The organism is Inquilinus limosus DSM 16000 (assembly GCF_000423185.1).
GTDB classification, from domain to species: domain Bacteria; phylum Pseudomonadota; class Alphaproteobacteria; order DSM-16000; family Inquilinaceae; genus Inquilinus; species Inquilinus limosus.
The window spans coordinates 356,072-410,991 of the sequence record NZ_KE383985.1; the positions used below are offsets into that span (position 1 = coordinate 356,072).

Here is a 54,920-nt window from a genome sequence, read left to right on the forward strand (position 1 = left end):
GGCCGCGGTCGGAGGTGACGACCAGCAGCAGGTGGACATCGTTCCTGCCGGTGCCGGCGATCAGCTTCGGGCCCTGGCCGGCCGTCTTGGCGCCGGCGGCCAGGCCGACCAGCATCCGCTCCATCCGGTCGGCATAGGGCCGGCCGGCTTCGGCCTGCTCCTGGGCGCGGCGCAGCTTCGACGCCGCGACCATCTTCATGGCCGCAGTGATCTTCTGCGTCGACTTGACGCTGGAGATCCGGTTCCTGAGGTCCTTCAACGACGGCATGGCGCCCCGCCTTCAAGTCTCGTGGTGGGTGCGACCGTCGCTCAGACGAAGGTCTTGGCGTAGTTCGCGATGAAGCCGTTCAGCTTCTCCTCCGTCTCCGGCGAGAGCTGCTTCTCGTTGCGGATCGCCTCGAGGATCGCCTTGCCCTCGTCGCGCAGCGCGTCGAGCAGGCCCTTCTCGAAATCCTGCACCCGGTTGGCCGGCACGCTGTCGAGATGACCGCGCACGCCGGCGAAGATCGACGCCACCTGCTCCTCGACCGGCTGCGGGCTGAACTGCGGCTGCTTCAGCAGCTCGGTCAGGCGCGCGCCGCGGGCCAGGAGCTTCTGGGTCGAGGCGTCGAGGTCGGAGGCGAACTGGGCGAAGGCCTCCATCTCGCGGTACTGCGCGAGCTCGAGCTTGATGCGGCCGGCGACCTGCTTCATCGCCTTGATCTGGGCGGCGGAGCCGACGCGGCTGACCGACAGGCCGACATTGATGGCCGGGCGGACGCCCTTATAGAACAGGCCGGTCTCGAGGAAGATCTGGCCGTCGGTGATCGAGATCACGTTGGTCGGGATGTAGGCCGAGACGTCGCCCGCCTGGGTCTCGATGACCGGCAGCGCGGTCAGCGAGCCGGCGCCGTGCTCGTCGTTCATCTTCGCCGCGCGCTCCAGCAGGCGGCTGTGCAGGTAGAACACGTCGCCCGGATACGCCTCGCGGCCCGGCGGGCGGCGCAGCAGCAGCGACATCTGGCGGTAGGCCACGGCCTGCTTGGACAGATCATCATAGATGATCAGCGCGTGCATGCCGTTGTCGCGGAAGAACTCGCCCATCGCGGCGCCGGTGTAGGGCGCCAGGAACTGCAGCGGCGCCGGCTCCGACGCCGTCGCGGCGACGACGGTGGTGTATTCGAGCGCGCCGTATTCCTCGAGCGTCTTGACGATCTGGGCGACCGTCGAGCGCTTCTGGCCGACCGCGACATAGATGCAGTACAGCTTCTGCTTCTCGTCGCCGGACTTGTTGATCTCGCGCTGGTTCAGGATGGTGTCGATCGCGACGGCGGTCTTGCCGGTCTGGCGGTCGCCGATGATCAGCTCGCGCTGGCCGCGGCCGATCGGCGTCAGCGCGTCGATCGACTTCAGGCCGGTCTGCATCGGCTCGTGCACCGACTTGCGCGGGATGATGCCGGGGGCCTTGACCTCGACGCGGCTCATCTTGGCGTCCTGGATCGGGCCCTTGCCGTCGATCGGGTTGCCCAGGGCGTCGACCACGCGGCCCAAGAGGCCGCGGCCGACCGGAACCTCGACGATGGCGCCGGTGCGCTTGACCGTGTCGCCTTCCTTGATGTCGCGGTCCTCGCCGAAGATCACGATACCGACATTGTCGGTCTCGAGGTTCAGCGCCATGCCCTTGATGCCGCCCGGGAACTCGACCATCTCGCCCGCCTGGACGTTGTCGAGACCGTAGACGCGGGCGACGCCGTCACCGACCGACAGCACCTGGCCGACCTCGGCCACGTCGGCCTCGGTCCCGAAATTGGCGATCTGATCCTTGATGATCGCAGAGATTTCGGCGGCACGGATGTCCATCAGACGGTCCCCTTCATCGCGAGCTGCAGCTTGGCCAGTTTCGTGCGCAGGGAGCTGTCGACCATGCGCGAGCCGACTTTGACGATCATCCCGCCGAGCAGCGCGGGATCGACTTTGACATTGACCTGGACCTTGGCGCCCATGGCCTTCTTCAGCTGATCGACCAGCGCCTCGGTCTGGCGGTCGGTCAGCGCCGCGGCGGCGGTGACCTCGGCGGTGACCTCGCCGCGGCGGCGGGCCAGCTCGGCCAGGAAGGCGTCGATCATGGCGTCGAGGGCGAACAGGCGGCGGTTGCGCGCCACCAAGCCGACGAAGCGGCGCACCAGGTCGGACACGCCCGCCCGTTCCAGCACCGCGGCCATCGCCTTGCCCTGCGCGTCGCGCGACAGCAGCGGGCTGCGGACCAGACGGCGGAGATCCTCGCTCTCGGCCAGAGCCGCCTTCAGGCCGCGCAGATCGTCCGCGGTCCGGTCGAGCGTCTTGCCTTCATCTGCGAGTGCGTACAGCGCCGTCGCGTAACTGGATGCGAGGCCGGATATCCCTGACCCTGTGGCTGCCACCGATCGTCCCTCGATCGTTTTGTTTCGATCGTGGCAGGAGGCCACGACCGCCGAGTGTTCGGGGGGCTCGATCGCACAACAAGATATTGTCCGAGGCCCACCCCTTCCGCTCGGCGCGCCGTCATCTAACATAGCGGTTGGGGGTGTGCAACCGGCATTCCGGGCGGGTTTTTGATGCTTTGGTGCCGGATGTAGACTGCCGCGAACGATTCGCATCCTCCGGAGAGCCGGAATGCAGCACGACCATCCGCCCGGAGAGGCGCCGCACACGCACGGATCCGCAGCCGGGCGCGGCCACGCGGCGCACGGCCACGGGCCGGGCCACGACCATCACCCCGGGCATCACCACGGGATGCCGGAGGGGGCGGATGGTGAGCGGCGCCTGCTGGCCGCTTTGGCGATCACTGCCGGCTTCATGCTGCTCGAGGCGGCCGGCGGCTGGATCGCCAATTCCCTCGCGCTCCTGGCCGATGCCGGGCACATGCTGACCGATGCGGCGGCGCTGGCGCTGGCCTGGCTGGCGGCGCGGATGGCGCGGCGTCCGCGCGACGCCCGGCGCAGCTACGGCTACGGCCGGGTGCAGGTGCTGGCCGCCTTCGCCAACGGCATCGTGCTGCTGGCGGTGGTGGTCGCCATCGTGGTCGAGGCCGCCGGCCGCCTGGCCGCGCCGGCGCCGGTCGAAGGCGGGCTGATGATGGGCATCGCCGCCGCCGGCCTCGTCGCCAACCTTGTCGCCTACCGGGTGCTGCAGGGCGGCGACCGGACGAATTTGAACCTCCGCGGCGCCGCGCTGCACGTCATGGGCGACCTGCTCGGCTCGATCGGCGCGCTCGCCGCCGGCGCGGTCATCCTCCTGACCGGCTGGACGCCGATCGATCCGATCCTGTCGGTGCTGGTGTCGCTGCTGGTCCTGCGCAGCGCCTGGGCGATCCTGCGCGAATCCGGCCATGTGCTGGTCGAAGGCACGCCCGGCGGGATCGACGAGGCGGCGCTGACCGCGGCGATCCTGGCCGGGGTGCCGGCGGTGATCGACGTGCACCACGTCCATGCCTGGACCCTGACGCCGGGCCGGCCGATCGTGACCCTGCACGCCCGGCTGCGCGAAGGCGCCGATTCCGACCAGGCGATCGGCGCGGTGACCCGGCTGCTGCGCGACCGCTTCGGCATCGACCACGCCACGGTGCAGGCGGAATTCGAGATCTGCGCCGATGTCGCGCACGCGCCGCGACACTAAGCGACACGGGCCGGAGCGGAAAAGCGCAATCGCCAGTTCACCTTTTTGCCCGGAAGCGGTAATTATTCAACATAATCCAGTGTATTTGATGTCGCCCATGGCCCGGCTTCCGGGGCTGCGGGCCCGGAAAGGTGACGATGGGTCATACTGGAGCTCTCGCCCGCGATGCGGACCCGATGTCGATCTGCCGCAACGTGACGGTCGCCGGACGGCGAACCAGCGTCCGCATGGAGGTCGTGTTCTGGGACGGGCTGATGGAGATCTGCGCCCGTGAGCAGATCGGCCTGAACGAGATCTGCACCCGCATCGACGCCGCCCGCAGGGGCAGCGGCCTGACCGGGGCGCTCAGGGTCTTCGTCCTGTGCTATTTCCGCGAGCTGACGCGCCGCCCGGCGACGGTGCAGCCGCCGGCCCACGCCTCGGTCCAGACCCCGCCGGCGCTGCTGACCGCGGCGCTGGAGGGCGTCGTCGGCGCCAGGGCGTAGAGGGCGGGTTCGCTTGAACAGGTGATCGGGGTGCGTGTGTAGCTCGGATTCGCTGCCGCGAACCCGAGCTGCGCCATCTCAGGCGAGACCGTCCCAGTTCAGCCTTTCGACGGCCGCGACTGGCCGCAGCCGGTGCCGTTCGGCCGCGGCGGCGAGCTTGTGCGCGTCCGGCCGGCCGGTGGCCCCGTCGCGCAGCTCGGCGCCGTGGATGCCGCCGATCACGAACAGCCCGTCGATCCCGGCCGCGGCGGCGCCGGCGATGTCGGTGTGGAAGCTGTCGCCGACCGCCAGCACCCGCGCCGGATCGGGCCGGCCCAGCAGCTCGAAGCAGCGGCGATAGACCGGCGGATGCGGCTTGCCGTGGTAGAACACCTGCCCGCCCAGCGTCTCGTAATGCTGGGCCAGGGCCCCGGCGCAGATCTGCATCCGGCCGCCGACGATGACGACGATGTCCGGGTTGGCGCAGATCATCGGCAGGCTGCGCGCCGCCGCGGCCTCCAGCAGCGGGGCGTGGTCCTCGACCCGCTCCTCCGGGTCGTCGATGCCGGTGTTCAGCACGAACTCGGCCTCGGCCAGGTCGTCGACGCGGACGATGTCGTCGACGCCCTCATAGACGTCGGCGTCCCGCTCGGGCCCGAGATGCAGGAAGCGCTCGCCCAGCGCCTGGTGGAAGTCGTCGTCGCGCGCCACCAGCGCCAGATGCGCCGCCTCGCCCGAGGACAGGATGGCGTCCCAGCAATCCTCCGGCACGCCGATCTGGGCCAGGCGCTGCGTCACCGACCCGACCCGCCGCGGTGCGTTCGACAGGAGGCACACCTGCTTGCCCTCGGCGCGCAGCCGCTGCAGGCAGTCGACCACGCCGGGATAGGGCGTGACCCCGTCATGCACCACGCCCCAGAGGTCGACGATGAAGGCGTCGTAGCGGTCGCGGATCGTGGCGATGCCGTCGAGGATCGGAATGCTGTCGGTCATCCGTGCAGGCCTGTTGGTCCCATTCCGGTCTTGTGCCATGGCGGGTGGGGCGGCGCCACCGGCGCCGCCCGTGCTCAGGCCGTCAGCTCTTCGCCCTGGCCCTTCAGCTTCGCCGCCAGCGAGGCCTCCAGGAACTGGTCGATGTCGCCGTCCAGAACCGAGGCGGAGGCGCTGGTCTCCACGCCGGTGCGCAGGTCCTTCACCATCTGGTAGGGCTGCAGCACGTAGCTGCGGATCTGGTGGCCCCAGCCGATGTCGGTCTTCTCCGCCTGCAGCGCCTCGGCCTGGGCCTCGCGCAGCTGCAGCTCGCGCTCGTAGAGGCGGGCGCGCAGCATGTCCATAGCCATGGCCCGGTTGCGGTGCTGCGACCGGTCGTTCTGGCAGGCGACGATGATCCCGGTCGGGATATGGGTGATGCGGATCGCCGATTCCGTCTTGTTGACGTGCTGGCCGCCCGCGCCCGAGGACCGGTAGGTGTCGACCTTCAGGTCCTTCTCGTCGATCGTGATGTCGATCGAATCGTCGATCACCGGAGAGACGGCGACCGAGGCGAAGCTGGTGTGCCGCCGCGCCGCGCTGTCGAAGGGGCTGATCCGGACCAGGCGGTGCACGCCCGATTCGGTCTTCAGCCAGCCATAGGCGTTGTGGCCCTTGATCAGCACCGTGGCCGACTTGATCCCGGCCTCTTCGCCCGGGCTCTCCTCCAGCCACTCGACCTTGAAGCCGTGCTGCTCGGCCCAGCGCACATACATGCGCAGCAGCATCTGGCCCCAGTCCTGGGCCTCGGTGCCGCCGGCGCCGGCATTGACCTCGAGATAGCAGTCGTTGCCGTCGGCCTCGCCGGCCAGCAGGCTCTCCAGCTGCTTCTTCGCCACCCGCTCGGCCAGCTGGCCCAGCTGCGCCTCGGCATCGGCCAGAACCTCGGCGTCGTCCTCGGCCTCGGCCAGCTCGATCAGGCCGATGGTGTCGTCGAACTCGCCCGCCAGCGCCTTGTAGCCGGTGATGGCGTTGTCCAGATGGGTGCGCTCGCGCAGCAGGGTCTGCGCCTTCTCCGGGTTGTCCCAGAGCTTCGGGTCCTCGGCGAGCGCGTTCAGCTCGTCCAGTCGTCTGACGGCGTTATCCCAGTCAAAGAGACCTCCTCAGCAGCGCGAGCGACTGCTTGATCTCTTGGGCCTTGGCTTCGGTCTCGGCACGCATGGCGTGCGTTCCTCTCGAATTCCGTTCACAGATCTCGGTGCCTCCGGCCCGCCGCAGGGCGGGGCCGCAGACGCGAACGGGGGATGTAGGACGGATCGGCCGTGAGGTAAAGGCCGCGGGCGGAAAAGATCGTACCGCGGCCCCGTTCCTCAGGCCTGGCGCGGCCGCAGCTGGCCGACGTCGCGCACCGCGCCGCGGGAGGCGCTGGTGGTCAGCGCCGCATAGGCCTGCAGCGCCGCCGAGACTTTTCGCGCGCGCGGCGCCGCCGGCTTCCACCCGCCGTCGGCGCGGGCGTTCATCGCCGCCCGCCGCCGCGCCAGCTCCTCCTCGGAGACGGCGAGGTGGATCCGGCGGCCGGGGATATCGATCTCGATCGTGTCGCCCTCCTCGACCAGGGCGATGGCGCCGCCTTCCGCCGCCTCGGGCGAGACATGGCCGATCGACAGGCCGGAGGAGCCGCCGGAGAAGCGGCCATCGGTGACCAGGGCGCAGACCTTGCCCAGCCCTTTCGACTTCAGATAGCTGGTGGGGTACAGCATCTCCTGCATGCCGGGGCCGCCGCGCGGGCCTTCGTAGCGGATCAGCACCACGTCGCCGGGCTGGATCCGGCCGCCCAGGATGCCGTCGACCGCCGCGTCCTGGCTCTCGAAGATCCGGGCCGGGCCGGAGAAGGTCAGGATGCTGGCGTCGACGCCGGCGGTCTTCACCACGCAGCCATCCTCGGCGATGTTGCCGTACAGCACCGCCAGGCCGCCATCCGGGCTGAAGGCGTGCTCGAGGTCGCGGATGGTGCCGCGCTTGCGGTCGTCGTCGACGCTCGGGTACCGCGCGTCCTGGCTGAAGGCGACCTGGGTCGGGATGCCGCCCGGCGCCGCGCGGTAGAAGGTGTGGACCGACTCGCTGTCGGTGCGCTTGATGTCCCAGCGGTCCAGCGCGGCGGCCAGGCTCTCGGCATGGACCGTGCGGGTGTCGCGGTGCAGGAGGCCGGCGCGGTCCAGCTCGCCCAGGATCGCCATGATGCCGCCGGCGCGGTGGACGTCCTCCATATGCACGTTCGGCACCGCGGGCGCGACCTTGCACAGCACCGGCACCCGGCGCGACAGGCGGTCGATGTCGGCCATGGTGAAGTCGACCCCGCCCTCCTGCGCCGCCGCCAGCAGGTGCAGCACGGTGTTGGTCGACCCGCCCATGGCGATGTCGAGCGTCATCGCGTTCTCGAAGGCGTCGAAGGTGGCGATGCGGCGCGGCAGCACCGATTCGTCGTTCTGCTCGTAGTAGCGCTTCACCAGGTCGACGATCAGGTGCCCGGCCTCGACGAACAGGCGCTTGCGGTCGGCATGGGTGGCGAGGGTGGAGCCGTTGCCCGGCAGCGCCAAGCCCAGCGCCTCGGTCAGGCAGTTCATCGAATTGGCGGTGAACATGCCGGAGCAGGAGCCGCAGGTCGGGCAGGCCGACCGCTCGATCACCTTCACGTCCTCGTCGCTGATCCGGCTGTCGGCGGCGGCGACCATGGCGTCGACCAGGTCCAGCGCCTTGGCCTCGCCGTGCAGCTTGACCTTGCCGGCCTCCATCGGCCCGCCGGACACGAACACCACCGGGATGTTCAGCCGCATCGCCGCCATCAGCATACCCGGCGTGATCTTGTCGCAGTTCGAGATGCAGACCATGCCGTCGGCGCAATGCGCGTTGACCATGTACTCGACGCTGTCGGCGATGATCTCGCGCGACGGCAGGCTGTACAGCATGCCGTCATGGCCCATGGCGATGCCGTCGTCGACGGCGATGGTGTTGAACTCCTTGGCGACCCCGCCCGCGGCCTCGATCTCCCGCGCCACCAACTGGCCGAGGTCCTTGAGGTGGACATGGCCGGGCACGAATTGGGTGAAGGAGTTGACGACGGCGATGATCGGCTTGCCGAAATCCGCATCCGTCATGCCGGTCGCGCGCCAGAGCCCGCGGGCTCCGGCCATGTTGCGGCCGTGGGTTGTGGTGCGGGAACGATAGGCTGGCATTGATCGGGTCCGTGCTGCTCGGGTCACTTTCGGTCGGCCGGATGCCTGCGGCGATCAGAAAAGAACCGCGGCGCCCGTCGGAAACGTCCAATCCAGAAAGAACGCCATTCCCGCCCGCGGCGCAAGGGCGGCGGACGCAACGCTCCCGCGCGTCGGGTCTATAAGCGCGACGTCACTCCAGCAAATCACCCTGCAATCGCTTTACCAGTTCCGAGGTGACCGGTGCGGCATTGCCAGTCACAGGCAGCAACGGAACGCCATTGCGGACCTTTCCACTTGGGGCAGATGAGCGGGACAGTACGTCTTCGACAATCCTCCGCCCCAGATCGGTCAGGACAAGGTTTTCTCCATCGCCCACGCAAAAGCCCCGGCCCGTCAATTCGTCCTGAATTAGACGGGCGATGGTGCGAGATGGCCGGTGCGAAAGATGTGCCGAAGGCGAGAGCTCGTGATACAGGTTGATCAGCACTTGCAACGCCAAGGGCTGGGGCCTGGCAATTTCTCAGAGTCGGGAACTGCCATCTCGCTCTCCATTAATAGCAAGATATTGTAACACGCCCGGCCATTGGCCCTAAAGGTAGTCGGATGTCGTCGTTGAGGCGTTAGCAAGAGTGAAGTCGCGGGCGCCGTTCCTGTCAGTCCGTCTCTATCGCGTCGATCGCGCCCCTTCGGGGCCGGGCGCCGGGTCGTCGGCGGCGTAGGCCGGGGCGGCCAGGCGCAGGCAGCTGACCACCGTGGCGGCGGTCGCCAGCCCGGCCGCGGTCAGCAGCGCGACCTGGCTGCCATGATCGGGGAAATGCGCGAACAGCAGCGCCACCAGCGCCGCGCCGGTGGCCTGGCCCAGCAGGCGGGCGGTGCCCAGCATGCCGCTGGCGGCGCCGCTGCGGCTGCGCGGGGCCGACCCGATCATCACCCGGTTGTTGGGCGACTGGAACAGGCCGAAGCCGGCGCCGCACAGCGCCATGCGCCAGACCACGCCGAAGGGGGAGGGATCCTCCGGCAGGGTCGCCAGCAGCACCAGGCCGACGGCCATGAGGGCGAGGCCGATGCCGCCCAGGACGCCGGGCGGATGCCGGTCGGCCAGGCGGCCGGCGAAGGGTGCGGTGACCGCCACCGCCAGCGGCCAGGGAATCATCAGCATTCCGACCTCGGCCGGGGTGAAGCCATAGCCGGTCTGCAGCAGGAAGGGCAGCGTGACGAAGGCCGCCATCTGCGCCGCGAAGGAGCTGATCGAGGTGGCGACCGACAGTCCGACCACCGGAATGCGCAGCAGGTCCAGCGGCAGCAGCGGCGTGGCCTGGGCCAGCTGCCGCCGGACCAGCCAGAGGCCCGCGACGAGGCACAGGCCGAACTGCAGCGCGATCAGCGGCCAGTCGAGCGCATGGGCGATGCTGTCGATCCCGGTGATCAGCAGGCCGAAGGTGGCGGCGGAGAGGAGGGCGCTCAGCAGGTCGAAGCGCCGGTCGGCCAGGTCGCTCTCCGGCAGGTTGCGGCTGCCGATGAGGATCGCGGCGATGCCGAGCGGCAGGTTGATCGCGAACAGCCAGGGCCAGGAGGCGATCGACAGCAGGGCGCCGGCGAAGCTGGGGCCGATGGTGGAGGCGCTGGCCGCGATCATGGCGTTGACGCCCAGCACATGGCCCAGCCGGGCGCGCGGGAAGATGTAGCGGATCAGCGCGGTGTTGACGCTCATGATCCCGGCGGCGCCGAAGCCCTGGGCGACGCGGGAGAGGGTCAGCGCCAGCAGCGAGTCCGACAGGGCGCAGGCCAGCGAGGCGATGGTGAACAGGGCGAGGCCGCCGACATAGATCCGGCGGTAGCCGACGATCTCGCCCAGCCCCGCCAGCGGCAGCAGCGAGACCACCACCGCCAGCTGATAGGCGTTGACGATCCAGATCGACATCGACGGGCTGGCCCGGAATTCCGCCGCGATCGTGGGCAGCGCCACATTGGCGACGGAGCCGTCGAGCACGGCGAGCATGATGCCGAGCACCACGGTGGCGAAGGCCCATCTGCGGCGGGGCAGGGGCAGGCCGTCGGGCAGGGAGGACACGGGCGAGACCTCGCATTTCACGACGGGAGCCGCGGCGCCCGCCGTCCATGGCATCATCCTGGAACCGGCCGTCTCGAATGGCTATGGCGTTTTAGCTATATCAGAATAGCAAAATGATCGACCCGGACCAGATCTCCCCGACCGAGCGAGAGCAGCTCGGCGCCTTCCGGCTGCAGCTGATGGCGCTGCTGCGGCGGCTGCGGCGCGAATCCGACGGCGGGGACATCCCGCTGTCGAAGCTGATGCTGCTGGCGGCGTTGCTGCGGCTGGGCGGCACGGCCAGCCCGACCGAACTCGCCACGGTCGAGGGGCTGCGCTCGTCCAACGTCGCGGCCCTGCTGCGCGGGCTGGAGAAGGACGGGATGGTCCGGCGCGAGGCCGATGCCGGCGACCGCCGCCGGCTGCATGTCGTGATCACCGATGCCGGCGCGCAGGCGGTGCTGGCCAACCGCAGCCGCCGCGAGGCCTGGATGGCCGAAGCGGCGGCGGCCTGCCTGACGGCGGAGGAGCGGGCGCAGCTGATCGCGGCCGGCGCCCTGCTGCAGCGCCTGGCGGAGTATCAGCCGGAGTCGTGATCGGTCTCATTTGACAGCATCCGCCCGGCCGTTGCAGAAGCGAAGCATCGCTCTGGGGGGAGTGTCGTGGATGCGGTGGATCGGTCGGGCCTTGCCGCCCTGTTGCTCTCGGGCTGCGTGTCGTCCGGGGAACCGGACGGAGAGGCGGCGGCGATGCCGCAGGACCCCGCGACCAGGGCCTATCTGGAGCGCGTGGCCGCGACCTTCGGGCCGGAGGAGCCGGCGGAGCCGGCCAAGCCCGGGCAGAAACTGCAGCGCTTCAAGGTGACGCTGCTGATCGAGGCGGATGGCGAGATCAGCTCGGTGAAGGTCCGCCCGCGCCCGGACCTGCCGTTCGAGATGCACATCATTCAGGCGTTCAGGTCCCGGTCGCCGCTTCCGCCGCCTCCGCCCGGGGTGCAGACCCCGGTGACGGCGACGGTGGGGCTGACCTACAGCGACAGGCTCTGTCGCTCGAACCGGTTCATCCCCCTGTCGTCCGCGGACATGGATTGCTGAGGCCGTCCTACTCCGCCGCCTCAACCAGCGGGGCGGGGGTGTAGTTCAGGATGGGGCCTAGCCAGCGCTCGACCTCGGCCACCGGCATGCCCTTGCGGCGGGCATAGTCCTCGACCTGGTCGCGCTCCACCTTGGCGACGCCGAAATAGTAGGAGTCCGGATGCGCCAGATAGAGGCCGGAGACCGATGAGCCCGGCCACATGGCGTAGCTCTCGGTCAGGCGCACGCCGATCCGCGCCTCGGCGTCCAGCAGCCGGAACAGCGTCACCTTCTCGGTGTGGTCCGGCTGGGCCGGATAGCCCGGGGCCGGGCGGATGCCGCGATAGGGCTCGCCGATCAGCTCCTCCGGCGTGAAGGCCTCGTCCGGGGCGTAACCCCAGAACTCGCGGCGCACGCGCTGGTGCATGGCTTCGGCGAAGGCCTCGGCGATGCGGTCGGCCAGCGCCTTCACCAGGATCGAGGAATAGTCGTCATTGGCGCGGGCGAAGCGATTGGCGATCGCCTCCTCTTCGATCCCGGCGGTGACGACGAAGCCGCCGAGATAGTCGGGCCTGCCGCTCCCGGCCGGCGCCACGAAATCGGCCAGGGCCAGCCGCGGCCGGCCGTCGCGTTTGGACAGCTGCTGCCGCAGGGTGAAGAAGGTGGCCAGTTCCGTCTGCCGGCCGTCGTCGGTGAACAGGCGGATGTCGTCGCCGACGGCTGCGGCGGGCCAGAAGCCGATCACCGCCTTGGGCTTGAACCAGCGCTCCTCGACGATGCGGGCCAGCATCGCCTGGGCGTCCTGGAACAGCTGCCGCGCCGCCGGGCCCTGCTTCTCGTCCTGCAGGATCGCCGGGTAGCGGCCCTTCAGCTCCCAGGTCTGGAAGAACGGCGTCCAGTCGATGTAGCGCGCCAGCTCGCCCAGATCGTAATCCTCGAACACCCGGGTGCCAAGGAAGCCGGGCTTCGGCGGGTCGTAGGCCGCCCAGTCCGGCCGGAAGGCGCTGGCCCGTGCCTGGGCCAGCGGCAGGCGCTGCTTCTCCGCCTCGGCCCTGGCATGGCCCTCGGCCACCTTGCGGTATTCGGCGCGCACATTCTCGACATAGCCGTCGCGCGTCTCCGGCGACAGCAGGCTGGACACCACGCCGACCGCGCGGCTGGCGTCGTTGACATAGACGGTCTGACCGCGGGCGTAGCGCGGATGGATCTTCACCGCGGTGTGCACCCGGCTGGTGGTGGCGCCGCCGATCAGCAGCGGGATGTCGAAGCCCTCGCGCTCCATCTCCGCCGCCACATGCGCCATCTCGTCCAGCGACGGGGTGATCAGCCCGGACAGGCCGATGATGTCGACCTTCTCGGCCTTCGCCGTCTCCAGGATCTTGGTCGCCGGCACCATGACGCCGAGATCGATGATCTCGTAGTTGTTGCAGGCCAGGACGACGCCGACGATGTTCTTGCCGATGTCGTGCACGTCGCCCTTGACGGTCGCCATCAGGATCTTGCCGGCGCTGCGCCGCTCGCCGCCGCCATTGGCCGCCTTCTCGGCCTCCATATAGGGCAGCAGATAGGCCACGGCCTGCTTCATCACCCGGGCCGACTTCACCACCTGGGGCAGGAACATCTTGCCGGCGCCGAACAGGTCGCCGACCACGTTCATGCCGGCCATCAGCGGGCCTTCGATCACGTGCAGCGGCCGCTCGGCCGCCTGGCGCGCCTCCTCGACATCGGCCTCGATGAACTCGGTGATGCCGTTGACCAGCGCATGCTCCAGCCGCTTGCCGACCGGCTGCTGGCGCCAGGACAGGTCCTTTTCCTTCGCCTCGCGGCCGCCGCCCTTGAAGCGCTCGGCCAGGGCCAGGAGGCGCTCGGTGGCGTCGTCGCGGCGGTTGAGGACCACGTCCTCGCAGGCCTCTCGCAGCTCCGGCTCGATCGATTCGTAGACCGCCAGCTGCCCGGCATTGACGATGCCCATGTCCATGCCGGCCTGGATGGCGTGGTACAGGAACACCGCGTGCATCGCCTCCCGCACCGGCTCATTGCCGCGGAAGGAGAAGGAGAGGTTGGAGACGCCGCCCGAGACATGGGCGTGCGGCAGGGTCCGGCGGATCCGCCGCGTCGCCTCGATGAAGGCGACGCCGTAGCCGTTGTGCTCCTCGATCCCGGTCGCGACCGCGAAGATGTTGGGATCGAAGACGATGTCCTCGGGCGGGAAGCCGGCCTCCTCGGTCAGCAGCCTGTAGGCGCGGGCGCAGATCTCGACCTTGCGCTCCAGCGTGTCGGCCTGGCCGGCCTCGTCGAAGGCCATGACCACCACGGCGGCGCCGTAGGACCGCACCAGCCGGGCGTGGTGCAGGAAGGCCTCCTCGCCCTCCTTCATCGAGATCGAGTTGACCAGGGCCTTGCCCTGCACGCATTTCAGCCCGGCCTCGATCACCGAGAACTTCGAGCTGTCGATCATCACCGGCACGCGGGCGATGTCGGGCTCGGCCGCGACCAGGTTCAGGAACTCGACCATGGCCTTCTCGGAATCGATCAGGCCCTCGTCCATGTTGATGTCGATGACCTGGGCGCCGTTGGCCACTTGGTCGCGCGCCACCTCCAGCGCCGCGGCGTAGTCGCCGGCGGTGATCAGCTTGCGGAACCGGGCCGAGCCGGTGACGTTGGTGCGCTCGCCGACATTGACGAAGGGGATGTCGGCGGTGAGCGTGAACGGCTCCAGGCCGGACAGCCGCATCAGCGGCTCGACCGTCGGCACCTGGCGCGGCGGCAGGTCCGCCACCGCATCGGCGATGGCGCGGATGTGGTCGGGGGTGGAACCACAGCAGCCGCCGACGATGTTGACCAGCCCTTCCTCGGCGAAGCCGCGGATCTGGGCGGCCATCGCCTCCGGCGTCTCGTCATACTGGCCGAACTCGTTCGGCAGGCCGGCATTGGGATAGGCACAGACGAAGGTGTCGGCGGCCTCGGCGATCTCGGCCAGATGCGCCCGCATGGCGTTGGCGCCCAGCGCGCAGTTCAGGCCGATGGTGAAGGGCCGGGCGTGCCGCACCGAATGCCAGAAGGCGGTCGGCGTCTGGCCCGACAGGGTGCGGCCCGACAGGTCGGTGATGGTGCCGGAGATCATCACCGGCAGCCGCACGCCCTTCTCGGCAAAGACCAACTCGGTGCCGAAGATCGCCGCCTTGGCGTTCAGCGTGTCGAAGATGGTCTCGATCAGGATGATCTCGGCGCCGCCGTCGACCAGGCCGCGCACCTGTTCGGCATAGGCGTCGCGCAGCTGGTCGAAGGTGACCGCGCGGTAGCCCGGGTTGTTGACGTCCGGCGAGATCGAGGCGGTGCGGTTGGTCGGCCCCAGCGCGCCGGCGACGAAGCGGCGGCGGCCGTCCAGCGACCGGGCCTTGGCCGCGGCGCGGCGGGCGAGGCGCGCGCCCTCGCGGTTCAGGTCGTAGACCACCTTCTCCATGCCGTAATCGGCCTGGGCGATCGAGGTGGAGGAGAAGGTGTTGGTCTCGAGGATGTCGGCGCCGGCGACGGCATAGCCGAAATGGATCGCCTCGATCGCATCCGGCTGGGTCAGGATCAGCAGGTCGTTGTTGCCCTGCAGGTGGCAGTCGCAGCCGGCGAAGTGCTGGCCGCGGAAATGCTCCTCGCCGAAGCCCAGCCCCTGGATCTGGGTGCCCATGGCGCCATCCAGGATCAGCACGCGCTCGCGCGCCGCCGCGGTCAGTGCGGCCAGAACCTCGGCGCCGTCGACCGGCTCCAGGGCGATGTCCAGGGTATCGACGCGCGTGGTCATGGCGAACGGCCGGTGGTTCCGGGTCGGGGTCCTATGTAATGACATAAAGATATCTTTATATCAACATCCGATGTCGCCAACCGAGCTGGAAATGTCGCGAAGAGAGTGGCGGCGCGGCCCCGACTATCGGCCCGCCGCGACCGGCTCCAGCCCGGTGGCGGCGATGGCCGGGGCGGCGGCGGGGGAGGCGAGGAAATCGAGCAGCTTCTTCGCCGCCGCCGGATCGTGCGAGCCGGCGACGATGCCGGCGGAATACAGCGTCACCTGCTGCAGCACGGGCGGCAGCGGCCCGACCAGCTCGATGCCCTCGACCGGCTTCAGCTCGGCGATCTGTTGGAGCCGATCTCGGCCTCGCCCTTCGCCACGATCTCGCCGACCGGCGTGCCCGGGATCTTGCGGGCCTTGCCCGCCATCTGCTCGGCGATGCCCAGGCGCTGGAACATCCTGGTCGAGATGTAGACGCCGCTGGCGCTGTCGGAATAGGCGACCGATCTGGCGGCCAGAAGGGCCTGCTTCACCGCCTCGGCCGAGCTGATGTCCGGCTTCGGGGCACCGGCCTTAACCGCGATGCCGATGCTGGAGCGGGCGAGGACGACCTTGCTGTCGGGCAGCACCTTGCCCTGTTTGATCAGGTCGTCGAGGGCATAGCCGACCATGATCACGACATCCAGCTTCTCGCCGCGGGCCAGCCGCGCCGGCACAGCGTTCGGCGTGTCGCCCATCGACGGGCCCCAGTGGATCTTCAGCGAGTCGCCGCTGGCGCGCTCGTATTCCGGCGCCAGGACGCGATAGGCGGCGGCGAAGCCGCCGGAGCTGACGACCTGCAACTCGGCCGCGGCGGCGGGCAGGGCGATCAGCAGCACCAGGGCGGCGAGGGCGCGGGCGAAAAGTGACGGTCGTGTCATCGACGATCCTCCCAGGGGGCGGCCCGTGGCCGATTGCGCCCCGCATCGTCCCGCAAAACGCCTGGGACTACGGTCCGCCATCCGGCAGGCCAGCCATGCACGGCCCGGACATTGTGCCGCAGCCGGCGTCACCGTCCGGTCGTCCACTCTGCGCGGACTTCAATCCCGACGCCTTCCGAGACCACCGCATGAGTCTGGCCCTCGATCCCGATTTCCTCCGCCTCCTGGCCGGCAGCCACGCCCGGCTGGTCGGCGCGCCGCTGCTGCCGGAGGAAGCCGGCGGCGATGCCGCGGCGCAGGCGCGCTGGCTGTACGAGGACGCGCCCTTCTGCGTGCTGGCGCACAACACCGACCCCGATCCCCGCTTCGTCTACGCCAACCGGGCGGCCCAGGCCTGCTTCGAATACGGCTGGGACGAGTTCACGATGCTGCCCTCCCGCCTCTCGGCCGAGGCACCGGACCGGGCGGAACGGCAGCGCCTGCTGGACGCCGTCACCCGCGACGGGTTCATCGGCGACTACCGCGGCCAGCGCATCGCCAAGTCCGGCCGCCGCTTCTGGATCGAGAACGCGACCGTCTGGCAGCTGATCGACGAGGCCGGCACCCTGCGCGGCCAGGCCGCGGCCTTCCATGACTGGCGGGAGATCTAGGGCGCCGTCGCTCGTTACTCGCTTCGGCGAGTCCCGATCTGTTGCCAGTGCCCGGGGTTGACCACCAGCCGGCCGGAGTCCTCGAAGCGCAGGGTCAGGGGATAGCGCCCTGGCACCATGAAGTCGGTGGCCGAGACCGGCTTCAACTCCGTCCTCTCCTCGCGGCCGATGGCAAAGGCGGCGCGCTCGCCGGTCGCCTGGGCGAACAGCCGGTCGCCCTCGGCAGTCACCGTCACCGTCACGAAGCGGCTGAACACGTAGTCGCCGGCCAGGCCCGCGAGCTTGTCCGCCGGCAGCACCGGTTTGTCGGCGGGCGTCGCCGGCTTCGGCTGATCCGGCACCGAGGCCAGGATCGCGTCCCATATCACCTCGCCGCCGACGACGCCGAGATCGACCGTCGGCAGCATCGCATTCTCGTCCTCCAGCTCGCCGGTCGAGACGGCGTACAGCACGTCGCCGTCGAATTCGGTGGCGAAGGGCTGCAGCGCTCGGCCTATCGAGCCGTGCACCTGGATCGCCAGGCGCTGCAGCTCGGCCGGCTTCAGCTTCTGGTTGGTGACGATCAGGCTGACCGTGGTGTTGCGCGCCGGCGCGTCCGCGTTCGGCGCGCCGGTCCAGCCCGGCTGGCGGCTGGCCGGGTAGCCCGCCATCAGCGCCTCGGTGCGCAGCGGGCTGGGCCAGCCCGAATCGGGATAGCAGGCGGCCACGGTGCCGTCGCGCCTCGTCACCACGCCCAGGGCGTTGACCACGGCGAAGGCGGCGATCTTGACCTGGCCGATCTGGCGGAAGGCGCCGCCCTGGCCGGAGAAGGCGTTGCAGCCGAACAGGCTGCCGGTCTTGGCCAGCCGTCCGGCGCCCTGCGCGCCCAGCGGGAAGGCGCCGGGCCGGGCGGCACGGAAGGCGGCCTGGGCCAGCCGCTTGTCGGGCAGGATCTCGTTCAGCCGGCGGGGGCCGAGATCGTAGATGATGGCGCCGACCGACAGCGCCAGGTTGGTCCAGTCCCCGTCGCGGACGCCGTCCTCCTTCAGCGCCGAGGCGACGGCGGTGGTGGCCTCGAGCCCGTACCAGGACCCGCCGGCGAACACCACGGCATCCAGCTCCGGCGCGTCATAGCCCAGGCGCAGATAGTCGGTGTTCACGGTGCCCGGCCCGCCGCCGCGGACATCGACCGCGGCCAGCGACCGCCGGTCGAAATGGAACACGGTGACGCCGGTCGGCCCCTCCTCGTACTCGCCGGTGCCGATCCGCAGGGCCGGCCAGTCGAACTGCAGCACGCGGTCGCCGGCGTTCAGCACCGGGGCCGGCGCTTCCTGGGCCGCCGCCGATAGCGCCACGCCTGCAAGAAGCGCAGCGGCCAGGCATGCTCCCAACGCGCTACCGATCGATCTCGGATTGTTCCGTCGACTCCCCATCCCGTCCCCCTGTCCGTGACCCGCCGGCCGGCGGCAGTGTAGGAAGAAATGCTGGCGCAGGAACGCCGGGACCGGAAGGAAATAGTGACGGCGCCGCTATACACTCGGCATTCGTCTGCTTCCCGCCCGGGTATGGCGCCGAGGCGGTCTGACCCCATCTTCATGGGGCGATGCCGCAGACGGAGGCAGGTGATGACGCGATCCCCGACCCTCAGCCGCCGCACCCTGCTGGGCGCGCTCGCCGCATCCGGCGCCGCCCCGCTGCTGCCGGTCCCGGCCGCGACGGCGCAGGCGGCCCCGATCACCCGGCCGATCCCGTCGACCGGCGAGGCGATGCCGGTGGTCGGGCTCGGCACCTGGATCACCTTCAATGTCGGCGACGACCCGGAGGCGCGCGACGACTGCGCCGAGGTGATGCGCGCCTTCTTCGCCGAGGGCGGCCGGATGATCGACTCCTCGCCGATGTACGGCTCGTCCCAGCCGGTGATCGGCTACGGCCTCGCCAAGCTGGGCCGGCCGCCCGGCCTGTTCTCGGCCGAGAAGGTCTGGACCTCCTCCGGCGCCGAGGGGCCGGGGCAGATCGAGGAGTCCCGCCGGTTCTGGGGCGTGCCCCGCTTCGACCTGATGCAGGTGCACAACCTGCTGGCCTGGGAGGCGCATCTCGACACGCTCTTCGCCATGAAGGCGGAGGGACGGCTGCGCTATGTCGGGATCACCACCTCCGAGGGGCGGCGGCACGGGGAGATCGAGCGGATCATGCGGGAGCGGCCGATCGACTTCGTCCAGATCACCTACAACATCCTCGACCGCGAGGTGGAGGACCGCATCCTGCCGCTGGCCCAGGACCGCGGCATCGGCGTCATCGTCAACCGGCCGTTCCGCCAGGGCGACCTGATCCACGACGTCGAGGGCGAGCCGCTGCCCGGCTGGGCCGGCGAGATCGGCTGCGGCAGCTGGGCCCAGATCCTGCTGAAGTTCATCGTCTCGCACCCGGCCGTCACCTGCGCCATCCCGGCCACCACCCGCGTGGATCACATGCGCGAGAACCTCGGCGCCGCTCGCGGCCCGATGCCGGACGCGGCGATGCGCCGGCGGATGGCCGCCGACGCCGAGGCGCTGTGATGTCGGAGTGGTGGAGCTATCGCCTCTCCGATTTCCTGCTCTTTTCGCCCCGGACCTATTACCGGCTGTTCGAGCTCTACAACGCCGCGATCTGGCCGGCGCAGATCGCGTCCGTCCTGCTCGGCCTCGCGGCGCTGATGCTGCTGCGGCGCGGCGGTCCGCTCGGGGGATCGGCGGCGGCGGCCATCCTGGCCGCCTGCTGGGCCTGGGTCGCGATCGCTTTCCATCTCGACCGCTACGCCACCATCAACTGGGCCGCGCCCTGGGCCGCCGCCGCGTTCCTGGCCCAGGCGGCGCTGCTGGTCTGGGCCGGGGTGATCGGCAACCGCCTCTCCGCCCCGTCGCGGCTCGGCCCCGCCGGCCGGGCCGGGATCGGCATCTTCCTGATCGCGCTGGCGGCCCAGCCCGCGATCGGGCCGCTGCTCGGCCGCGGCTGGCGGCAGGCCGAGATCTTCGGCGTCGCCCCCGACCCCACCGCCATCGGCACGCTCGGCCTCCTGCTGGCCGCGGCCGGGCCGGCGCGCTGGGGGCTGATGGTCCTGCCGGTGCTGTGGTGCGCCGTCACCGGGGCGACGCTGTGGGCGATGTCGGCGCCGGACGCCTGGGTGGCGCCGGCCGCGGCGCTGCTGACCCTTGCGCTTGCGGCCTGGCAGTCGCTGAAGGCCCGCGCCGGCTGACCGCGTGAGCATCGGCAGCATTTGGCAGAATCCGACGGCATCCTGTCATTGCTGCCATCCGCCGGTCCGGCCACACTCGCCGCATGTCCGAGCCGACCCGCACTTCTCCGCGGCGCATCGCCGTGCTGGCCTTCCCGGGCGTCGGGATGCTCGACGTCGTCGGGCCGCTCGAGGTCTTCGCCGCGGCCTCCGCCCTGCGGCGCGACGGCGGGCTGTCGCCGGCCTATGCGGTCGAGGTCCTGGCGGCGCGGGCCGGCCCGGTGCGTGCCGACTCCGGCCTCGCGGTGCTGGCCGACCGCGGCCTGGACGACGCTGGGGAAGGGATCGACACGCTGCTGGTCGCCGGCGGCGCCGGGATCGAGGACGCTGTCGCCGATCCGGCCCTCGTCGCCTGGCTCCGGGCCGCGGCCCCGCGCGTCCGGCGGCTCGGCTCGGTCTGCACCGGGGCGCTGCTGCTGGCCGAGGCCGGGCTGCTCGACGGCCGCCGCGCGGCGACGCATTGGAACTGGTGCGACAGGCTGCGCCGGCGCTATCCGGCGGTGCGGGTCGAGCCCGACCCGATCTTCGTCCGGGACGGCCCGGTCTGGACCTCGGCCGGCGTCACCGCCGGCATGGACCTGGCGCTGGCCCTGGTCGAGGCCGACCATGGCCGGGACCTGGCGCTCGCCACCGCCCGCGATCTGGTGATGTTCCTGAAGCGGCCCGGCGGCCAGTCCCAGTTCAGCGCCGTCCTGGCCGGGCAGGCGGCGGACCGGCGGCCGCTGCGGGCGCTGCAGGACTGGATGCTGGCGCATCCCGACGCCGATCTGTCGGTGCCGGCGCTGGCGAAGCGGGCGGCGATGAGCTCGCGCAACTTCGCCCGGGCCTTCCGGCGCGAGATCGGCGCCACCCCCGCCGCCTATGTCGAGCGGCTGCGGGTCGAGGCAGCGCGCCGCCGGCTGGAGGAGACCGACCTGCCGGGCGAGACCATCGCCCGGGCCTGCGGCTTCGGCAATGGCGACGGCATGCGGCGGGCCTTCCTGCGCCGGCTCGGCGTCGGCCCGCGCGAATATCGCGAGCGGTTCCGGCCGGCGGCCGGGGCCGTGCCGCTTCCGCAACCGATGGAGGAGAGAGCATGACCGTCGTCCCCGACCTCTGGACCCACCGGGCGGCGCTGCTGCCGGTCGACCTGCAGCGTGGCTTCGACCTGCCGTCCTGGGGCCGGCGCAACAACCCGGATCTCGACGCCAACGGGCAGCGGCTGCTGGCGGCGTGGCGGCGGGCGGGGCTGCCGCTGCTGCACATCCGGCACGATTCGGTGGAACCAGGCTCGACCCTGGCGCCGAGCCATCCCGGCCACGCCTTCCGCCCGGGCTTCGAGCCGCGGGAGGGAGAGCCGGTGGTGGCGAAGTCGGTGAACTGCGCCTTCATCGGCACCGATCTCGACCTGCGGCTGCGCCGGCTCGGCGTCGGCACGATGGTGCTGTTCGGCTTCACCGCCGACATGTGCGTCTCGACCACCGCGCGCGTCGCGGCGAATCTGGGCTATCGGGCGATCGTGATCGGCGACGCCTGCGCCTGCTTCGACCTGCCGGACGGCGCCGGCGGCACGGTCGCGGCGGAGGATCTGCACCGCGCCCACCTGGCGACCCTGGCGGCGGAGTTCGCCGCGGTCACGACGACGGACGCGGTGGTGGAGCGGCTGGGGGCGTAGGTCGGCCTCAGGCCTTGCGGTTCCGCAGGGCCTCGGCCTGCGCGTAGAACTTCTTCTCCCACTCCTTGTGCGCGTCCTGCCCTTCGCGGATGAAGGGGGTGAAGACGGCGAGGTTGAGGAGCAGCCAGTTCACCAGCCGGGCCGGGAAGCGCAGCGGCTTGACGAAGTCGATGAACAGCACCACCCGGGTCTTGTCGGTGTGGTTCCAGGCCTCGTGCTCATAGGCGTCGTCGAACACCAGGGCCTTGCCCTCGGTCCAGTGGCAGATCTGCTTGTCGACGCGGATCGCCAGCTTCTCGCGCGGCTCCGGCACCAGCAGCGGCAGGTGCAGCCGCAGCACGCCGTTGTAGGGGCCGCGATGCGGCGCCAGGTGCTTGCCCGGTTCGAAGATCGAGAACATCGCCGTCTTCAGCCCCGGGATCTTCTGGACGATGCGCCAGGTCTCCGGGCACTGGGCGATGTTCTTCTCCGAGCTGACGCCGTAGCCGGCCAGGAAGAACGTCTTCCAGTGGTTGTCCTTGGTGATGGTCTTCACGTCGGACGAGATGTCCTGGAAGCTCGGCAGCTCGTCCTGGCGCAGCAGGATCTTGTCCAGTTCGGCCCGGATCAGGGGCCATTCGCGCTCGATCTCGGCCACCCATGGGAAGGTGGCGGTGTCGTAGACCGGCGGGTTGCCGACCTTGGTGTATTTCAGGTTGAGCCGCTCGGCCCAGGCGACGACGCGCATGAAGAAGCGCGTCACCAGGCTCGGCCGGTCCAGGGTCGGGTCGATGCCTTCGGTAACGAACACCTGCTTCGGGTTGATTGGGCCCGGATGCGTCGCGGTGCCTTGGTTTCCGACGCTTGCGTTCACGGTCTCGCTCTCCGACTGTGCTCTCGCTTCCGAACGGTGGCAGCGACTTTGCCCGCCGCTGCGACCTAGGATTATATCGCAGAAACGGGCGGGTTGGGATCGTGGTCCGCCACGGGATTCCTTCCCCTACACCAATGACATGGCGGTTGCCATCGCTCCATCTGCGAATCATTCCTAGCTGGATTTGTGACAACGTCAAGACATTGCGAGGAGCGGTACAGCGCCGCGGATCGCTCAGAAATGGATAATCGAGCCGCCGTAAGCGGCAACCGCGTCGTCGTGAGTGATCAGTCGCAGAGGTTCGGCCAGCGCCTGTGCGACGAGAAGCCGGTCGAAGGGATCGGCATGGAGCGGAGGCAGGACCTCGACACCGGCCGCGTGCTCGGCCGATACGGGCAGAAGCGCGTAACCCGCCTGTTCGAAATAGCCGATCGCCTGTGCCCCCGAAAACGGAGGGGCGCTGCGCCGGGCCATCGAATGCTTGATCGCGATCTCCCAGATGCTCGCGGCGGAGATGTGGATGGCGTTCGCCGGATCGGCGATCAGGGCCCGGATCGACTCCGGCATCACGTCCGGCGAGACCAGGGCCCAGATCGCGACATGGGTGTCGAGCAGAAGCCTCACTTCTCCTGACCTTCGAACAGCGCGGCGATCCGCTCGTTCTCGGCGTCGAACTCCTCGAGCGTCATCGTCGGATACTGGCCGGCGAGCAGCCCGAGACGGCGGCTGGCATCCGGGACGGGGGCCATCGGGACGAGGCGCGCCACGGGACGGCCGTTGCGGGCGATGATGATTTCCGATTCGCGGCCCGTTTCGACGGCAGCCACCAGGCGCGAGAGGCTGGATTTGGCCTCGAAGATGTTGACGGTGGTCACGGCTTCACCATTCTAGCTAAGTCTGGCTAGATTATGATTGCTCTGAAGATCGCCTTCAAGCTTGGTTGCCGGATGCCGCCCCTGACGCCGGGGCGAAGCCGCGCTATGGTGGCTGGCAAACCCGCCGGAGGCCCCGCATGCCGTCGCTCGCGCATCTTCTGCCCTTCCTCGCCGCCACGGTGCTGATCGCGATCATCCCGGGGCCGGCGATCCTCTACACCGTGGCGCAGACGCTGGCGCGCGGCCGGGCGGCGGGCTTCCGGGCCGCAACCGGCATCGCGGTTGGCGACCTGGTCCATGTCGCCGCGGCCGCGGCCGGGCTGTCGGCGGTGTTCCGCTGGTCGCCGACCCTGTTCCTGGTGGTGAAGATCTTCGGCGCGGCCTATCTGGTCTGGCTCGGTATCCGCATGGTGCGCAGCCGGCAGTCCGGCGACGCCCTGCCGCAGCTGGCGCAGAAGACGGCGCGCCGCGCCTTCGCCGAGAGCGTGACGGTCGAGCTCCTGAACCCGAAGACGGCGCTGTTCTTCATCGCCTTCCTGCCCCAGTTCGTGGACCCGGCCGCCGGGCTGCCGGTCTGGGCCCAGTTCCTGGTGCTGGGGATGATCGTCAACGCCGTGTTCTTCGCGTCCGACGTGATCGCGCTCCTGTGCGTCGACCGGGCGATGGCCCGGCTGCGCCGCAGCGAGCGGGTGGCGCGCTGGCTGCGCCTGGCCAGCGGCTCGGCCCTGGTCGGCCTCGGCGCGCATATGGCGCTCAGCCGGAATTAAACGATGCGCGAAAGAATCATGCGCGCCGCGTGACCGCGGCCACGGGCGCTCCTATACTCCCTCCGTGACAGGAGGAATGCCGCCATGACCGCCTTCGACAAGCGGACTCTCGCCGATTGGGAGGCGCTGGCCCGGAAGGAGCTGCGCGACCGCCCGCTGGAGGATCTGTCGGTCGAGACGCCGGAGGGCGTGTCGGTCAAGCCGCTCTACACCGCGGCGGACGTGCCGGAGGGCGCGGCCGGTGAGCTGCCGGGCTTCGCCCCCTTCACCCGCGGCGTGCGGGCGACGATGTATGCCGGCCGGCCCTGGACCGTCCGGCAATATGCCGGCTTCTCCACCGCCGAGGAATCGAACGCCTTCTACCGCGCCAATCTCGCGGCCGGGCAGATGGGCCTGTCGGTCGCCTTCGACCTCGCCACCCATCGCGGCTACGACAGCGACCACCCGCGCGTGGTCGGCGATGTCGGCAAGGCCGGGGTCGCGATCGATTCCGTCGAGGACATGAAGATCCTGTTCGACGGCATCCCGCTCGACCGCATGTCGGTGTCGATGACCATGAACGGCGCGGTGCTGCCGGTGCTGGCCGGCTACATCGTGGCGGCGGAGGAGCAGGGGGTGCCGGAGGCCAAGCTGTCCGGCACCATCCAGAACGACATCCTCAAGGAGTTCATGGTCCGGAACACCTACATCTACCCGCCCGGGCCCTCGATGCGGATCGTCGCCGACATCATCGCCTACACCGCCGAGCGGATGCCGAAGTTCAACTCGATCTCGATCTCCGGCTATCACATGCAGGAGGCCGGGGCGACGGCGGTGCAGGAGCTGGCCTACACCCTGGCCGATGGCCTCGACTATGTCCGCGCCGCGATCTCGCGCGGGCTCGACGTCGACGCCTTCGCCGGCCGGCTGTCCTTCTTCTTCGCCATCGGCATGGACTTCTTCACCGAGGTGGCGAAGCTGCGCGCCGCCCGCCGGCTCTGGGCCGAGCTGATGCAGGAGAAGTTCGCGCCGAAGAAGGCCGAGAGCCTGATGCTGCGCACGCATTGCCAGACCTCCGGCGTGTCGCTGACCGAGCAGGACCCCTACAACAACGTGGTCCGCACCACGATCGAGGCGCTGGCCGCGGTGCTGGGCGGGACCCAGAGCCTGCACACCAACAGCTTCGACGAGGCGCTGGGCCTGCCCACGCCCTTCTCCGCCCGCATCGCCCGCAACACCCAGCTGATCATCGCCGAGGAGACGGGGGTGACCCGCACCGTCGACCCGCTCGGCGGCAGCTACTATGTCGAGGCGCTGACGGCCGAGCTGGCGGGCAGGGCCCGCGCCTTGATCGACGAGGTCGAGGCCATGGGTGGCATGACCAAGGCGGTCGAGGCCGGGCTGCCGAAGCTGCGGATCGAGGAGAGCGCGACCCGCCGCCAGGCCCGGATCGACCGCGGCGAGCAGACCATCGTCGGCGTCAACAAATACGTCCCCGAGAAGCCGGACCATGTCGAGGTGCTGGCGATCGACAACTCGGCGGTGCGCGAGTCCCAGGTGGCGCGGCTGAAGAAGATCAGGGCCGAGCGCGACGAGGCCGCCTGCCGCGCGGCGCTGGCGGCGCTGACCGCGGCGGCGCAGAGCGGCGAGGGCAACCTGCTGGACCTCGCGGTCAAGGCGACGCGGGCCCGGGCCACGGTCGGCGAGATCTCGGACGCGCTGGAGCAGGTGTTCACCCGCCACCGCGCCGTGATCCGTTCGGTCTCCGGCGTCTATGGCGGCGCCTTCGCCGGCGACGAGGGCTATGCCCGGATCCAGCAGGAGGTGGTGCGCTTCGCCGAGGCCGAGGGCCGGCGGCCGCGCATGCTGGTGGTGAAGCTGGGCCAGGACGGGCACGACCGCGGTGCCAAGGTGATCGCCACCGCCTTCGCCGATATCGGCTTCGACGTCGACATCGGCCCGCTGTTCCAGACGCCGGAGGAGGCGGCGCGCCAGGCGATCGAGAACGATGTCCATGTCGTCGGCGTGTCGTCCCAGGCGGCCGGGCACCTGACGCTGGTGCCGCAGCTGCTGCAGGCGCTGAAGGCCGAGGGCGCGGGCGACATCCTGGTGGTGTGCGGCGGCGTGATCCCGCCGCAGGACTACGAACCGCTTCTGGCCGCCGGCGTCAGCGCCGTCTACGGCCCCGGCACCAACATCCCGCAGGCGGCCGGCGAGATCCTGGCCCTGATCGGCAAGGCGCGGGCCGCGGCGGCGTAACCTTTCGCCGCCGCCGGACGAACCGGGGGGATCCGAATCCCGGTTTTCGACCGTATGGGAGTCGCTGCCATGGCGCATGCTCCTCTGGCTTCGTCTCGTCTCCGGCCCGGCCTTCGCATCGGTCTCCTTCTCGCCCTGCTGCTGGGCCTCGCCGCCGGCGAGTGCCACGGCCCGAACCGGATGCCCTCGGCCTCCAGCACGGGCAGCAACTCGGGCGGTTCCAACACCGGCGGCATGGGCGGCGGGGGCGGCTACTAGCCGCCGTCAGCTCCGGCATCTCCTATGGCGGGAACCTGCGCTCCGCGCTAACATCGTTCCATCTTTGTTCCAGGAGGTTCCGTGGCGAAACGGGCCGGCAGCGCCGATCTGCCCCTGCATTACGGCCGGGTGCCGGCCTGGCTGGGCCGGCGCATGGCCCAGCTGGGTGCGGTGATCGCCGAGGCGATCATCCACCACTACGGCCGCGACGAGTTCCTGCGCCGCCTGGCCCATCCCTTCTGGTTCCAGTCCTTCGGCGCCGTGATGGGGATGGACTGGCATTCCTCCGGCATCACCACCAGCGTGGTCGGGGCGCTGAAGCGCGGCTTGCAGCCGATGGCGGGCGAGCTCGGCCTGCATGTCTGCGGCGGCCGCGGCCAGCATTCGCGGCAGACGCCGGCGGAGCTGGTGGCGATCGGCGAGCGCGTCGGCTTCGACGGCGCGGCGCTGGCGCAGGCCAGCCGGCTGGTCGCCAAGGTCGACAGCGCCGCGGTGCAGGACGGCTTCGACCTCTACCTGCACGGCTTCATCGTCGCCGATGACGGGCGCTGGGTGGTGGTGCAGCAGGGCATGAACGGCGACAGCCGCCTGGCCCGCCGCTACCACTGGCACTCCGAGGATCTGAAGAGCTTCGTCGAGGCGCCGCACACGGCGATCGAGGGCCCCGGCCAGGGTGTGATCGTCAACCTGACCGACCGGCGCGCCCGGGCCTCGCGCCACCGCCAGCTCGACCTGCTGCGCGATTTCGGCCCCGACCGCCTGGTCGGCGAGGTCGCGGCGCTGGAGGGCCGGATCCCGCCGCCGCCGGACCAGCCGGCGCTGCCGCATCTGGTCATGCCGGCGCATCACGACGTCCGGCCCAGCGACGTGATCCTGCGCCGGCTGCACGGCGCCCTGGCCGCGGCGGCGGACCGGGCGCCGGAGGATTTCGCCGAGCTGCTGCTGGTGCCCGGCGTCGGCGCCCGCACCGTGCATTCACTGGCCATGGTGGCCGAGGTGGTGCACGGCGCGCCCTGCCGTTTCGCCGATCCCGGGCGCTTCTCCCTGGCCCATGGCGGCAAGGACCGCCATCCCTATCCGGTGCCGACCCTGGTCTACGACCAGACGATCGCGGTGCTGAAATCCGCCGTTATCCAAGCCAAGCTGGGCAACGACGAGCGGCTGGAGGCGATCCGCCGCCTCGACGACCAGGCGCGGCGGGTGGAGCGGCAGGCCACCGGCCCGACCCTGCCGCAGCACATCGCGGTCGAGCGCCGCCGCTCGCACGAATATGGCGGCCGCAGCGTTTTCGGCTGGGAGCCGACGCCCGTTCCGGGCAATGCCACGAAAATGCCTTGATTGTGGCCGGATCGAAGCCACCGACCGAACGTTATGTCGATCGTGCGTTGGTGGGTCCGGCCCGATGGGCCGCCCGGCAGCAGAAGGATAGGACCCTGATGATCTCGACTCGCCGCATCCTGGCCGGTGCCCTGGCCGCCGCCGCGGTCACGCTGGCGATGTCGACCCCGGCTCTCGCCGACGGCTGGAAGCGTGGCTGGGGGCCGCCGTGGCGCCACCACCACGGCTACTACTACGACCGCGGGCCCGACGTGGTCGTGGTCCGGCCGCGCCCGCGGGTCTACTACGAGCCGGCTCCGGTCTATGTCGAGCGGCCGCCGGTCTATTACGAGCGTCCGGCGCCGGTCTATGTCGCGCCGCCGCCCCCGGTCTATGTGGCGCCGGCCCCGGGCATCTCGGTCAACATCCCGCTGCGCTTCGACTGAGGCCCGGCATGCAGCGCTCCCTGCTCCGTTTCTCCCTCCTGGCGCTGCTCGCGCTCACCGCCGCCGCCCCGACCCTGCTGCTGCATCCGGCGACGGCGGTCGCGGATGATGATGACGACGACGATGACGATGACGATGACCGCTGGCGCCGCCATCACCGCCACCGGCATTGGCGCGACGGGCCGCCGCCCTATTACTACCACCGGCCGCATCGCGACCGGGTCGTGATCTACGACGACGCGCCGGCCTACTACGTCCGGCGCCCGCGGCCGGTCTATGTCGCGCCACCGTCCCCGGTCTATGTGGCGCCGACGCCGGGGATCACGATCAACATCCCGCTCCGCTTCGACTGAGCTTCCCAGCCGGCTGCGGCCCCGTGCCGCGGCCGGCGTTTGCGTGCCGCGGCGATTCCGCTTGCATCCGCGCGTCAAAGCCGTATCTTGAGATTGCGAATGATTTGCAATTGCTTCTGCGTTGCGGTCGTTCACGGGATCACGGATCGGGCGGGCTGGACGACCGAGCCGACGCCATCGTGAAGCCGTCGATCCGTCGACGATCGGGCCGGTCCCTGGCTGGCGTTCCTCCGGCCCGATCTACACTCAGAGCCTCCGGAGCCTTGCTCCGGAGGCCTTTTTCATGGGGCGCGGCGGGCCAGGATGACGCCGGCCAGGGCCAGCGCGCCCAGCACCGCCATGGCGATGCCGGTCCACTGCATCCCATCGGTGATGACGAGCTGGTTGACCTGCCACCAGACCTGGCCGCCGCGGTTGCCCAGCACGGCGGCGACCTGCAGCGCGGTCCAGGCGACCCCGACCCTGAGCGGCCCGGCGCCGCGCCCCAGGATGGCGGCGAAGCCGGCCAGCATCGCCAGGGCGTAGGCGGGGTCGCTGCTGACGCCCCAGGCCGCCGAGACCGGCACCTCGATGTCGAGCCCGGCGAGGGCCCAGATCACGACGGCCGCGGCCAGCGGGGCGGCGGCCAGAAGGCCGATCCCGGGATGCAGCGCCACGGCCAGCAGCACCACGGCGATGGCCAGATAGCCGATCAGCGAGACCTGGCCGACCAGGTCGGGAACCGATCCGCCGGCCACCGTGGCGGCGTGAATCAGCAGCGGCAGGCGGATGGCGTTCAGCCAGACGATCGACGCCAGCAGCAGCACCAGCCCCACCGCCGCCGCCGCGACCGCGGCCGGCGCGGCGTGGGTGGTCGCCGCCGGAGCCGCGGCGGTCGGGCTGCGCCAAGTGATGAAGGCCAGCGCCAGAGCCATCGCCGCCCAGAACAGATACGGCCCCAGCGGAACGGCCAGCGATCCGGCGGCCGGGCGCAGCACCACCGCGACGGCGTTGAGCAGGATCGGCCCGAACAGCGTCGCCGCCGCGACCGTGATCACGGCGATGCGGCCGCCCGACCCGCCGCCCAGCCGGATCAGATGCAGGTGGTTGCCGACCACCAGCCCGGCGGCGCCGGCCACCGCGGCGATCCACAGCAGGCCGGGGACCAGGATGGAATCCTCCGGCGTCAGCGGCTGGCGCAGCACGGCCAGGAACCCGGCCAGCGCCAAGGCCAGCAGCACGCCGCCGGCCATGATCGGCGGGCGCTCGCCGCCGCGCCGGGCGATCGCGGCCCAGCCGAGGAACGGCAGCAGCGCCAGCAGCGACTCAGCCGCCACCAGCCCGAAGGCGCCGGCCTGCACCTGCAGCGCGGGCAGCATCGCCGGGAACACCCCGGCATGCAGCAGCGGCAGGGTGGAGGCGCCCAGCGCGAGGCCCAGCACCGGCCGCACCAGCAGGGCGGAGGAAGGTTTAGGAACCGCCATGCCGGTTCAACTCCGAATCGTCAGCCGAAGGTCCCGACCGGTCTACGGCAAAGGCGATTCGATCGAAAGGCCGCCGGGGTCAGAGGTCGATGCGCCAGCGCAGCGACTCGCCGCCGCCATAGCCTTCCGCCTTGCGGAAGCGTTCGACCAGCCGCCCGCCATTGGCCAGGATCACCCGCTGCGAAGCGATGTTGTCGGGATCGGTGGTCAGCTCGACATAGGGCAGGCCCTGCGCCCGCGCCTCCGGCAGCAGCAGCGCCAGGCCGCTTGTGGCGTAGCCGCGGCCCTGTTTCCAGGGCACGACGCTGTAGCCGATATGGCCCAGCACGTAGGCCGGCAGGGCGGCGGTGCCGGGCTGCCAGCGGAAGCCGAAGCTGCCGCAGAACTCCCCATCCCACAGCCAGCGGTGGAAGCCGGGCAGCCGCAGCACGGTGGTGCCGTCCGGCATCGGGATCGGCCCGCCGCGCGCCTCCGGGTCGTCGAGCCCGGCGACGAAACCGGCCGGGTCCCGCGCGATCCGCTCCAGCTGCTCCCGCGCTGTCGCCTCCCTGCGGACAGTGTCCGGCGACCAGCCGCGCCGCAGCGCGTCGGCGTATCCGGGCAGGCGGTCCAGGGACGGGGCGATCAGTTGGATGGGCATCCGGCCGTCGTAACGGAAAGCCCGCCCGCGGCGCAATGCCACGGGTGGGCTTTCGGCCGGACCGGGGTCAGGCGACGGTCAGGCGGACGTTCAGGCTGCCGCGGGTGGCGTGCGAATAGGGGCAGACCACATGGGCGCGGGCCACCAGATCCTCGGCGACGGCGCGCTCGACGCCCGGCAGGGCGATGGTCAGACCGACATCCAGGCCGAAGCCCTGGCCGTCGTCGCGCGGGCCGACGCCGACATCGGCGGTCACGGTGCTCTCCGGCGCGATCTTCACCTTGGCCTGGCTGGCGACGTATTTCAGCGCGCTCAGGAAGCAGGCGGAATAGCCGGCGGCGAACAGCTGCTCGGGGTTCGTGGCGTCGCCGCCCTGGCCGCCCAGCTCCTTCGGCGTGGTCAGGGCAATGGACAGCTTGCCGTCCTCGCTGGTGGCGCGGCCGTCGCGGCCGCCGGTCGCCGTGGCTTTGGTGCGATAAAGGATGGCCATGATCGTTTCCTCGTCGGAAGGGCGGCGGGATGCCGCTTGCGAGAAATTAAATAGCGCACAATTTAATGGCACGACATGACGATGCCGCATGCCGCCTGCGCGAAATTAAATGGTGCGCAACCTATCCGGTTGACCCATTGTGTCGGGTCGATTGTCTATCCCCTTCGGGGAAGCCGCCATGCCCGATGCCGATCCCGCCCCGACCCTCGCCGACCAGGTCTGCTTCGCCGTCTACTCCACGGCGCATGCCTTCAACCGGATGTACAAGCCGGTCCTCGAGCGGATCGGCCTGACCTATCCGCAATACCTCGTCATGCTGGTGCTGTGGGAGCGGGACGGCCTGGCGGTGAAGGAGATCGGCGAGCGGCTGTTCCTCGATTCCGGCACGCTGACGCCGCTCTTGAAGCGGCTCGAGGCGGCCGGGCTGGTCGAACGCCGCCGCAGCGCCGCCGACGAGCGCGTGGTCAACATCCATCTGACGCCCGCGGGCCAGACGCTGCGGGCGGAGGCGGCCCGGGTGTTCGAGCGGATCGGCTGCGCCACCGGCCTGACGCCGGAGGCGGCGGTGGCGCTCAGGCAGTCGCTGCAGACTCTGCGCGACACCCTGCACGCCGCCGCCGAGGCTGCGTAAAGCCGTCTCAGCCCTTGCGGCCGGTGTCGGTCGACGGGTCGAGCAGCCGGTGCAGATGCACCACGAAATAGCGCTTCTGCGCGTCGTCCACCGTCGCCGCCGCCTTGGCCCGCCAGGCGGCATAGGCTTCGGCGTAGTTCGGGAAGATGCCGACGATGTCGAGCTTCGACAGGTCGGCGAACTCCACGCTTTGCGGGTCCTTCAGGTCGCCGCCGAAGACGAGGTGCAGAAGCTGCTTGGGCTGGGTGCTGTCGGTCATTTGCGTCACTTCGTGCCGAACATGCGGTCCCCGGCGTCGCCGAGGCCCGGGAGGATATAGGCGTTCTGGTCGAGGCAGCGGTCGAGCGCCGCGGTGTAGATGCGCACATCGGGGTGCTTGGCGTGCAGGGTGCGCACGCCCTCCGGCACCGCCACCAGGGCCATGAAGCGGATCATCTCGTCCGGCACCCCGTGCCGGTTGAGGACGTCGACTGCGTGCACCGCGGAATTGCCGGTGGCCAGCATCGGGTCGACGGCGATGAAGATGCGGCCCTGCGGCTCCGGCAGCTTCACCAGATATTCGACCGGCATCTTGGTGTCGTGGTCGCGGTACAGGCCGATATGGCCCTGGCGGGCGGAGGGGATCAACTCGATCAGCCCCTCGGTCATGCCGAGGCCGGCGCGCAGGATCGACACCAGCGCCACCTTCTTGCCCAGCAGCACCGGGGCGTCCATGGCCTCCAGCGGCGTCTCGATCCGCTCGGTGGTCATCGGCAGGTCGCGGGTGATCTCGTAGCCCATCAGCAGCGAGATCTCGCGCAGCAGTCGGCGGAAGCCGTTGGTCGACCGTCCCTTGTCCCGCATGTGCGACAGCTTGTGCTGGATCAGCGGGTGGTCGAGGATGAAGAGGTTGGGGAATTCGGGCAGCGTCTTCATCGGGCCTCGGGCGCGGCGGTGTCGGCCCGACCATACAGGGCGGGACCGGCGGTTCCAAGGGCCGGCCCGCACTCGAGGGGGCGGCTTATGACCGCTCCAGCTCGAACCCTTCGTCCAGCCAGCCGGCGATGCCGCCGATCATCACCTTCACCGGCCGGCCCAGCTCGGCCAGCCGGATCGCGGCGCGGTCGGCGCCGTTGCAGTGCGGCCCGGCGCAATAGACCACGAACAGCGTGCCCTGCGGCCATTCGGCCATGCGCTCGGCCGTGATCGTCCGGTGCGGCAGGTTGATCGCGCCGGGGATATGGCCGGCGGCATAGGCCTTCGGCCCGCGCGCCTCGGCCAGCACGAAGCCGGGGGCGCCGGAGGCCAGCGCCTCGTGCACGTCGGCGCAGTCGGTCTCGAAGGCCAGCCGGGCGCGGAAATGGGCCAGCGCCTCGGCGGAAGGGGCGGCGGGAACGGCGGTGACGGGGTTGCTCATGGTCGGTCTCCGTGTGACGCGGACCGCACTCTGCCCGGGCCGCACGTCCGCAGCCATTGGCGCGGATGACAGGGATCGGGCAGATCTTGCCAATCGATGTAGGGGCTTCCGGCGGTCAGCCCAAAACCCGTCATCGCGAGGCGCGAAGCGCCCCCTTTAGTTTAGAGGGGCGATCCAGGGTCCGTGCCGCTGGATCGCCACGCCCCTGCGGGGCTCACGATGACGTGTCGGTCAGGGCCGGAAGAAGCTGTGGCCGCCGATGGTGGCGAGATAGGCCTCCGGCGTGGCCCAAGCCGGGGCGGCGACGCGGGCCGGGGCGTAGAAATGGGTGGCGCCGCCGGTCGGGTCGGTGAAGATGCCGGCCATCATGTGCAGCGCCACCGACCAGGCGATGCGGAACCGGGCGGCGTCGCGGATGGTCAGGTCGCCGGTGGTCCACGGGAACTGTCCGCGGTCGCCGATCACGCTGCAGATGGTCTTGGGATAGGCTGGGTGGCGCAGCCGGTTCAGCACCACCTGCGCCACCGCCAGTTGGCCCAGACGGGTCTCGCCCCGGGCCTCGAAATACACGGCATAGGCCAGGCACCGGGCCTGGCGCAGCACCACGGGCCGCAGCCGCGCGTCAGACAGCCGCAGACGGGCCACGATCAGGCGGCGGATCCGATCGGGGCCGGCGGCGGACGGGGCGGAGGGAGGGATGGGCTGGGCGGCGGCGGCCGGGATGTCCGGGCGGCTCGGGATCAGGCTGCCGGGGGACGGGTCGGACGGCATGATCCAGCCCTCGCCCAGCTCCTGGGCGTGCAGCCCCGGCACCGGGCACAGCAGCAGCACCGCCGCCAGCAGCGGCGCCAGGCGGAAGGGGCGGCGCATCAGGGCGGCGGAAACAGCGGCAGCTGGACCGCGCCGTCGGGGCCGCTCAGCGTCACCGACCCGGCCTCGATCCGGTCGATACGCCAGCCCGACAGGTCGTCGCCCGTGCGGGCGGTCACGATCTCGCCGGTGTCGTCGCGGCGCAGCAGCGCCACGGTGCTGTCGCCGGCCAGGATCACGCCCTGCAGCGTCACCGAAGGCGGCGGCGCGGCCGCGGGTGGTGGAGGGGGCGGTGCCTCGGCCGGCGGCGGCTGCGGCTGCGGGCCGCGGCGGGTCGGGCTGAACAGCGGCCGCGCCACCGTCTCGGTCAGGGCCGACAGCTCCGGCGCGGTCGGGACCGCGCGCGGTTCCGCGGCCGGACCCTCCGGCGGCAGCGCCGCCTGGGCGCCGCCGGCGCGGGCCGCCGCCGGCACCGCGGCCGGACCCTCCGGCTCCAGCAGGTAGGAGACGCCGATCGCGAGCGGGCCCAGCACGACCAGCAGCCGGGTCAGGGGGTGCCAGGCCATCTCAGCTGCCCTCCGGCCGGCGCATCACGCCGTAGACATCGACCGAGACCAGCAGCTCCGGATCCTCCTCGCCCTTGGTCGATTCGGTGCGGATCGAAAAGCCCGGGATGAACAGGGGCGGCGCCCCCGTCTCGAAGGCGTGCAGGATGTTGCGCAGCGCCTCGATCCGGGCGCCGAAGCTGGCCCGCAGCCCGACCCGGCTGTAGCCGCCGGACTCCTCGACCGGCGGCAGCACCGTCATGCTGTCGATCCGCCCGCCCTGTTCGGTGACGATGCCCGACACCAGCTGCTGCAGCGTCGCGCCGGCGATCGCCGGGCTGGCGCCCTGCAGCGCCGGCGTCTCGCCGCCCGCCGCTGCGACCAGGTCGGCCTTGCGCGCCTCCAGCCGGTCGCGGGTCATCGACAGCCGCGCCAGCAGCGCCAGCTCCTGCCGCAGGCCGGCGGCGGTGTCGTCGGCGTCGCGGATGGCGACCGCCCCGGCGGCGAAGCCGGCGCCGATGCCCAGCAGCAGAAGCAGCAGCAGGCCGACGGCGACCAGGCGGCGGGCGGCGGGGCTGAGGTCTATCGTCATGGCTGCGGCCCCCCGACCGTGACCAGCGTCGCGCTGACGACGAAGCGCTCCTGGCCGCGCTCCGGGTCGCGCACGCTCGGCGCGGCGAAGGCGACGGAGTCCAGCTGCGGCAGCGCCGACAGCACCGGGATCAGCCCGGCGGCATCGTCGGCGAAGCCGCCGAGCCGCAGCGTGCCCTGCTCCAGCGACAGCTCGGTCAGCCAGGCGCCGTCGGGCAGGGCCCGGCTGACGGTCTCGATCAAGGCCGAGACATAGGGCGTGGCGCGGCGCTGGGCGCCGAGATAGGAGCCGGCCTCCTCCAGCGCCCGGATCTCCGCCTGCAGGGCGCTGGCCGGCGCGGTCGCCGCCCGGGCCTCGGCCACCTGGCCGCGCAGCTCCGACACCGTCGCCCAATGCGCCGCGACGGTCCAGATCAGCCACGCCGCCGCGATCGCGGCCGGGGCGCCGAGGCCGAGCCCGCCGAGCCAGGCCAGCCGGCGCAGCGCCCGGCGGCGCTCGGACTCGAGATCGTGGCGCAGATCCGGGCCCGGCGGGGCCGCAGGGTCCTCGCCGGCCAGGTCGACCACGTCCGGGCTCCAGCCGGCGGCGTCGGCCGCCTGCACCGCGGCCTCGACCTGCTCCCGCGGCACCGCCGTCAGCTCGACCGCGATGCCGGCGCCGTCGCCGGGCTGGGCCAGACGGCGGGCGCCGAAGGCGACGCTGCCGGCGGGCCACGGGGTCAGGCGGTCGATCTCGAAGCGCAGCACCCGGCCCAGCGCCGCCTCGGCCTCGCGCGGCAGCACGATCCGGCGGCGCAGCCCGGCTTCGGCCGGGAAGCGCAGGACCACCTCGGCGCCCCGCCGGCGGGGGCCGCCGGCGGGGATATGGGCAAGCGGCACGTCGCGCAGCACCCGGCGGCCGCGGCTTTCGATCAGCCTCGGGCCGTCCTCCCGCCACAGCAGGATCAGCCGGCGCCGGCGCAGGATCGGGCGGTGCAGCCAGCGGTCCGGCACCAGGCCGGCCAGCTCGCGCCCCCACCAGCGCAGGAACGTCGCCGCGCGATGCAGCATGCCGCCGATCATAGCTGCGGGTCCTCCCTCTCGGGCCGGCCGAAGCCGGCCTCCCGCCAGTCCAGCACACGATAGAAGCTCTGCGCGTCCGCGGCGACCCAGATCACCGCCTCGACCCGGCCGCGCGCACCACGGGCGGTCGCGGCCTCGACGGTGATGCTGTAGATGGGCCCGGCGGTGCCGCGCAGCCGTTCGGCGAGGTCCCGCGGCAGCAGCGAGGCCAGCCGCTCCGGCGTCGGCGGCGGGCGCTGCTGCCGGGCCCGCACCACCGCCTCGGCCTGGGCGCGGGTGACGCCGGGCAGGGCCTGCAGCACCACCGGATCGGCGGCGAAGGGGTTGATCCCGGCCGCCGGCGACAGGACGGTGACATGCGGCATCAGCGCGTCGGCCAGGGCCCGGCCGATGCCGGGAACCCGGCGCAGCTCCTCGGCCGACTGGAACGGGCGGACCAGCCTGGCCGGGTCGTCAGGATTGGCCGGATCGGGCTGGGTCGGGGGCCGCGGCGGGGCGTTCGGGGCCTGGCCGGCCGGTTCCGTCCCGGGCGCCCGGCCGGCGGCGGCCTGGTCGCCGCCACGCCGCCGCAGGATCGCCTCGGCCAGGCGCTGCGCCGATTCTGGCGTGCCCAGCACCACTGCGATCAACCGCTGCAGCGTCTCGGCATCGGCCCGGTTCAGGTCGATGCGCCCGGCCTCGTCGCGGATGCGCACGACGATGCGGTCGTCCCCGATCTCGGCGGGGTAGGGCGTGCCGTCGGCGCGCCAGCCGCGATCGTCGTCGGCCGTGCCCAGGCCCAGCACCGCCAGCTCGACCCCGCCGCGCAGCAGCGCCCGCAGCCGGATCTCCTCGGCGCCGTTGGCGGCGACCCGGGCCTCGGTCCGGCTGCTCAGGCTGAAGCCGATGGTCAGCATCGCCAGCATCACCAGCGTCCACAGCACCACCACCAGGGCGATGCCGCGCTCGTTGTGGCAAGGGTCAGCCGGCCTTGGCATCGCGCTGTCCCGTCAGGCTGCAGAAATCGTCCGTGCCCGCGGCGGGCGGGGCGGCGGAGGCACCGGCGGCACCCGAGGACTCGGCCGCGGCCTGCGTGCCCTCCTGCGGCTGCGATGGAGGTTGCTGCCGTTGCGGCGGCTGACGGGCCTGCGGCCCGGCCGGCGCGTTCTGTCCCGCCGGCGCGTTCGGCTGCTGCGCGTCCGGGCCGTTCGTCGCCGTCGACGTGATGGTGCGGACGCAGGCGGCCTCCAGCTCGACCGGCAGCGGCACCGTGATGTCGGGCCACACCGCCTGTCCGGCCGCGTCCCGGCTGCGCAGCCGGATCAGCAGCGGCGGCGCCTCCCGGTCCGGCCAGGGCGAGACCCAACGCGGCCGCGGCTCGCCGGGCACCGTGCCGAAATAGTCGAAGGTCAGGTGCGCCGCGCCGCGGGCCAGGACCAGGTCGTCGGTCCGCTTCGCCTCGGCGAAGCCGTTCAGCCGCGGGTCGAAGCCGGCGCGGGCATAGCGCAGGGTCGACCGGCCCGGCTCCACCTCGACAGTGAACATGGCGATGGCCAGGCCGGGGTCGCCGGGGAAGCCCGGATCGACGACGACCATGGCCACGCGGTCGGCCTCGCCGCGGAAGGCGACCGCGGGCTTGGCGCCGGGCTGGCCCTGCCAGGTCAGGCGCCGGGCGGCCGCCGCCTCGCGCCGCAGCGTCGACTGCACCAGCGCGAGCGTCTCCGCCGCCTCCGCCGCCCGGGCGCCGCGGTCCCAGCCGGCGGTGACGAAGCGCAGCCCGCCGGTCAGCAGCACCATGATCAGCGCCAGCACGACCATGGCGATGATGGTCTCGAGCAGGGTGAAGCCCCGCTCGCTGTCGGACCCGGCGATCATTGTTGCACCGCCACCAGGGCCAGGGTGGTCATCTCGAAGCGCCGGCCGGCGGCGCCCTCGACGGCGATGCGCAGCCGGGCGAGCTGGACCCGGCGGCCGCCCAGGGCCACCGTCCGGCGCGGCGCCTCGGCCCAGCGGTCGGCCACGATCCGCCAGCGATAGCCGTCGTCGGTCTCGCCGGACAGGGTGTCGCCCGGCCGCAGCGGCCGGGCCGCGGTGTCCAGCTGCGCCGCCAGCCCCTCGGCGACGATGGCGGCGCGCTGCAGCCCGTCGGCTCGGGCCATGCCGGTCAGCCCGGTGCCGTAGATCCGGAAGATGACGGTCAGGATCAGCCCCAGCAGGGTCAGGGCGACCACCACCTCGATCAGGGTGAAGCCGCGTTCACGCCCCGCCATCGTCGGCCTCCTGGACGCGGACCCGGCCGGTCAGCCAGTTGACCTCGACCCGGTAGGTCCGGCCCTGGCCGGCCAGGCGGACGGTGCCGCCGGTGGACCGGCCGTCGGGCAGGAAGCGGATGCCCGGCCGGCCGTCGCGGTCGGCGGCGATCGCCGCGCTGGTGACGTCGACCGCGATGCCGTCGCCGATGCGGTGGCGCAGCGGCGCCCCGACCGGGCCGAAGCTGCGGCCGATCGGGTCGATCACCACGCCCTGCGGGCCGTCGCGCAGGATCGCGTCGCTGCGCGCCTGGCGCAGCTCCGACGCCAGCGTCGCCACGGTGCGCTTCAGCGAGGCCTGGGCCGAGCCGCGCGCCAGCATCGGCGGCACCAGGGCCGCCACGGTGGCGAGCACGACCAGGACCACCAGCAGCTCCAGCAGGGTGAAGCCGCGGCAGTCCCGCCTCCGGGCGCGGTCACCAGCTGGTGATGTCGGCGTCATCGCCGCTGCCGCCCTCCCGGTTGTCGGCGCCGAGCGAATAGAGGTCGAAGGCCCCGTGCTGCCCCGGCGCCCGGTAGCTGTAGGCGTTGCCCCAGGGGTCCTGCGGCAGCGCGTTGCTGCGCAGATAGGGGCCGTTCCAGCCGCGCACCCCGCCCGGATTGGCCAGGAGGGCCTTCAGCCCCTGGGCGGTGGTCGGATAGCCGCCGACATCGATGGCGTAGAGGTCGAGCGCGGATTTGAAGTTCTCGATCTGCAGCCGCGCCGAATCCGCTCGGGCGCCGCCGAGATAGGCCAGCACCCGCGGCCCCACCAGCCCGGCCAGCAGGCCAAGGATGACGAGCACGACCAGCAGCTCGATCAGGGTGAAGCCGGCCTGGCGGCGACGGCGGGCGGCGGCGGGCGTGTCGGTCTGGGTCTGCATCGGGGTGTGGGGCATGGTCTCTCAGAAGGCGAGGTCGTTGATGCTGATGACGGCGAGGAGGATCGACATGACGATGCCGCCCACGGCCAGGCCGAGGAGGATGATCAGGGCCGGCTCGACCAGAGTGACCAGCCGCTTGATCGCGGCCTCCAGCTTGCGCTCATAGGCCTCGGCGATATGCGCCGAGGTCACGTCGATCCGCCCGGTTTCCTCGCCGACCCGCAGCATCTGCACGGCCAGCGGCGGGAACAGGCCGGTCTCGGCCAGCGGATCGGCCAGGCCGCGGCCTTGTCGCACGCCGGTGATGACGGTTTCCATCGCGGCGCCGACGGCGCCGTTCGGGATCACGTCGCGCGACAGGGCGATGGCCGAGGGCAGGTCGACGCCGTTGCCGACCAGGGTCGACAGGGTGCGGCAGAACCGGGCGGTCGCCAGGGTGCGCACCATCGGCCCGGCCAGCGGCAGGCGCAGCGCCGCGCGGTCCCAGGCCAGGCGCGGCCCGGGCATGGCCAGCAGGCGGCGCGCCGCGACCACCGCGGCAACGGCGCCGAGGCCGACCATCCAGCCGTAGTCCTGGCAGAAGCGGCCGATGGCGATGACGATCGCGGTCGGCGTCGGCAGGGCCGCGCCGGCATCCTTGAAGATGGTCTCGAACTGCGGCACCACGAAGGTCAGCAGCAGGAACACCGAGGCCAGCGACACGATGATCAGGATCACCGGGTACAGCATGGCCGAGACCACCATCTCGCGCGTCTTCTCGCCGCGCTCGCGCAGGTCGGCCAGCCGCTCCAGCACCACGTCGAGCGAGCCGGAGCTCTCGCCGGCGCGGACCATGTTGACGTAGAGCCGCGGGAACACCGTCCCCTGCTCCTCCAGCGCCGTGCTCAGGCTGGCGCCGGCCCGCACCCGCGCCAGCACCTGGGCGGCCAGGCCGGCGACCGGGCCGGCGCCGGCGCCCTCGGACAGCGTCATCAGCGCCTGCTCCAGCGGCTGGCCGGCGGCCACCAGGATCGCCAGCTCGCGCGTCATCTGGGTGATGTCGCCGGGCTTCGGCCCGCGGCGGCGGCCGAAGCCGGATCCGCTGCTGCGCCCCGCCTGCATCCGCACCGGCGCCACGGACAGCGGCAGGATGCCCGTCGCCTCCAGCTTCGCCGTCAGGCTGGCCTCGTCCGCCGCCTCGGCGCGGCCTTCCACCACCGCGCCGCTGCCGTCGATCGCCTTGTATGCGAAGACCGGCACGGCCCTACCACTCCTCGGTGACGCGGTGGACCTCGTCCAGCGTGGTCAGCCCGGCCAGGCATTTGTGCAGCCCGTCCTCGTACATGGTGACCATGCCGGCCTTCCGCGCCGCCTGGGTCAGCGCGGCGGTGGAGATGCGGTCGCGCAGCAGCTCGCGGATCGAATCGTCCGGGGCGAAATACTCGAAGATGCCGATCCGCCCGGTGTAGCCGAGATCGTCGCAGGCGCTGCAGCCGACCGCCTGGTACAGCTGCGGCGTCGCCGTCGCCAGCGGCCGGGCCGCGGCGGCCCGCTCCGCCAGCCAGTCCGGGGTGTCGACGGGGCGGCGGCAGTCCGGGCACAGCCGCCGCACCAGGCGCTGGCCGATCACCCCGCCGATGGTCGAGGTCAGGAGATAGCCGTCGACGCCCATGTCCAGCAGCCGATTGATCGCGCCGGTGGCGCTGTTGGTGTGCAGCGTCGACAGCACCAGATGGCCGGTCAGCGCGGCATGGACGGCGATGTCGGCGGTCTCGTGGTCGCGGATCTCGCCGACCATGATCACGTCCGGGTCGTGGCGCATGAAGGACCGCAGCGCCCGGGCGAAGTCGAGGCCGATCTGGGGGCGGACGTTGATCTGGCTGATGCCCTTGATCTGGTATTCGACCGGGTCCTCGACAGTCAGGATCTTGCGGCTCGGCTGGTTCAGGATGCGCAAAGCGCCGTACAGCGTCGTGGTCTTGCCGCTGCCGGTCGGGCCGGTGACCAAGAGGATGCCGTGCGGCCGGGCCAGCTGCTTCATCAGCGCCGCCTCGACCTCCGGCGCGAAGCCGATCGCGGACAGGGCGATGTCCATCCCCGCCGTGTCCAGGAGGCGGATGACGACGTTCTCGCCGTGCAGGGTGGGGACGGTGGCGACGCGCATGTCCATGCTGCGGCCGCCGACCGAGAAGCGGGCGCGGCCGTCCTGTGGCAGCCGCCGTTCGGCGATGTCCAGCTTCGCCAGGATCTTGATCCGGCTGACCAGCGCCGGGGCCAGCCGCACCGGCGGGGCCTTCATCTCACGCAGCAGGCCGTGGATGCGGTAGCGGACCTTCACCTCGTCCCGGAAGCACTCGATATGGATGTCCGAAGCGTGCATCCGGATCGCGTCGCTGAAGATCTGGTTGACCAGGCGGATGACCGGCGCCTCCTGCGCCAGATCGCGCAGATGCTGCACGTCGGGGTCGCCGGCCGCCTCCTCCGGCTCGCCGCCGATGTCGTCGACGATCCGCTCGACCGCCGAACGGCCGCTGTCGAAATAGCGGGCGAAGGCCTCGTCCAGGTCGTCGGACGCGGCGACGCAGGGCCGGACCGGCCGGCGCGTCGCCAGCTCCACCGCCCGGCGGGCATAGGCGTCGCCGGGATCCGCCATGGCCAGGACCACCCCGTCCTCGGCCTCGGCCAGCGGCAGCACCCTGGACTCGCGCAGGAAACGGGGCGACAGCCGGCCGTCGAACAGGGGCGCGGGCGGAAAGGCGTCGGGGCCGACCAGCGGCACCCCGTGCTGCAGCGACAGGGCCAGCGCCTGGTCGCGGCCGGACACCAGGCCCAGCTTGGACAGCAGCGCCGGCACGCCGTCGCCCGAATTCTCCTGCAGGCGCGACACCCGCGCCCGGTCCTCGGGGCCCAGCTTCCCGAGCTCGACGAGAATATCCAGGAGCGGTTTCACATTGCCCTTCCGGTGCCGGCCCCCAAGCGCGGCCCGCCGCGCACCCCCATCATCGCCGGGCGGCGGGCGAGCGGCAATCTCGGCCGTGGCAGGACTGCGGTCAAACGAAATGTTTTTGTCTTATCAGGGGGTTATCAACTCGATTTCAATAAAACTTAACAAGAATGCAACAATTTCGCTTCGAATCGGGGCCGATTGCTCTTGGCTCTTGTCGAGCCGGAGCCGGTCGGTTATGGCTCGGCGTCGCTGCGGGGGGATGGCTTCAGTGGCTTTCAGGGCGTTTTCCTTCAGGATCCTTGGGGTTCCGCTGCTGCTCGCGCTGATGTCCTGCGGGCAGCAGGGCCAGGATCGCCAGCCCTCGATGTTCGACGACCTGGCCAACCGCTCCCTCGCCGCGCCGGCCGATGCCCGCGCGCGCTCGAACGTCGTCGCCTCGGCCGGCCGGACCCAGCCGGTGCGCCAAGCCCAGGTCTATCCGGGGATCGACGCGACCCCGGGCGAGCCGGCTCCGATCGGGTCCCCGATCCAGGCGCAGCCCGGCGGCTATCAGGTCAATTTCAACAACGCCGATCTGCCCCAGGTGGTGCAGGCGGTGCTGGGCGACCTGCTGCACCAGCCCTACACCATCGACCCGCGGGTCACCGGCACGGTGACGCTGGCGACCCAGGGGCCGATCAAGCCCAACGACCTGATCGCGATGCTGGAGACGGTGCTGCGCGCCAGCGGCGCCGCGCTGGTGCAGGACGACCGGGCCGGCTACCGGGTCGTGCCGCTGGGCGAGGCGGTGTCCGGCCGCACCTTCGTGCAGCTCGGCACCGACCCGAAGCCGCTGCCCGCCGGCTACGGCATCACCATCATCCCGCTGCGCAACGTCTCGGCCGAGACCATCGGGCCCCTGATCGCCCCGGCGACCAATCCGGACCTGGTGCGCATCGACCCGACCCGGAACATGGTGCTGATCTCCGGCACCAGCCCCGACCGCTCGGCGCTGGCCGCCACCGTGCAGTCCTTCGACGTCGACTGGCTGCGCGGCATGTCGTCGGGCATCTTCCCGCTGCAGCAGGCGCAGCCCGAGGCGGTGATCAGGGAGCTGAGCGCCGTGTTCGGCGGCGCCCCCGAACGCGGCCCGCTGAAAGGGATGATCAACTTCCTGCCGGTGGAGCGGCTCAACGCCGTGCTGGTGGTCTCGTCCCGCGCCGACAAGCTCAACGAGGCCGGCCGCTGGATCAGGCGGCTGGACCAGGGCGATTCCGACGAGGAGCGGGTCTACGTCTACATGGTGCAGAACGGCACCGCGGCGAACATGGCGCGGGTGCTGGGCCAGGCCTTCGGCAAGGTCGACGAGGCCGGCGCCTCGCCCTTCGAGGACGAGCTCGGCTCGGATGTCGCCCGTGGGCTCGGCCTGTCCACCAGCAGCAGCGGCACCGACCAGGCCAACGCCGCCGGCGCGGCCGGGACCACCGGCGCCAACGGCCAGGCCGCCTCCGGGCAGCCGGGCACGGGCACCTCGTCGCAATTCGCGCCGATCGACTTCAACGCCCAGCAGAAGGAAGGCGACGCCTCGATCCTTGGCCTGGCCGGCGCCCAGGCCGGCCGGGCGGCGGTGTTCAAGCTGGACCGGCTGGGCGAGGTGCGGGTGGTGCCGGACCGGGACAAGAACGCGCTGCTGATCCGCGCCCGGCCGGCGGCGTTCCGGCTGATCGAATCGGCGCTGCGCGCGATCGACGCCAGCCCGATGCAGGTGGTGATCGAGGCGACGATCGCCGAGGTGACGCTGAACGACCGGCTGCAATACGGCGTCGAATATTTCTTCGAGACGGGCAGCGGCTTCGGCGGTGTCGGCAGCATCGGCGCTTCCCTCAACACGGGGGGCGCCACCAATTTCACGCGGCCGGATGGCGGCTTGAATTGGCTGGTGGCCAGCGGCAACGCCCGTATTTTCATCAACGCGCTGTCGAGCGTCACCGAGGTCCAGGTGCTCGCGACCCCGACCCTTGCGGTGCTGAACAACCAGACCGCGCGGCTGCAGGTCGGCGACCAGGTGCCGGTGCGGACGCAGCAGAGCCAGTCGACCGACAACCCCGACGCGCCGGTGGTCAGCAATATCGAATACAAGGACACCGGGGTGATCCTGAAGGTGACGCCGCGGATCAATTCCAACGGCGACGTCAGCATGGACGTGCAGCAGGAGGTCTCGAGCATCGTCGAAGGCGCCCCCTCGTCCGAGGAGGATGCCCTGGCGCCGACGATCTCGACCCGCCGCATCGGCTCGATCGTCTCGGTCGCCAACGGTCAGACCGTGGTGCTGGGCGGGCTGATCCAGGACAACCAGCAGAACGGGCGCAGCGGCGTGCCGGTGCTGAAGGACATCCCGGTGCTCGGCAACCTGTTCTCCTCCACCAGCAACCGCCGCGACCGGACCGAGCTGGTCATCTTCATCACCCCGCGGGTGATCCGCAACGCCGCCGACGCGGCCGCCATCGCGGAGGAGCTGCGGTCGCGCATGGAGGCGCTGCGGCCGCGTGGCACCACCCGGTCGCCGCGCCAGCTGTGACCGCCGCGGCCAGGGCGTGACCCCGATCCAGATCGCGCTGGTCGCCGTTTCGCCGATCGTCGGCAGCTTTCTCGCCGCCGCGGCGCACCGCCTGCCGGACGATGTGCGCGGCCTGCTGGTCGGCCGTTCCCGCTGCGACCGCTGCCTGCATCCGCTGGCGCTGCGCGACCTGGTGCCGGTGCTCAGCTGGATCGGCCTCGGCGGCCGCTGCCGCCATTGCGGCGGCCCGATCGACCGCACGCATCCGGTGATCGAGCTGGCGGCGATCGGCATCGCCCTCCTCTCCGTCCTGGTCGGCGACCCCACCCTGGCGCCCGGCACCTGCCTGCTCGGCTGGTGGCTGCTGCTGCTCGGCGCCATCGACCGCCGTATCGGCCTGCTGCCGGACATGCTGACCCTGCCGCTGATCCTGGCCGGGCTGCTGGCGGCGCTGGCCGAGCCGGGCGGCCCGCCGCTGGCGGACCGGGCGATCGGCGCGGCCGCCGGCTATCTGCTGTTCGCCGGCGTCGCCTCCGCCTATCGCCGGCTGCGCGGCAAGGACGGACTCGGCCTCGGCGACGCCAAGCTGCTCGCCGCCGGCGGCGCCTGGCTCGGCTGGCAGGCGCTGCCCTGGGTGATCCTGATCGGCGCCGGCGTGGCGCTGCTGGCCGTGCTCGTCTTCGCCCGCGGGCCGGTGGCACGGGACACGGCCATCGCCTTCGGCCCCTGGCTCGCCCTCGGCATCTGGCTGATGCGGCTGGTCGGGCCCCTTTAGGGGCGGATGTCGATCGCGTCCTCCAGCCTGGCGATCTCGAAATCCGAGATCAGCACGTCGATCCGCACGGTCCAGCGACCCGGCACAGGGATCACCAGCCCCTCGATCCGCCAGGTGCCGTCGCCGGCCTTCGCCGCCTTGCGCCGGATCGGCTCGATCCCGGCGGCGGGGTTGGCCAGCACCAACGTCACCTCCTGCGCGTCCAGCGGCCCGAAATCGCCGGTCATCACCACGATCGCGGCCGTGACGGGCCCGGCCCGGCCGGGGGTGACGGTCAGGTCGGCCATCGCCGGGGCGGTGTGGATGTGGATCGAGGCCGGGCGGGCCGCGGCCTCGGCCAGGGCGCGCGGCGGCGGGGTGAAGCGCCAGGCGGCGGCCGCGGCGAAGATCGCCAGCACCAGCACGGTCTCGGCCGCGACCGAACGGACCAGGCGTCGCGTCGCCGGCCCGTTCCCGGCCCCGGCCGGTTCGGTCAGGCGCCAGCGGTTCAGCCCGGCCAGGCCGAACAGGGCCAGCAGCAGCGCCAGCTTGACCAGGAAGACGCAGCCATAGGCGGTGGTCCACAGCGCGTTGACGTGGCCGAGCTGGACCACGGCCAGCAGGATGCCGGCTACCGCCAGCGGCAGGACGGCGAAGGGGATCAGGGCGGAGAAGCGGCGCAGCGCCGCCGCGGCGCCCGGCCCGCCGGCGCGCAGATGCAGGCCCAGCGGCAGCAGCGCCCCGGCCCAGAGGGCGATGCAGACCGCATGCAGGAACACCGCCGGCCGGGTCAGGACCTGCGGCGCGGCGGCGCCGGCATGGCCGCTCGCGGCCAGCGCCGTCCCGGCCGCGGCCAGCGCCAGCAGCGCCGCCAGGCCGGAGATCCAGCCCCGCCGCGGAGCCAGCGCCGCCAGGCCCAGTGCCAGGGCCAGGGTGGCGAGGGCGGCGGTGGTGCCGAAGCTGGTGCCCCAGCCGGCGGCCCAGACGACGCGCTGCCCGAGGCCCGACAGCGGCGCCTCCAGCGCGTCCAGCCCCTGCAGCCCGACCGACAGCGGCGCCGCCGCCAGCCCCAGCAGCATCAGCGCGGCGGCGGTGCGGCCGGCGCCGCGCGGCAAGGGGGCGATCGCGGCGCGGAACGCCGCGGCGCCGACGCCGAGGAACAGCGCGGCGTACAAGGCGATCCGGGCCAGCCAGATGGCGGTGCGGACCGCCGGATCCGCCATATCCGCCGCCTCGGGCGGTGGCCCGGCGCCGGGCGCCCCGATCGAGAACACGACCGACCCGCCGACCGGATGCCCGTCCTCCGAGACGACGCGCCAGCTCAGCACATGCGTGCCGGTGCCAAGGCCGGGCGGCGCCGCGACCACCAGCGTCGCATCCTCCAGCCGCGCTTGGTCCAGCGTGACGGTGGTGCCGTCCGGCCGGATCAGCCGCAGCACCAGGGGCGACACCGGCTCGTTGAAGGTCAGGCGGAATCCGTCCGGCGCCGCCGCCAGCACCGCATTCTCCGCCGGCTCGGCCCGCAGCAGCGAGGCATGGGCCCAGGCCGCCTGCGGAGCGAGGAGGATGAGGAGAAGGGCGAGAAGGACGGCTCGTAGGTTGGGTTCGCGGCGAGCGAACCCAACATGGTCACCGTCCGTCGCGACGGCCCGGTGTTGGGTTCGCGGACGCGAACCCAACCTACGCATCCAGGACACCATCACTTCTTCGGCAGCAGCTTCAGGCCCGGCGCCGGGGTCTCGTAGTCGTCGGCGTCCTTGCCCACGGCCGGGATCTCGATCCAGCGCTCGACTCCCGTCTCGCATTCCTGGACCACCGGGAAATACAGATGCGCGCCCGGCTGCAGCCCGGCGGTCAGATAGGCGCGCAGCACAAACTCGTCGTAGAACTCGTCCGGCAGCCTGCCGCCGCTCCACACCACCTCCTTCACCCCCTCGCTGGTCGGGGTGCCGTAATAGTCGTAGGAAGCGGCGTACTTGCCTTTCACCGTCTCCAGCGTCCAGCCGGGCTTCGGCATCGGCTTGACCGCGATCACCCCTTCCGGGATCTGGACGCGGATCTTCACGGTGGGCGAGCCCTCGCAGCCATGCGGCACGCGGAACACCGCCTTATAGGTGGCGCCGACCGGCGCCTCCTGCGTCTCCAGCGTGACATGGGCGATGGCCGGGGCGGCGGCGAAGGCCAGCGCCAGCGCCGGCAGAATGGATTTCAGCATGGTTGGTCTCCGGATCGCCGGCCGGGCCGGCGACGGGTTGAAACGGAAGGGGATCAGGTGCCGGCGATCAGGCGGCGCAGCGCGGCCATCCGCTCCGGCTCGGGCGTGCCGTAGGCGATGAGCTCGGTGAAGCGGCCCTCGGCGTCCATCAGGTACACCATGGCCGAATGGTCCATGGTGTAGTCGCCGTCGCTGGTCGGCACGCGGCGCCAGTACACCCGGTAGGATTTGGCAACGGCCGCGATCTCCTCCGGGCTGCCGGTCAGCCCGACGATGCGGCGGTCGAAGGACTGCAGGTACTGCTGCAGCATATCCGGCCGGTCGCGCTCCGGGTCGACGGTGATGAACAGCACGCGCAGCCGGTCGGCGTCGGGGCCCAGGGCCTGAAGCGCCTGCGACATCTCCCACAGCGTCGTCGGGCAGATCTCCGGGCAATGGGTGAAGCCGAAGAACACGGCGAAGGGCCGGCCCTTCAGGTCGGCGTCGCTCAGCGTCGCGCCGGTCTGGTCGGTCAGCCGGAACGGGCCGCCCGGCAGCGCCCCGGACACGAGCGGCCGGGCCGCCGGGTCCTTCGGATAGAGCAGCAGGAGGCCGGCCGCCCCGATCAGGATGGCGGCGAGGGCGAGCGCCACCGGCACCAGGATTCGGGCGCGCATCTCAATGCCCCGCTCCGGGACCCGGCGCGGTCGCGCCGATCGGCTCGACGTCGAAGCTGACATCGACGGTGCCGGCCTTCTCGAAGGTCATCGTGCCGGCGAAGCTCTCGCCCGCCTTCAGCGGCCGCTTCAGCTCCAGGAACATCAGGTGATAGCCGCCGGGTGCCAGCGCGGCGGAACCGTTGGCCGGCACGGCGAGGCCGCCTTCGACCGGCCGCATGGTCATGACGCCGTCCTTCATGCCCATCTCGTGGATCTCGACCCGGCCGGCGATCTCGGCCGTGACCGAGACCAGCCGGTCCGGCTCGGACCCGTCGTTGCGGATCTCGGCATAGCCGCCGCCGACCTTCGCGGCGGGCGGCGTGGCCCGGGCCCAGGGATGGACCACCTCGATCGGGCCCGACTTGAACTCATGCGCGGCGGCCGCGCCGATGGCCGGCAGGGCCAGGGCGGCGCCGAGGACGGCAAGGCGCAGGCGCGCCATCACGGACAGGGACATCGGATTGCTCCAGGCTGGACCGGGCGGCGCGTCTCGGGCGCCCTGCTCCGGTCGTGAACCGTCAAGGACCCGCCGGCGGCGGGCCCGGCTGGATCAGGCCTGGGCGGGGGGAGGGGCTCTCGGATTGGCCGGCGACCGCTGCGGCGCGGCCGCGACCGGTGCCGCGGGCAGGGGGGCGGGCTCGGTCGTGCCTGCCAGATGCGGCACCAGCAGCGCCGCGACGACCGTCGGGACCGGATAGCCGCCGAACATGCTGCAGCCGGTGGTGCAGCAATCGGGCAGATGCGGATGCTGGGCCGGCTGGTCGGGACGGGCGGGCCCGGCGCCGTCGTCGGTCCGGCAGAGGGCCGAGAGCGGGTCGAAGGCCGCGGGCGCGGCGCTGGCGCCGATGGCGAGGCCGCCGAGGATGGCCTGGACGAACAGCAGATAGGCCGCGCCCAGCGCGACCCACGATGCCCGTCTCCGTGCCCATCTCAGGCGCATGGCCTGCGCTCCCCCTTCGACCCGGCCGGGATATCACGGCCGCGGCCGGGCGCAAACCCGGCCGGTCTGCGACATGGTGCCCGGATCACCCCTTGAAGCTGCGTGCCAAGGCGTCGGCATTGCGCGCCAGCAGGCCGAGATCGGTGCCGACCGCGACGAAGCGGTAGCCCCAGTCGATGTAGCGCCGGGCCTCGGCCTCGACCGAGGTCAGGATGCCGGCCGGCTTGCCGATCGCGGCCAGCCGCCGCACCGCGTCCTCGATCGCGGTCTGCACCTCCGGGTGCTGGGAGTTGCCGATATGGCCCAACGAGGCCGACAGGTCGGACGGGCCGATGAACACCCCGTCGACGCCCTCCACCGACGCGATCTCCTCGATCCGCGCCAGCGCCTCGCCGGTCTCGACCTGGACCAGCACGCAGATCTCGGCATCGGCCGTCTTCAGGTAGCCGGGCACCCGGCCGTAGCGGCTGCCGCGGCCGCTGGCGGTGATGCCGCGGATGCCGGCGGGCGGGTAGCGGCAGGCGGCCACGGCGCGGCGCGCCTCCTCGGCAGTCTGGACGAAGGGGATCAGCAGCGCCTGGGCGCCGATGTCGAGGATGCGCTTGATCAGCACCGGGTCGTTCCAGGCCGGCCGCACCACGGGCGTGGCGGTGCCGCGCGCCGCCGCCTGCAGCTGCGACAGCAGGCCCGGCAGCTCGTTCGGCGAATGCTCGGTGTCGAACAGGATCCAGTCGAAGCCGCTGTCGGCGACGATCTCGGCGACGATGTTGCTGCACAGGCTGCTCCACAGCCCGATCTGGGTCTGCCCCGCGGCCAGCGCCGCCTTGAACCGGTTCCGGTCGAGTTCCATCGGTCTGTCTTCCGCTCCTGTCAGCCTGCCCGTCGCACCCGGCAGCCGCGGATGGCGGCCGGGCTGCCTTCGAACTCCACCCGGCCCTGCGCCGCCAGCTGCCGCAGCCGCCAGAAGACGAATGCGTCGGTGGCGAAGAAGCCGGTAATCGTGCCCATCGGCTGGCCGATGATACGGGCCGCCGGCTGCCAGTCGGGGCCGACCGCCGCCAGGATCTCTCCGTCATGCGCGTCGATCGGATGGGTGGTGATGGTGCCGTCCTGGTGATGGCGCAGCCCGCCGCCGTCGGCCCGAAGGCTCTCCCAGTCCGTGGCCAGCCTGGCCTTGCGGTCGGGCGCGACCGGCCGGGCCACGGCGCCGGGGACATCCTCGGGCGGCAGCATCGCGACGGCCGTCATGTCGCGGCGCCTGGCCTCGGGCAGCAATTCAGCACCGACCGCCACCTCCTCGACCGCCGTCGCCGCGTCGCGCAGGGCCCACAGCACCCGGCGCAGCATCAGCTGCTCGGCCGCGCCGGTGCCGTGCCAGATCACGATTTTCGATGCCGCCTCCGGCAGGCGCCGCAATACCGCCGACTCGGCCGCCAGCTGGTCGGCCAGCGCTCCTCCGCCGGCCTCGATCGCCGTGCGATTCTCGTCGGTCAGCAGCGCGCGCCAGAAGGCGGCGCGGGCGTCGGGACTTTCGTCGTCGACATCGCCGAGCGGGCCGACGGCCAGGTCGTCGCGCAGGGTCAGAATCGCCGAATCGGGCAGGCCGAGGCCGGCGCGGATCACTCCGGCGGCGCTGTCGCCGCAGCACAGATGCAGCACGGGAACGGCCATCGCGAGTCCCTCCGGATCGGACCCGGACTATAGCAACCCGACGCGGCCGGGACAGGGGCGCTAGGATCGCACCGATTCGGTCTCGCCCGCGGGCTCCGCAGCCGGCGGCCTGGGCAGCAGGACAACGCCCAGCGCCGCAGCCAGGGCGGCGAAGCAGGCCCCGGCCAGGAAGGCCGCCTGATAGCCGCCGACCAGCGCCGCCGGCTGGTCGGCGCCGGCCGCCAGCAGCCCGCCGGTGCGCGACGCCGCCAGGCTGGCCAGGACGGCCAGGCCCAGCGCCCCGCCCATCATGAAGGCGGTGTTGACCATGCCGGAGGCGAGGCCGGAATCGGTCGGTGCCACCTCGCTCATCGCCGCCAGCAGCACCGGGTTCAGCGCCATGCCGCAGCCGAGGCCGAGCAGCAGCATGCCGGGCAGCACATGCAGGGCGAAGCGGCCCTCCACCGGGGCCCAGGCGAACAGCGCCAGCCCGGCCGCGGCCAGCAGCAGCCCGATCACGATCGGGATGCGGATGCCGAAGCGCATCACCAGCCGGGCGGAGAGGCCGAGCGAGAAGGCCGCCATGATCAGGTTGGCCGGCAGGAAGGCGAGGCCGACCTCCATCGGGCCGTAGCCCAGCACCTGCTGCATGTAGAGGGCCGACAGGAAGAACCAGGCGAACATGGCGGCGGCCCACAGCATGCCGATGATGCTGGCGACGGCCAGGCTGCGCCGGCGGAACAGGCCGAGCGGCATCAGGGGCACGGCCACCCGGGTCTCGATCGCCAGGAACGCCACCAGCAGGACGACGGCCGCGGCCAGCAGGCCGAGCGTCCGGGTGGAGGTCCAGCCCGCCTCGTTGCCGTTCACGATGGCATAGACCGCCAGCATCATCGCCGCGGTCACGGTCACCGCCCCGGCGATGTCGAGATGCCGGGCCGCCTCGTTGCGGCCGCCCGCCGGCAGCAGGATCAGCGACAGGGCAAAGACGGCGGCGCCGATCGGCAGGTTGATCAGGAAGATCCAGTGCCAGCTCAGCCAGCCGGTCAGCAGGCCGCCCAGCAGCACGCCGATGCTGCCGCCGCCGGCGGCGACGAAGCCGTAGACGCCCATCGCCCTGGCCCGGTCCCCGGGCTCGGTGAACAGGTCCATGATCAGCGACAGGGCGACGGCGGAGACGACGGCACCGCCCAGCCCCTGCACCGCCCGGGCCGCGACCAGGAAGCCCTGGCCGCCGGCCAGGCCGCAGGCCAGCGACGCCAGGGTGAACAAGGCCAAGCCGATCAGGAACAGCCGGCGGTGGCCGAACAGGTCGCCCAGCCGGCCGCCCAGCAGCAGGAAGCCGCCGAAGGTCAGCATGTAGCCGTTCACCACCCAGGCGAGGGTCGAGTCGTTGAAGCCGAGATCGGCCTTGATCGAGGGCAGCGCCACGTTCACGACGGTCGTGTCCAGCACGATCATCAGCACGCCGAGGCACAGCACGGTCAGGGCCCACCAGCGCCCGTCGCGATTCGCCGGCCCATGGGACGCGGCAGGGCGTTCCGTCATGGCGTTCCCCCTTCAGAGCCGTTCTGTCGGCTGATGCCCCGCCTTGCTGCACGGGGCCGGGCCGCCGGATCGGCGGCCTATTTGTTAACTCCATAGTTGAGTATCATGCCTCGATGGGGCGAGGCAAGGCACCCATCCGTCGAAGGGCGGGCAAGCCCGTCCGCCGGCGGTTTTGACCTCGACCCTGGCGGCGGGGTAGAAGCAGCGCCTTTCCTGTCCACTACCGGTCCGGTCCGTCGATGATCTCCATCAGCCAGCGTATCGCCGACGAGCTCTCCGTCCGCGAGGCCCAGGTCGCGGCGGCGGTCGAGCTGCTCGACGGCGGCGCGACCGTCCCCTTCATCGCCCGCTACCGCAAGGAGGCGACGGGCGGGCTGGACGACGCGCAGCTGCGCACGCTGGACGAAAGGCTGCGCTATCTGCGCGAGCTGGAGGAGCGGCGGAAGACGATCCTCGACAGCATCGCCGAGCAGGGCAAGCTGGACGACGCGCTGCGCGCCCAGATCGAGGCGGCGGAGACCAAGGCCCGGCTCGAGGACATCTACCTGCCGTACAAGCCGAAGCGGCGGACCAAGGCGCAGATCGCGCGCGAGGCGGGGTTGGAGCCCCTGGCCGACGACCTCCTGGCGCATCCGGAGCGCGATCCGCAGCAGGCCGCCGCCGCCTTCATCGATGCCGAGAAGGGCGTGGCCGATGTCGCCGCGGCGCTGGACGGCGCCCGTTCGATCCTGGTCGAGCGCTTCGGCGAGGATGCCGACCTGATCGGTGCCCTGCGCGAGGAGGCGTGGACCCGCGGCCGGCTGGTGTCGAAGGTGCGCGAGGGCAAGGAGCAGGCGGGCGCCAAGTTCTCCGACTACTTCGACTACGCCGAATCGCTGACCAAGCTGCCCTCGCACCGCATCCTGGCCCTGTTCCGGGGCGAGAAGGAGGAGGTGCTGTCGTTGACCCTCGAGCCCGAGGAGGCGCCGGCCGACTCGGCCGACCGCAAGGCCCCAGGCCTGTACGAGCAGCGCATCGCCCGCCGCTTCGGCATCGCCGACCAGGGCCGGCCGGGCGACGCCTGGCTGGCCGAGACGGTGCGCTGGGCCTGGCGCACCAAGATCCTGGTCCATCTCGACATCGACCTCCGGCTGCGCCTGTGGCAGACGGCGGAGGAGGAGGCGGTGAAGATCTTCGCCGGCAATCTGCGCGACCTGCTGCTGGCGGCGCCGGCCGGCACCCGCGCCACCATGGGGCTGGACCCCGGCTACCGCACCGGGGTGAAGGTCGCCGTGGTCGACGCCACCGGCAAGGTCGTGGCCACCACCGCGATCTATCCGCACGAGCCGCAGAAGCGCTGGGACGAATCGATCGCCACCCTGGCCGAGCTGGCCAAGACCCACGCGGTCGAGCTGGTCGCGATCGGCAACGGCACGGCGTCGCGCGAGACCGACAAGCTGGCCGCCGAGCTGATCAAGCGGCACCCGGAGCTGAAGCTGACCAAGGCGGTGGTGTCGGAGGCCGGGGCCTCGGTCTATTCCGCCTCGGCCTATGCCTCGCAGGAGCTGCCGGAGCTCGACGTGTCGCTGCGCGGCGCGGTGTCGATCGCCCGCCGGCTGCAGGACCCGCTGGCGGAGCTGGTGAAGATCGACCCGAAATCGATCGGCGTCGGCCAGTACCAGCACGATGTCAGCGAGACCAAGCTGTCGCGCTCGCTCGACGCCGTGGTCGAGGACTGCGTGAACGCGGTCGGCGTCGACCTCAACACCGCCTCGGCGCCGCTCTTGGCCCGGGTCTCCGGCGTCGGCGAGGGGCTGGCGCAGAACATCGTGCAGCATCGCGACGCCAACGGCCCGTTCCGCAGCCGGACGGCGCTGAAGGACGTGCCGCGGCTCGGGCCCAAGGCGTTCGAGCAATGCGCCGGTTTCCTGCGCATCCCGAACGGCGACGACCCGCTCGACGCCTCCGGCGTGCACCCCGAGGCCTATCCGGTGGTGCGCCGGATCATCGAGGCGACCGGCGGCGAGATCAAGGCGCTGATCGGCGACACCGCGACCCTGCGCGGGCTGGAGCCGGAGCGCTTCACCGACGACACCTTCGGCGTGCCGACGGTGACCGACATCCTACGC

Annotated in this window: 59 protein-coding genes (2 of these 59 running past the window's edge); 19 read left to right on the forward strand and 40 right to left on the reverse strand. The window is 71.6% G+C overall.

Features of this window, described 5'->3' with window-relative positions; translation table 11 throughout:
• The 3 genes in view from G537_RS0131365 to G537_RS0131375 are tightly spaced (at most 41 nt apart) and all read right to left on the reverse strand, a layout consistent with a single transcriptional unit that may run on beyond the window.
• Positions 1–268 carry the start of a F0F1 ATP synthase subunit gamma gene (locus G537_RS0131365; protein ID WP_026873405.1) on the reverse strand. It extends 611 nt beyond the left edge of the window, so the window shows 268 of its 879 coding nt (coding positions 1–268); it begins with the start codon at positions 266–268; its stop codon lies off the left edge, out of view.
• Positions 269–309: 41 nt separating this feature from the next.
• Entirely contained in the window at positions 310–1,839 is a 1,530-nt protein-coding gene (gene atpA, locus G537_RS0131370) for a F0F1 ATP synthase subunit alpha (RefSeq protein ID WP_026873406.1), read from the reverse strand.
• Entirely contained in the window at positions 1,839–2,399 is a 561-nt protein-coding gene (locus G537_RS0131375; protein ID WP_026873407.1) for a F0F1 ATP synthase subunit delta, read from the reverse strand. Before G537_RS0131375 ends, atpA begins: the two co-directional genes overlap by 1 nt.
• A gap of 232 nt (positions 2,400–2,631) precedes the next feature.
• On the opposite strand from G537_RS0131375, the gene G537_RS41030 reads away from it, so the two are divergent.
• Entirely contained in the window at positions 2,632–3,633 is a 1,002-nt protein-coding gene (locus tag G537_RS41030; protein ID WP_081689172.1) for a cation diffusion facilitator family transporter, read from the forward strand.
• Positions 3,634–3,770: 137 nt separating this feature from the next.
• Positions 3,771–4,118 (forward strand): ribbon-helix-helix domain-containing protein, encoded by a 348-nt coding sequence (locus G537_RS41035; RefSeq protein WP_081689173.1) that lies wholly within the window; start codon positions 3,771–3,773, stop codon positions 4,116–4,118.
• Between the two features lie 78 nt (positions 4,119–4,196).
• Here the strand turns inward: G537_RS41035 and G537_RS0131390 are convergent, their stop codons facing one another.
• The 5 genes from G537_RS0131390 to G537_RS41040 form a co-directional block, all read right to left on the reverse strand.
• Positions 4,197–5,090, reverse strand: a complete 894-nt coding sequence (locus G537_RS0131390) for a TIGR01459 family HAD-type hydrolase (protein WP_026873408.1) — start codon at positions 5,088–5,090, stop codon at positions 4,197–4,199.
• Positions 5,091–5,164: 74 nt separating this feature from the next.
• Positions 5,165–6,287 (reverse strand): peptide chain release factor 2 gene (prfB, locus tag G537_RS0131395; protein ID WP_155888860.1). Its coding sequence is split into 2 segments (ribosomal slippage): positions 5,165–6,217 and positions 6,219–6,287, totalling 1,122 coding nucleotides; the frame shifts between segments, so codons are not numbered across the junction.
• Positions 6,288–6,436: 149 nt separating this feature from the next.
• On the reverse strand, positions 6,437–8,299 hold the full coding sequence (gene ilvD / locus G537_RS0131400) for a dihydroxy-acid dehydratase (RefSeq protein WP_026873410.1): 1,863 nt from the start codon (positions 8,297–8,299) through the stop codon (positions 6,437–6,439).
• Between the two features lie 172 nt (positions 8,300–8,471).
• On the reverse strand, positions 8,472–8,768 hold the full coding sequence (locus G537_RS44100) for a hypothetical protein (RefSeq protein ID WP_155888861.1): 297 nt from the start codon (positions 8,766–8,768) through the stop codon (positions 8,472–8,474).
• 177 nt (positions 8,769–8,945) lie between these two features.
• Positions 8,946–10,352 (reverse strand): MFS transporter, encoded by a 1,407-nt coding sequence (locus G537_RS41040; RefSeq protein WP_064742250.1) that lies wholly within the window; start codon positions 10,350–10,352, stop codon positions 8,946–8,948.
• Positions 10,353–10,465: 113 nt separating this feature from the next.
• Here G537_RS41040 and G537_RS0131410 point away from each other — a divergent pair, with 113 nt between their 5' ends.
• Complete coding sequence (locus tag G537_RS0131410) at positions 10,466–10,927, forward strand: MarR family transcriptional regulator (RefSeq protein ID WP_034853564.1); 462 nt, start codon at positions 10,466–10,468, stop codon at positions 10,925–10,927.
• 66 nt (positions 10,928–10,993) lie between these two features.
• The gene (locus tag G537_RS0131415; protein ID WP_155888863.1) at positions 10,994–11,425 is read left to right on the forward strand and encodes a TonB C-terminal domain-containing protein; all 432 of its coding nucleotides are present in this window, start codon (positions 10,994–10,996) and stop codon (positions 11,423–11,425) included.
• Positions 11,426–11,432: 7 nt separating this feature from the next.
• Here the strand turns inward: G537_RS0131415 and metH are convergent, their stop codons facing one another.
• The 3 genes from metH to G537_RS41045 all read right to left on the reverse strand — a co-directional run bounded on the left by metH (position 11,433) and on the right by G537_RS41045 (position 16,105).
• A complete protein-coding gene (metH, locus tag G537_RS0131420) occupies positions 11,433–15,200 on the reverse strand; it encodes a methionine synthase (RefSeq protein WP_026873413.1) in 3,768 nt (1,255 codons plus the stop codon).
• Positions 15,201–15,323: 123 nt separating this feature from the next.
• Positions 15,324–15,476 carry a substrate-binding domain-containing protein gene (locus G537_RS45520; RefSeq protein ID WP_211230570.1) on the reverse strand — a complete coding sequence of 51 codons (153 nt, stop codon included), beginning with the start codon at positions 15,474–15,476 and terminating at the stop codon, positions 15,324–15,326.
• A 41-nt stretch (positions 15,477–15,517) separates the two neighbouring features.
• Positions 15,518–16,105, reverse strand: a complete 588-nt coding sequence (locus tag G537_RS41045; RefSeq protein WP_211230571.1) for a substrate-binding domain-containing protein — start codon at positions 16,103–16,105, stop codon at positions 15,518–15,520.
• Between the two features lie 188 nt (positions 16,106–16,293).
• On the opposite strand from G537_RS41045, the gene G537_RS0131430 reads away from it, so the two are divergent.
• Positions 16,294–16,755: an MEKHLA domain-containing protein gene (locus G537_RS0131430; protein WP_026873414.1), complete on the forward strand. Its 462-nt coding sequence runs from the start codon at positions 16,294–16,296 to the stop codon at positions 16,753–16,755.
• Between the two features lie 14 nt (positions 16,756–16,769).
• Here the strand turns inward: G537_RS0131430 and G537_RS0131435 are convergent, their stop codons facing one another.
• Positions 16,770–18,089, reverse strand: a complete 1,320-nt coding sequence (locus G537_RS0131435) for a P1 family peptidase (RefSeq protein WP_211230572.1) — start codon at positions 18,087–18,089, stop codon at positions 16,770–16,772.
• Positions 18,090–18,359: 270 nt separating this feature from the next.
• Here G537_RS0131435 and G537_RS0131440 point away from each other — a divergent pair, with 270 nt between their 5' ends.
• The 4 genes from G537_RS0131440 to G537_RS0131455 all read left to right on the forward strand — a co-directional run bounded on the left by G537_RS0131440 (position 18,360) and on the right by G537_RS0131455 (position 21,659).
• Positions 18,360–19,289, forward strand: a complete 930-nt coding sequence (locus tag G537_RS0131440) for an aldo/keto reductase (protein WP_051249364.1) — start codon at positions 18,360–18,362, stop codon at positions 19,287–19,289.
• Positions 19,289–19,966: a DUF6064 family protein gene (locus G537_RS0131445; protein WP_026873417.1), complete on the forward strand. Its 678-nt coding sequence runs from the start codon at positions 19,289–19,291 to the stop codon at positions 19,964–19,966. Before G537_RS0131440 ends, G537_RS0131445 begins: the two co-directional genes overlap by 1 nt.
• Before the next feature lie 83 nt (positions 19,967–20,049).
• Positions 20,050–21,084: a GlxA family transcriptional regulator gene (locus G537_RS41050; protein ID WP_051249365.1), complete on the forward strand. Its 1,035-nt coding sequence runs from the start codon at positions 20,050–20,052 to the stop codon at positions 21,082–21,084.
• A complete protein-coding gene (locus G537_RS0131455) occupies positions 21,081–21,659 on the forward strand; it encodes a cysteine hydrolase family protein (RefSeq protein ID WP_026873418.1) in 579 nt (192 codons plus the stop codon). Before G537_RS41050 ends, G537_RS0131455 begins: the two co-directional genes overlap by 4 nt.
• Before the next feature lie 7 nt (positions 21,660–21,666).
• Here G537_RS0131455 and olsC read toward each other — a convergent pair whose 3' ends face one another.
• From olsC to G537_RS0131470, 3 genes are all read right to left on the reverse strand, one after another.
• Positions 21,667–22,512 carry an ornithine lipid ester-linked acyl 2-hydroxylase OlsC gene (gene olsC / locus G537_RS0131460; protein WP_026873419.1) on the reverse strand — a complete coding sequence of 282 codons (846 nt, stop codon included), beginning with the start codon at positions 22,510–22,512 and terminating at the stop codon, positions 21,667–21,669.
• 234 nt (positions 22,513–22,746) lie between these two features.
• Positions 22,747–23,136 (reverse strand): type II toxin-antitoxin system VapC family toxin, encoded by a 390-nt coding sequence (locus G537_RS0131465; RefSeq protein ID WP_026873420.1) that lies wholly within the window; start codon positions 23,134–23,136, stop codon positions 22,747–22,749.
• A complete protein-coding gene (locus G537_RS0131470; protein ID WP_026873421.1) occupies positions 23,133–23,387 on the reverse strand; it encodes a type II toxin-antitoxin system Phd/YefM family antitoxin in 255 nt (84 codons plus the stop codon). Before G537_RS0131470 ends, G537_RS0131465 begins: the two co-directional genes overlap by 4 nt.
• Before the next feature lie 137 nt (positions 23,388–23,524).
• Here G537_RS0131470 and G537_RS0131475 point away from each other — a divergent pair, with 137 nt between their 5' ends.
• From G537_RS0131475 to G537_RS0131495, 6 genes are all read left to right on the forward strand, one after another.
• Entirely contained in the window at positions 23,525–24,154 is a 630-nt protein-coding gene (locus G537_RS0131475; RefSeq protein ID WP_026873422.1) for a LysE family translocator, read from the forward strand.
• 84 nt (positions 24,155–24,238) lie between these two features.
• Positions 24,239–26,392: a methylmalonyl-CoA mutase gene (scpA, locus tag G537_RS0131480; protein WP_026873423.1), complete on the forward strand. Its 2,154-nt coding sequence runs from the start codon at positions 24,239–24,241 to the stop codon at positions 26,390–26,392.
• A gap of 69 nt (positions 26,393–26,461) precedes the next feature.
• Positions 26,462–26,650 carry a hypothetical protein gene (locus G537_RS44105; RefSeq protein WP_155888864.1) on the forward strand — a complete coding sequence of 63 codons (189 nt, stop codon included), beginning with the start codon at positions 26,462–26,464 and terminating at the stop codon, positions 26,648–26,650.
• An 81-nt stretch (positions 26,651–26,731) separates the two neighbouring features.
• On the forward strand, positions 26,732–27,988 hold the full coding sequence (locus tag G537_RS0131485; RefSeq protein ID WP_026873424.1) for a DUF763 domain-containing protein: 1,257 nt from the start codon (positions 26,732–26,734) through the stop codon (positions 27,986–27,988).
• Positions 27,989–28,086: 98 nt separating this feature from the next.
• Complete coding sequence (locus G537_RS41055) at positions 28,087–28,413, forward strand: hypothetical protein (protein WP_034853567.1); 327 nt, start codon at positions 28,087–28,089, stop codon at positions 28,411–28,413.
• A gap of 8 nt (positions 28,414–28,421) precedes the next feature.
• The gene (locus tag G537_RS0131495; RefSeq protein WP_026873425.1) at positions 28,422–28,766 is read left to right on the forward strand and encodes a hypothetical protein; all 345 of its coding nucleotides are present in this window, start codon (positions 28,422–28,424) and stop codon (positions 28,764–28,766) included.
• A 281-nt stretch (positions 28,767–29,047) separates the two neighbouring features.
• Here the strand turns inward: G537_RS0131495 and G537_RS0131500 are convergent, their stop codons facing one another.
• The 3 genes from G537_RS0131500 to G537_RS0131510 form a co-directional block, all read right to left on the reverse strand.
• Positions 29,048–30,229 carry a hypothetical protein gene (locus G537_RS0131500; protein WP_155888865.1) on the reverse strand — a complete coding sequence of 394 codons (1,182 nt, stop codon included), beginning with the start codon at positions 30,227–30,229 and terminating at the stop codon, positions 29,048–29,050.
• 79 nt (positions 30,230–30,308) lie between these two features.
• Complete coding sequence (locus G537_RS0131505) at positions 30,309–30,869, reverse strand: GNAT family N-acetyltransferase (RefSeq protein ID WP_034853569.1); 561 nt, start codon at positions 30,867–30,869, stop codon at positions 30,309–30,311.
• 67 nt (positions 30,870–30,936) lie between these two features.
• On the reverse strand, positions 30,937–31,359 hold the full coding sequence (locus G537_RS0131510) for an organic hydroperoxide resistance protein (RefSeq protein WP_026873428.1): 423 nt from the start codon (positions 31,357–31,359) through the stop codon (positions 30,937–30,939).
• Positions 31,360–31,537: 178 nt separating this feature from the next.
• Here G537_RS0131510 and G537_RS0131515 point away from each other — a divergent pair, with 178 nt between their 5' ends.
• On the forward strand, positions 31,538–31,990 hold the full coding sequence (locus G537_RS0131515; protein WP_026873429.1) for a MarR family winged helix-turn-helix transcriptional regulator: 453 nt from the start codon (positions 31,538–31,540) through the stop codon (positions 31,988–31,990).
• A 7-nt stretch (positions 31,991–31,997) separates the two neighbouring features.
• On the opposite strand, the gene G537_RS0131520 is transcribed toward G537_RS0131515, so the two are convergent.
• The 14 genes from G537_RS0131520 to G537_RS0131585 all read right to left on the reverse strand — a co-directional run bounded on the left by G537_RS0131520 (position 31,998) and on the right by G537_RS0131585 (position 42,474).
• Positions 31,998–32,249 carry a DUF4170 domain-containing protein gene (locus G537_RS0131520; RefSeq protein ID WP_026873430.1) on the reverse strand — a complete coding sequence of 84 codons (252 nt, stop codon included), beginning with the start codon at positions 32,247–32,249 and terminating at the stop codon, positions 31,998–32,000.
• A 5-nt stretch (positions 32,250–32,254) separates the two neighbouring features.
• Positions 32,255–32,905: a uracil phosphoribosyltransferase gene (gene upp / locus G537_RS0131525; protein WP_026873431.1), complete on the reverse strand. Its 651-nt coding sequence runs from the start codon at positions 32,903–32,905 to the stop codon at positions 32,255–32,257.
• Positions 32,906–32,990: 85 nt separating this feature from the next.
• Positions 32,991–33,386 (reverse strand): rhodanese-like domain-containing protein, encoded by a 396-nt coding sequence (locus G537_RS0131530; RefSeq protein ID WP_026873432.1) that lies wholly within the window; start codon positions 33,384–33,386, stop codon positions 32,991–32,993.
• A gap of 231 nt (positions 33,387–33,617) precedes the next feature.
• Positions 33,618–34,256, reverse strand: coding sequence for a cell wall hydrolase (locus tag G537_RS42570; protein ID WP_051249366.1), 639 nt, complete (start codon positions 34,254–34,256; stop codon positions 33,618–33,620).
• Positions 34,256–34,762 carry a hypothetical protein gene (locus G537_RS42575; RefSeq protein WP_051249367.1) on the reverse strand — a complete coding sequence of 169 codons (507 nt, stop codon included), beginning with the start codon at positions 34,760–34,762 and terminating at the stop codon, positions 34,256–34,258. Before G537_RS42575 ends, G537_RS42570 begins: the two co-directional genes overlap by 1 nt.
• A gap of 1 nt (position 34,763) precedes the next feature.
• Positions 34,764–35,333, reverse strand: coding sequence for a type II secretion system protein GspM (gene gspM / locus G537_RS0131545; RefSeq protein ID WP_026873433.1), 570 nt, complete (start codon positions 35,331–35,333; stop codon positions 34,764–34,766).
• A complete protein-coding gene (locus G537_RS0131550) occupies positions 35,330–36,382 on the reverse strand; it encodes a PilN domain-containing protein (protein WP_155888866.1) in 1,053 nt (350 codons plus the stop codon). The genes gspM and G537_RS0131550 overlap by 4 nt, the downstream gene beginning before the upstream one ends.
• Before the next feature lie 8 nt (positions 36,383–36,390).
• Positions 36,391–37,371: a type II secretion system minor pseudopilin gene (locus G537_RS0131555; protein ID WP_026873435.1), complete on the reverse strand. Its 981-nt coding sequence runs from the start codon at positions 37,369–37,371 to the stop codon at positions 36,391–36,393.
• On the reverse strand, positions 37,355–38,248 hold the full coding sequence (locus tag G537_RS0131560; protein WP_026873436.1) for a prepilin-type N-terminal cleavage/methylation domain-containing protein: 894 nt from the start codon (positions 38,246–38,248) through the stop codon (positions 37,355–37,357). Before G537_RS0131560 ends, G537_RS0131555 begins: the two co-directional genes overlap by 17 nt.
• Positions 38,245–38,643: a type IV pilus modification PilV family protein gene (locus tag G537_RS42580; RefSeq protein WP_051249368.1), complete on the reverse strand. Its 399-nt coding sequence runs from the start codon at positions 38,641–38,643 to the stop codon at positions 38,245–38,247. The genes G537_RS0131560 and G537_RS42580 overlap by 4 nt, the downstream gene beginning before the upstream one ends.
• Positions 38,630–39,124: a GspH/FimT family protein gene (locus tag G537_RS44835; RefSeq protein WP_026873437.1), complete on the reverse strand. Its 495-nt coding sequence runs from the start codon at positions 39,122–39,124 to the stop codon at positions 38,630–38,632. Before G537_RS44835 ends, G537_RS42580 begins: the two co-directional genes overlap by 14 nt.
• Complete coding sequence (gspG, locus tag G537_RS0131575) at positions 39,099–39,560, reverse strand: type II secretion system major pseudopilin GspG (RefSeq protein WP_245579178.1); 462 nt, start codon at positions 39,558–39,560, stop codon at positions 39,099–39,101. The genes G537_RS44835 and gspG overlap by 26 nt, the downstream gene beginning before the upstream one ends.
• Positions 39,561–39,566: 6 nt before the next feature.
• Entirely contained in the window at positions 39,567–40,784 is a 1,218-nt protein-coding gene (locus G537_RS0131580; protein ID WP_026873439.1) for a type II secretion system F family protein, read from the reverse strand.
• A gap of 4 nt (positions 40,785–40,788) precedes the next feature.
• Positions 40,789–42,474 carry a GspE/PulE family protein gene (locus tag G537_RS0131585; protein ID WP_026873440.1) on the reverse strand — a complete coding sequence of 562 codons (1,686 nt, stop codon included), beginning with the start codon at positions 42,472–42,474 and terminating at the stop codon, positions 40,789–40,791.
• Between the two features lie 361 nt (positions 42,475–42,835).
• Here G537_RS0131585 and gspD point away from each other — a divergent pair, with 361 nt between their 5' ends.
• Together gspD and G537_RS41080 are read left to right on the forward strand one after the other, a co-directional pair.
• Positions 42,836–45,028, forward strand: coding sequence for a type II secretion system secretin GspD (gspD, locus tag G537_RS41075; protein ID WP_155888867.1), 2,193 nt, complete (start codon positions 42,836–42,838; stop codon positions 45,026–45,028).
• Positions 44,997–45,782 carry a prepilin peptidase gene (locus tag G537_RS41080; protein ID WP_245579179.1) on the forward strand — a complete coding sequence of 262 codons (786 nt, stop codon included), beginning with the start codon at positions 44,997–44,999 and terminating at the stop codon, positions 45,780–45,782. The genes gspD and G537_RS41080 overlap by 32 nt, the downstream gene beginning before the upstream one ends.
• Here the strand turns inward: G537_RS41080 and G537_RS0131600 are convergent.
• The 8 genes from G537_RS0131600 to G537_RS0131635 form a co-directional block, all read right to left on the reverse strand.
• Positions 45,779–47,566, reverse strand: coding sequence for a copper resistance CopC/CopD family protein (locus G537_RS0131600; protein WP_342665245.1), 1,788 nt, complete (start codon positions 47,564–47,566; stop codon positions 45,779–45,781). The two genes, G537_RS41080 and G537_RS0131600, sit on opposite strands and share 4 nt — an antisense overlap.
• Positions 47,461–47,976, reverse strand: coding sequence for a YcnI family copper-binding membrane protein (locus tag G537_RS0131605; RefSeq protein WP_026873442.1), 516 nt, complete (start codon positions 47,974–47,976; stop codon positions 47,461–47,463). Before G537_RS0131605 ends, G537_RS0131600 begins: the two co-directional genes overlap by 106 nt.
• 53 nt (positions 47,977–48,029) lie before the next feature.
• Positions 48,030–48,632 (reverse strand): SCO family protein, encoded by a 603-nt coding sequence (locus G537_RS0131610; protein WP_026873443.1) that lies wholly within the window; start codon positions 48,630–48,632, stop codon positions 48,030–48,032.
• A gap of 1 nt (position 48,633) precedes the next feature.
• On the reverse strand, positions 48,634–49,131 hold the full coding sequence (locus tag G537_RS41085) for a copper chaperone PCu(A)C (protein WP_034853572.1): 498 nt from the start codon (positions 49,129–49,131) through the stop codon (positions 48,634–48,636).
• Positions 49,132–49,224: 93 nt separating this feature from the next.
• Positions 49,225–49,614: a DUF2946 family protein gene (locus G537_RS41090; RefSeq protein WP_051249371.1), complete on the reverse strand. Its 390-nt coding sequence runs from the start codon at positions 49,612–49,614 to the stop codon at positions 49,225–49,227.
• 85 nt (positions 49,615–49,699) lie between these two features.
• Positions 49,700–50,464: an aldolase/citrate lyase family protein gene (locus G537_RS0131625; protein ID WP_026873444.1), complete on the reverse strand. Its 765-nt coding sequence runs from the start codon at positions 50,462–50,464 to the stop codon at positions 49,700–49,702.
• A 20-nt stretch (positions 50,465–50,484) separates the two neighbouring features.
• Complete coding sequence (locus tag G537_RS0131630) at positions 50,485–51,285, reverse strand: DUF1835 domain-containing protein (RefSeq protein WP_026873445.1); 801 nt, start codon at positions 51,283–51,285, stop codon at positions 50,485–50,487.
• A gap of 60 nt (positions 51,286–51,345) precedes the next feature.
• Entirely contained in the window at positions 51,346–52,812 is a 1,467-nt protein-coding gene (locus G537_RS0131635) for a DHA2 family efflux MFS transporter permease subunit (RefSeq protein WP_026873446.1), read from the reverse strand.
• 239 nt (positions 52,813–53,051) lie between these two features.
• Between G537_RS0131635 and G537_RS0131640 the strand changes: the two genes are divergently transcribed.
• Positions 53,052–54,920, forward strand: partial view of a Tex family protein gene (locus G537_RS0131640; RefSeq protein WP_026873447.1) — the 5' portion only. The gene runs 549 nt beyond the window's last position; 1,869 of the gene's 2,418 nt are visible here — the first part of the coding sequence; it begins with the start codon at positions 53,052–53,054; the stop codon falls past the right edge of the window.

Bases quoted from the DNA above. Each gene is read 5' to 3' on its own strand.
- atpA (WP_026873406.1), bottom strand. From the start codon at position 1,839: ATGGACATCCGTGCCGCCGAAATCTCTGCGATCATCAAGGATCAGATC.
- G537_RS41030 (WP_081689172.1), top strand. From the start codon at position 2,632: ATGCAGCACGACCATCCGCCCGGAGAGGCGCCGCACACGCACGGATCC.
- G537_RS41035 (WP_081689173.1), top strand. From the start codon at position 3,771: ATGGGTCATACTGGAGCTCTCGCCCGCGATGCGGACCCGATGTCGATC.
- G537_RS0131390 (WP_026873408.1), bottom strand. From the start codon at position 5,090: ATGACCGACAGCATTCCGATCCTCGACGGCATCGCCACGATCCGCGAC.
- ilvD (WP_026873410.1), bottom strand. From the start codon at position 8,299: ATGCCAGCCTATCGTTCCCGCACCACAACCCACGGCCGCAACATGGCC.
- G537_RS0131410 (WP_034853564.1), top strand. From the start codon at position 10,466: ATGATCGACCCGGACCAGATCTCCCCGACCGAGCGAGAGCAGCTCGGC.
- metH (WP_026873413.1), bottom strand. From the start codon at position 15,200: ATGACCACGCGCGTCGATACCCTGGACATCGCCCTGGAGCCGGTCGAC.
- G537_RS41045 (WP_211230571.1), bottom strand. From the start codon at position 16,105: ATGACACGACCGTCACTTTTCGCCCGCGCCCTCGCCGCCCTGGTGCTG.
- G537_RS0131430 (WP_026873414.1), top strand. From the start codon at position 16,294: ATGAGTCTGGCCCTCGATCCCGATTTCCTCCGCCTCCTGGCCGGCAGC.
- G537_RS0131440 (WP_051249364.1), top strand. From the start codon at position 18,360: ATGACGCGATCCCCGACCCTCAGCCGCCGCACCCTGCTGGGCGCGCTC.
- G537_RS0131445 (WP_026873417.1), top strand. From the start codon at position 19,289: ATGTCGGAGTGGTGGAGCTATCGCCTCTCCGATTTCCTGCTCTTTTCG.
- G537_RS41050 (WP_051249365.1), top strand. From the start codon at position 20,050: ATGTCCGAGCCGACCCGCACTTCTCCGCGGCGCATCGCCGTGCTGGCC.
- G537_RS0131455 (WP_026873418.1), top strand. From the start codon at position 21,081: ATGACCGTCGTCCCCGACCTCTGGACCCACCGGGCGGCGCTGCTGCCG.
- G537_RS0131475 (WP_026873422.1), top strand. From the start codon at position 23,525: ATGCCGTCGCTCGCGCATCTTCTGCCCTTCCTCGCCGCCACGGTGCTG.
- scpA (WP_026873423.1), top strand. From the start codon at position 24,239: ATGACCGCCTTCGACAAGCGGACTCTCGCCGATTGGGAGGCGCTGGCC.
- G537_RS44105 (WP_155888864.1), top strand. From the start codon at position 26,462: ATGGCGCATGCTCCTCTGGCTTCGTCTCGTCTCCGGCCCGGCCTTCGC.
- G537_RS41055 (WP_034853567.1), top strand. From the start codon at position 28,087: ATGATCTCGACTCGCCGCATCCTGGCCGGTGCCCTGGCCGCCGCCGCG.
- G537_RS0131495 (WP_026873425.1), top strand. From the start codon at position 28,422: ATGCAGCGCTCCCTGCTCCGTTTCTCCCTCCTGGCGCTGCTCGCGCTC.
- G537_RS0131500 (WP_155888865.1), bottom strand. From the start codon at position 30,229: ATGGCGGTTCCTAAACCTTCCTCCGCCCTGCTGGTGCGGCCGGTGCTG.
- G537_RS0131505 (WP_034853569.1), bottom strand. From the start codon at position 30,869: ATGCCCATCCAACTGATCGCCCCGTCCCTGGACCGCCTGCCCGGATAC.
- G537_RS0131510 (WP_026873428.1), bottom strand. From the start codon at position 31,359: ATGGCCATCCTTTATCGCACCAAAGCCACGGCGACCGGCGGCCGCGAC.
- G537_RS0131515 (WP_026873429.1), top strand. From the start codon at position 31,538: ATGCCCGATGCCGATCCCGCCCCGACCCTCGCCGACCAGGTCTGCTTC.
- G537_RS0131520 (WP_026873430.1), bottom strand. From the start codon at position 32,249: ATGACCGACAGCACCCAGCCCAAGCAGCTTCTGCACCTCGTCTTCGGC.
- upp (WP_026873431.1), bottom strand. From the start codon at position 32,905: ATGAAGACGCTGCCCGAATTCCCCAACCTCTTCATCCTCGACCACCCG.
- G537_RS0131530 (WP_026873432.1), bottom strand. From the start codon at position 33,386: ATGAGCAACCCCGTCACCGCCGTTCCCGCCGCCCCTTCCGCCGAGGCG.
- G537_RS42570 (WP_051249366.1), bottom strand. From the start codon at position 34,256: ATGCGCCGCCCCTTCCGCCTGGCGCCGCTGCTGGCGGCGGTGCTGCTG.
- G537_RS42575 (WP_051249367.1), bottom strand. From the start codon at position 34,762: ATGGCCTGGCACCCCCTGACCCGGCTGCTGGTCGTGCTGGGCCCGCTC.
- gspM (WP_026873433.1), bottom strand. From the start codon at position 35,333: ATGACGATAGACCTCAGCCCCGCCGCCCGCCGCCTGGTCGCCGTCGGC.
- G537_RS0131550 (WP_155888866.1), bottom strand. From the start codon at position 36,382: ATGCTGCATCGCGCGGCGACGTTCCTGCGCTGGTGGGGGCGCGAGCTG.
- G537_RS0131555 (WP_026873435.1), bottom strand. From the start codon at position 37,371: ATGCCAAGGCCGGCTGACCCTTGCCACAACGAGCGCGGCATCGCCCTG.
- G537_RS0131560 (WP_026873436.1), bottom strand. From the start codon at position 38,248: ATGATCGCCGGGTCCGACAGCGAGCGGGGCTTCACCCTGCTCGAGACC.
- G537_RS42580 (WP_051249368.1), bottom strand. From the start codon at position 38,643: ATGGCGGGGCGTGAACGCGGCTTCACCCTGATCGAGGTGGTGGTCGCC.
- G537_RS44835 (WP_026873437.1), bottom strand. From the start codon at position 39,124: ATGACGCCGACATCACCAGCTGGTGACCGCGCCCGGAGGCGGGACTGC.
- gspG (WP_245579178.1), bottom strand. From the start codon at position 39,560: ATGCCCCACACCCCGATGCAGACCCAGACCGACACGCCCGCCGCCGCC.
- gspD (WP_155888867.1), top strand. From the start codon at position 42,836: ATGTTCGACGACCTGGCCAACCGCTCCCTCGCCGCGCCGGCCGATGCC.
- G537_RS0131600 (WP_342665245.1), bottom strand. From the start codon at position 47,566: ATGCGAGACGGGAGTCGAGCGCTGGATCGAGATCCCGGCCGTGGGCAA.
- G537_RS0131605 (WP_026873442.1), bottom strand. From the start codon at position 47,976: ATGCTGAAATCCATTCTGCCGGCGCTGGCGCTGGCCTTCGCCGCCGCC.
- G537_RS0131610 (WP_026873443.1), bottom strand. From the start codon at position 48,632: ATGCGCGCCCGAATCCTGGTGCCGGTGGCGCTCGCCCTCGCCGCCATC.
- G537_RS41085 (WP_034853572.1), bottom strand. From the start codon at position 49,131: ATGTCCCTGTCCGTGATGGCGCGCCTGCGCCTTGCCGTCCTCGGCGCC.
- G537_RS41090 (WP_051249371.1), bottom strand. From the start codon at position 49,614: ATGCGCCTGAGATGGGCACGGAGACGGGCATCGTGGGTCGCGCTGGGC.
- G537_RS0131625 (WP_026873444.1), bottom strand. From the start codon at position 50,464: ATGGAACTCGACCGGAACCGGTTCAAGGCGGCGCTGGCCGCGGGGCAG.
- G537_RS0131630 (WP_026873445.1), bottom strand. From the start codon at position 51,285: ATGGCCGTTCCCGTGCTGCATCTGTGCTGCGGCGACAGCGCCGCCGGA.
- G537_RS0131635 (WP_026873446.1), bottom strand. From the start codon at position 52,812: ATGACGGAACGCCCTGCCGCGTCCCATGGGCCGGCGAATCGCGACGGG.